The organism is Shewanella waksmanii (genome assembly GCF_043643685.1).
Lineage (GTDB): Bacteria > Pseudomonadota > Gammaproteobacteria > Enterobacterales > Shewanellaceae > Shewanella > Shewanella waksmanii_A.
Window position 1 is genome coordinate 401,213 of the sequence record NZ_JBHZSN010000002.1, and the last position, 57,671, is coordinate 458,883.

53 protein-coding genes and 1 tRNA gene (1 of these 54 cut by a window edge) are annotated in these 57,671 nt (G+C 44.4%); 41 read left to right on the forward strand and 13 right to left on the reverse strand.

All coding sequences use genetic code 11. The features are described from left to right. Nucleotides 1–116: 116 nt before the first annotated feature. Nucleotides 117–192, forward strand: a tRNA-Ala gene (locus tag ACHUFW_RS04580). Nucleotides 193–446: 254 nt separating this feature from the next. Here ACHUFW_RS04580 and ACHUFW_RS04585 read toward each other — a convergent pair. Further along, nucleotides 447–2,276 (reverse strand): ABC transporter ATP-binding protein, encoded by a 1,830-nt coding sequence (locus tag ACHUFW_RS04585; protein ID WP_394200950.1) that lies wholly within the window; start codon nt 2,274–2,276, stop codon nt 447–449. 124 nt (nt 2,277–2,400) lie between these two features. On the opposite strand from ACHUFW_RS04585, the gene ACHUFW_RS04590 reads away from it, so the two are divergent. From ACHUFW_RS04590 to sstT, 6 genes are all read left to right on the forward strand, one after another. Beyond that, complete coding sequence (locus ACHUFW_RS04590; RefSeq protein WP_394200952.1) at nt 2,401–2,931, forward strand: methylated-DNA--[protein]-cysteine S-methyltransferase; 531 nt, start codon at nt 2,401–2,403, stop codon at nt 2,929–2,931. Nucleotides 2,932–3,030: 99 nt separating this feature from the next. Continuing rightward, nucleotides 3,031–4,350 (forward strand): DEAD/DEAH box helicase, encoded by a 1,320-nt coding sequence (locus ACHUFW_RS04595; protein WP_394201139.1) that lies wholly within the window; start codon nt 3,031–3,033, stop codon nt 4,348–4,350. A 27-nt stretch (nt 4,351–4,377) separates the two neighbouring features. Then, on the forward strand, nt 4,378–4,848 hold the full coding sequence (locus ACHUFW_RS04600) for a dual specificity protein phosphatase family protein (RefSeq protein ID WP_394200953.1): 471 nt from the start codon (nt 4,378–4,380) through the stop codon (nt 4,846–4,848). Nucleotides 4,849–4,894: 46 nt separating this feature from the next. Further along, nucleotides 4,895–6,415, forward strand: coding sequence for a phospholipase D family protein (locus ACHUFW_RS04605; RefSeq protein WP_394200955.1), 1,521 nt, complete (start codon nt 4,895–4,897; stop codon nt 6,413–6,415). Between the two features lie 79 nt (nt 6,416–6,494). After that, entirely contained in the window at nt 6,495–7,376 is an 882-nt protein-coding gene (locus ACHUFW_RS04610; RefSeq protein ID WP_394200956.1) for a chemotaxis protein CheV, read from the forward strand. 286 nt (nt 7,377–7,662) lie between these two features. Continuing rightward, entirely contained in the window at nt 7,663–8,883 is a 1,221-nt protein-coding gene (gene sstT / locus ACHUFW_RS04615; protein WP_394200958.1) for a serine/threonine transporter SstT, read from the forward strand. 60 nt (nt 8,884–8,943) lie between these two features. Here sstT and ACHUFW_RS04620 read toward each other — a convergent pair whose 3' ends face one another. Next, nucleotides 8,944–10,311, reverse strand: coding sequence for a Gfo/Idh/MocA family protein (locus ACHUFW_RS04620; protein ID WP_394200959.1), 1,368 nt, complete (start codon nt 10,309–10,311; stop codon nt 8,944–8,946). Nucleotides 10,312–10,640: 329 nt separating this feature from the next. Here ACHUFW_RS04620 and ACHUFW_RS04625 point away from each other — a divergent pair, with 329 nt between their 5' ends. Beyond that, nucleotides 10,641–11,027 carry a hypothetical protein gene (locus tag ACHUFW_RS04625; RefSeq protein ID WP_394201141.1) on the forward strand — a complete coding sequence of 129 codons (387 nt, stop codon included), beginning with the start codon at nt 10,641–10,643 and terminating at the stop codon, nt 11,025–11,027. A gap of 23 nt (nt 11,028–11,050) precedes the next feature. Here ACHUFW_RS04625 and ACHUFW_RS04630 read toward each other — a convergent pair whose 3' ends face one another. Together ACHUFW_RS04630 and ACHUFW_RS04635 are read right to left on the reverse strand one after the other, a co-directional pair. Then, nucleotides 11,051–11,704 (reverse strand): RluA family pseudouridine synthase, encoded by a 654-nt coding sequence (locus ACHUFW_RS04630; RefSeq protein ID WP_394200961.1) that lies wholly within the window; start codon nt 11,702–11,704, stop codon nt 11,051–11,053. 75 nt (nt 11,705–11,779) lie between these two features. Next, complete coding sequence (locus ACHUFW_RS04635) at nt 11,780–12,373, reverse strand: acyl carrier protein phosphodiesterase (protein ID WP_394200963.1); 594 nt, start codon at nt 12,371–12,373, stop codon at nt 11,780–11,782. A gap of 139 nt (nt 12,374–12,512) precedes the next feature. On the opposite strand from ACHUFW_RS04635, the gene ACHUFW_RS04640 reads away from it, so the two are divergent. From ACHUFW_RS04640 to ACHUFW_RS04685, 10 genes are all read left to right on the forward strand, one after another. Beyond that, nucleotides 12,513–12,677, forward strand: coding sequence for a hypothetical protein (locus ACHUFW_RS04640; protein ID WP_394200965.1), 165 nt, complete (start codon nt 12,513–12,515; stop codon nt 12,675–12,677). Between the two features lie 184 nt (nt 12,678–12,861). After that, nucleotides 12,862–13,899 (forward strand): tRNA preQ1(34) S-adenosylmethionine ribosyltransferase-isomerase QueA, encoded by a 1,038-nt coding sequence (queA, locus tag ACHUFW_RS04645; protein ID WP_394200967.1) that lies wholly within the window; start codon nt 12,862–12,864, stop codon nt 13,897–13,899. 174 nt (nt 13,900–14,073) lie between these two features. Next, nucleotides 14,074–15,198 carry a tRNA guanosine(34) transglycosylase Tgt gene (gene tgt / locus ACHUFW_RS04650; protein ID WP_394200969.1) on the forward strand — a complete coding sequence of 375 codons (1,125 nt, stop codon included), beginning with the start codon at nt 14,074–14,076 and terminating at the stop codon, nt 15,196–15,198. A gap of 28 nt (nt 15,199–15,226) precedes the next feature. Further along, nucleotides 15,227–15,559 (forward strand): preprotein translocase subunit YajC, encoded by a 333-nt coding sequence (gene yajC, locus ACHUFW_RS04655; RefSeq protein ID WP_394200970.1) that lies wholly within the window; start codon nt 15,227–15,229, stop codon nt 15,557–15,559. A 17-nt stretch (nt 15,560–15,576) separates the two neighbouring features. Continuing rightward, nucleotides 15,577–17,427 carry a protein translocase subunit SecD gene (gene secD, locus ACHUFW_RS04660; RefSeq protein WP_394200972.1) on the forward strand — a complete coding sequence of 617 codons (1,851 nt, stop codon included), beginning with the start codon at nt 15,577–15,579 and terminating at the stop codon, nt 17,425–17,427. A gap of 13 nt (nt 17,428–17,440) precedes the next feature. Further along, nucleotides 17,441–18,388, forward strand: a complete 948-nt coding sequence (gene secF / locus ACHUFW_RS04665; protein WP_394200974.1) for a protein translocase subunit SecF — start codon at nt 17,441–17,443, stop codon at nt 18,386–18,388. A 458-nt stretch (nt 18,389–18,846) separates the two neighbouring features. After that, nucleotides 18,847–19,164 carry a putative signal transducing protein gene (locus ACHUFW_RS04670; RefSeq protein ID WP_394200976.1) on the forward strand — a complete coding sequence of 106 codons (318 nt, stop codon included), beginning with the start codon at nt 18,847–18,849 and terminating at the stop codon, nt 19,162–19,164. Nucleotides 19,165–19,333: 169 nt separating this feature from the next. Further along, complete coding sequence (locus ACHUFW_RS04675) at nt 19,334–20,260, forward strand: precorrin-2 dehydrogenase/sirohydrochlorin ferrochelatase family protein (RefSeq protein ID WP_394200978.1); 927 nt, start codon at nt 19,334–19,336, stop codon at nt 20,258–20,260. Nucleotides 20,261–20,315: 55 nt separating this feature from the next. After that, nucleotides 20,316–20,852 (forward strand): YaeQ family protein, encoded by a 537-nt coding sequence (locus ACHUFW_RS04680; RefSeq protein ID WP_394200980.1) that lies wholly within the window; start codon nt 20,316–20,318, stop codon nt 20,850–20,852. Nucleotides 20,853–21,055: 203 nt separating this feature from the next. After that, nucleotides 21,056–21,298 carry a YecH family metal-binding protein gene (locus ACHUFW_RS04685; RefSeq protein ID WP_394200982.1) on the forward strand — a complete coding sequence of 81 codons (243 nt, stop codon included), beginning with the start codon at nt 21,056–21,058 and terminating at the stop codon, nt 21,296–21,298. Nucleotides 21,299–21,339: 41 nt separating this feature from the next. Here ACHUFW_RS04685 and ACHUFW_RS04690 read toward each other — a convergent pair whose 3' ends face one another. The 5 genes from ACHUFW_RS04690 to suhB all read right to left on the reverse strand — a co-directional run bounded on the left by ACHUFW_RS04690 (nt 21,340) and on the right by suhB (nt 24,758). Next, nucleotides 21,340–21,687, reverse strand: coding sequence for a replication protein RepA (locus ACHUFW_RS04690; RefSeq protein WP_394200984.1), 348 nt, complete (start codon nt 21,685–21,687; stop codon nt 21,340–21,342). Further along, entirely contained in the window at nt 21,674–22,342 is a 669-nt protein-coding gene (locus tag ACHUFW_RS04695; RefSeq protein WP_394200986.1) for an AAA family ATPase, read from the reverse strand. Before ACHUFW_RS04695 ends, ACHUFW_RS04690 begins: the two co-directional genes overlap by 14 nt. A 96-nt stretch (nt 22,343–22,438) precedes the next feature. Continuing rightward, a complete protein-coding gene (locus tag ACHUFW_RS04700; RefSeq protein WP_394200989.1) occupies nt 22,439–22,741 on the reverse strand; it encodes a PilZ domain-containing protein in 303 nt (100 codons plus the stop codon). 138 nt (nt 22,742–22,879) lie between these two features. Further along, complete coding sequence (locus tag ACHUFW_RS04705) at nt 22,880–23,278, reverse strand: phosphate-starvation-inducible protein PsiE (protein ID WP_394200991.1); 399 nt, start codon at nt 23,276–23,278, stop codon at nt 22,880–22,882. Between the two features lie 676 nt (nt 23,279–23,954). Continuing rightward, nucleotides 23,955–24,758 (reverse strand): inositol-1-monophosphatase, encoded by an 804-nt coding sequence (gene suhB, locus ACHUFW_RS04710; protein WP_394200993.1) that lies wholly within the window; start codon nt 24,756–24,758, stop codon nt 23,955–23,957. 154 nt (nt 24,759–24,912) lie between these two features. On the opposite strand from suhB, the gene trmJ reads away from it, so the two are divergent. From trmJ to purF, 19 genes are all read left to right on the forward strand, one after another. After that, nucleotides 24,913–25,659 carry a tRNA (cytosine(32)/uridine(32)-2'-O)-methyltransferase TrmJ gene (gene trmJ / locus ACHUFW_RS04715; protein ID WP_394200995.1) on the forward strand — a complete coding sequence of 249 codons (747 nt, stop codon included), beginning with the start codon at nt 24,913–24,915 and terminating at the stop codon, nt 25,657–25,659. Between the two features lie 27 nt (nt 25,660–25,686). Next, nucleotides 25,687–26,508 carry a serine O-acetyltransferase gene (cysE, locus tag ACHUFW_RS04720; protein WP_394200997.1) on the forward strand — a complete coding sequence of 274 codons (822 nt, stop codon included), beginning with the start codon at nt 25,687–25,689 and terminating at the stop codon, nt 26,506–26,508. Nucleotides 26,509–26,724: 216 nt separating this feature from the next. Next, the gene (gene iscR, locus ACHUFW_RS04725; protein ID WP_028773063.1) at nt 26,725–27,186 is read left to right on the forward strand and encodes a Fe-S cluster assembly transcriptional regulator IscR; all 462 of its coding nucleotides are present in this window, start codon (nt 26,725–26,727) and stop codon (nt 27,184–27,186) included. A gap of 80 nt (nt 27,187–27,266) precedes the next feature. Further along, nucleotides 27,267–28,481 (forward strand): IscS subfamily cysteine desulfurase, encoded by a 1,215-nt coding sequence (locus ACHUFW_RS04730; protein ID WP_394200999.1) that lies wholly within the window; start codon nt 27,267–27,269, stop codon nt 28,479–28,481. Nucleotides 28,482–28,520: 39 nt separating this feature from the next. Then, a complete protein-coding gene (gene iscU / locus ACHUFW_RS04735) occupies nt 28,521–28,904 on the forward strand; it encodes a Fe-S cluster assembly scaffold IscU (RefSeq protein WP_394201001.1) in 384 nt (127 codons plus the stop codon). 13 nt (nt 28,905–28,917) lie between these two features. Beyond that, the gene (gene iscA, locus ACHUFW_RS04740; RefSeq protein ID WP_394201003.1) at nt 28,918–29,241 is read left to right on the forward strand and encodes an iron-sulfur cluster assembly protein IscA; all 324 of its coding nucleotides are present in this window, start codon (nt 28,918–28,920) and stop codon (nt 29,239–29,241) included. 18 nt (nt 29,242–29,259) lie between these two features. Continuing rightward, nucleotides 29,260–29,781 (forward strand): co-chaperone HscB, encoded by a 522-nt coding sequence (hscB, locus tag ACHUFW_RS04745; RefSeq protein WP_394201005.1) that lies wholly within the window; start codon nt 29,260–29,262, stop codon nt 29,779–29,781. Nucleotides 29,782–29,846: 65 nt separating this feature from the next. Further along, nucleotides 29,847–31,709 (forward strand): Fe-S protein assembly chaperone HscA, encoded by a 1,863-nt coding sequence (hscA, locus tag ACHUFW_RS04750; protein WP_394201007.1) that lies wholly within the window; start codon nt 29,847–29,849, stop codon nt 31,707–31,709. An 8-nt stretch (nt 31,710–31,717) separates the two neighbouring features. Then, nucleotides 31,718–32,059 (forward strand): ISC system 2Fe-2S type ferredoxin, encoded by a 342-nt coding sequence (fdx, locus tag ACHUFW_RS04755; protein ID WP_394201008.1) that lies wholly within the window; start codon nt 31,718–31,720, stop codon nt 32,057–32,059. A gap of 281 nt (nt 32,060–32,340) precedes the next feature. Further along, nucleotides 32,341–32,541, forward strand: a complete 201-nt coding sequence (gene iscX / locus ACHUFW_RS04760; RefSeq protein ID WP_394201010.1) for a Fe-S cluster assembly protein IscX — start codon at nt 32,341–32,343, stop codon at nt 32,539–32,541. Between the two features lie 264 nt (nt 32,542–32,805). Then, nucleotides 32,806–33,237: a nucleoside-diphosphate kinase gene (gene ndk, locus ACHUFW_RS04765; protein WP_028773055.1), complete on the forward strand. Its 432-nt coding sequence runs from the start codon at nt 32,806–32,808 to the stop codon at nt 33,235–33,237. A 113-nt stretch (nt 33,238–33,350) separates the two neighbouring features. Then, nucleotides 33,351–34,481: a 4-phosphoerythronate dehydrogenase gene (locus ACHUFW_RS04770; RefSeq protein ID WP_394201013.1), complete on the forward strand. Its 1,131-nt coding sequence runs from the start codon at nt 33,351–33,353 to the stop codon at nt 34,479–34,481. 2 nt (nt 34,482–34,483) lie between these two features. Beyond that, complete coding sequence (locus tag ACHUFW_RS04775) at nt 34,484–35,500, forward strand: aspartate-semialdehyde dehydrogenase (RefSeq protein ID WP_394201015.1); 1,017 nt, start codon at nt 34,484–34,486, stop codon at nt 35,498–35,500. A gap of 192 nt (nt 35,501–35,692) precedes the next feature. Continuing rightward, nucleotides 35,693–38,656 carry a FimV/HubP family polar landmark protein gene (locus ACHUFW_RS04780; RefSeq protein ID WP_394201017.1) on the forward strand — a complete coding sequence of 988 codons (2,964 nt, stop codon included), beginning with the start codon at nt 35,693–35,695 and terminating at the stop codon, nt 38,654–38,656. A 169-nt stretch (nt 38,657–38,825) separates the two neighbouring features. After that, a complete protein-coding gene (gene truA, locus ACHUFW_RS04785; RefSeq protein ID WP_394201018.1) occupies nt 38,826–39,611 on the forward strand; it encodes a tRNA pseudouridine(38-40) synthase TruA in 786 nt (261 codons plus the stop codon). Nucleotides 39,612–39,648: 37 nt separating this feature from the next. Then, nucleotides 39,649–40,914 (forward strand): bifunctional tetrahydrofolate synthase/dihydrofolate synthase, encoded by a 1,266-nt coding sequence (gene folC, locus ACHUFW_RS04790; protein WP_394201019.1) that lies wholly within the window; start codon nt 39,649–39,651, stop codon nt 40,912–40,914. An 11-nt stretch (nt 40,915–40,925) separates the two neighbouring features. Further along, the gene (dedD, locus tag ACHUFW_RS04795; RefSeq protein ID WP_394201021.1) at nt 40,926–41,579 is read left to right on the forward strand and encodes a cell division protein DedD; all 654 of its coding nucleotides are present in this window, start codon (nt 40,926–40,928) and stop codon (nt 41,577–41,579) included. A 217-nt stretch (nt 41,580–41,796) separates the two neighbouring features. After that, on the forward strand, nt 41,797–42,285 hold the full coding sequence (locus tag ACHUFW_RS04800) for a CvpA family protein (protein ID WP_394201142.1): 489 nt from the start codon (nt 41,797–41,799) through the stop codon (nt 42,283–42,285). 104 nt (nt 42,286–42,389) lie between these two features. After that, complete coding sequence (gene purF / locus ACHUFW_RS04805) at nt 42,390–43,904, forward strand: amidophosphoribosyltransferase (protein ID WP_394201023.1); 1,515 nt, start codon at nt 42,390–42,392, stop codon at nt 43,902–43,904. Between the two features lie 82 nt (nt 43,905–43,986). Here purF and ACHUFW_RS04810 read toward each other — a convergent pair whose 3' ends face one another. Then, the gene (locus ACHUFW_RS04810) at nt 43,987–44,253 is read right to left on the reverse strand and encodes a hypothetical protein (RefSeq protein WP_394201024.1); all 267 of its coding nucleotides are present in this window, start codon (nt 44,251–44,253) and stop codon (nt 43,987–43,989) included. Nucleotides 44,254–44,416: 163 nt separating this feature from the next. On the opposite strand from ACHUFW_RS04810, the gene ACHUFW_RS04815 reads away from it, so the two are divergent. Next, complete coding sequence (locus ACHUFW_RS04815) at nt 44,417–46,369, forward strand: DNA topoisomerase III (RefSeq protein ID WP_394201026.1); 1,953 nt, start codon at nt 44,417–44,419, stop codon at nt 46,367–46,369. Between the two features lie 45 nt (nt 46,370–46,414). On the opposite strand, the gene ACHUFW_RS04820 is transcribed toward ACHUFW_RS04815, so the two are convergent. After that, nucleotides 46,415–48,358 carry a glycoside hydrolase family 97 protein gene (locus ACHUFW_RS04820; RefSeq protein ID WP_394201027.1) on the reverse strand — a complete coding sequence of 648 codons (1,944 nt, stop codon included), beginning with the start codon at nt 48,356–48,358 and terminating at the stop codon, nt 46,415–46,417. Between the two features lie 443 nt (nt 48,359–48,801). Further along, nucleotides 48,802–51,609 carry a TonB-dependent receptor gene (locus ACHUFW_RS04825; protein ID WP_394201029.1) on the reverse strand — a complete coding sequence of 936 codons (2,808 nt, stop codon included), beginning with the start codon at nt 51,607–51,609 and terminating at the stop codon, nt 48,802–48,804. A gap of 346 nt (nt 51,610–51,955) precedes the next feature. On the opposite strand from ACHUFW_RS04825, the gene ACHUFW_RS04830 reads away from it, so the two are divergent. The 3 genes from ACHUFW_RS04830 to ACHUFW_RS04840 all read left to right on the forward strand — a co-directional run bounded on the left by ACHUFW_RS04830 (nt 51,956) and on the right by ACHUFW_RS04840 (nt 56,077). Next, nucleotides 51,956–52,831 (forward strand): helix-turn-helix domain-containing protein, encoded by an 876-nt coding sequence (locus ACHUFW_RS04830; RefSeq protein ID WP_394201031.1) that lies wholly within the window; start codon nt 51,956–51,958, stop codon nt 52,829–52,831. 172 nt (nt 52,832–53,003) lie between these two features. Continuing rightward, complete coding sequence (locus ACHUFW_RS04835) at nt 53,004–55,046, forward strand: hypothetical protein (protein ID WP_394201032.1); 2,043 nt, start codon at nt 53,004–53,006, stop codon at nt 55,044–55,046. Between the two features lie 671 nt (nt 55,047–55,717). Then, nucleotides 55,718–56,077 carry a phosphate-starvation-inducible PsiE family protein gene (locus ACHUFW_RS04840; protein WP_394201144.1) on the forward strand — a complete coding sequence of 120 codons (360 nt, stop codon included), beginning with the start codon at nt 55,718–55,720 and terminating at the stop codon, nt 56,075–56,077. A gap of 190 nt (nt 56,078–56,267) precedes the next feature. Here the strand turns inward: ACHUFW_RS04840 and ACHUFW_RS04845 are convergent, their stop codons facing one another. Further along, a protein-coding gene (locus ACHUFW_RS04845; protein WP_394201033.1) for an NPCBM/NEW2 domain-containing protein crosses the window boundary here: on the reverse strand, nt 56,268–57,671 show its end. The gene runs 1,785 nt beyond the window's last position; the window shows 1,404 of its 3,189 coding nt (coding positions 1,786–3,189); its start codon lies off the right edge, out of view — the gene reads right to left on this strand; its stop codon occupies nt 56,268–56,270.

The window sequence follows — 57,671 nt, forward strand, 5'->3', positions numbered from 1 at the left end:
TCGTCTAGAGGCCTAGGACACCGCCCTTTCACGGCGGTAACAGGGGTTCGAATCCCCTATGGGATACCACTTATTTTTAAGACTGGTATAGTTCCTGTAGTATCGGTATTAAATTTGGGGCCTTAGCTCAGCTGGGAGAGCGCAACACTGGCAGTGTTGAGGTCAGCGGTTCGATCCCGCTAGGCTCCACCAAATCTACTGTGTAAGTAGTACAAAAAAGCCACCTTTTAAGGTGGCTTTTTTGCGTCTGACGGCTTGGTTCTTGTGAACTGCCTTTACGTCAACTCAGTGCTTAATACTTAAAACTCAATACTCAAAATAAAACCTGTTCAAATAACCTGTAAACCTAATTTACTTTCTGAGCTACTTAAGATGATTTAGGTTATCCAAGTTGGTGATTTAAGCTTAAGTTGTGTGCCGCTTTTTAGCGGCACACAGGGTTTGTGTTATTCAGTACCAATAAAGCCGCCTGTTTGGTGGGCCCATAGTTGGGCGTATATGCCACCTTTAGCGAGTAACTCTGCATGGGTACCTTGCTCGACTATTTCGCCGTTATCGATCACCACTAATCGATCCATGGCGGCGATCGTCGATAACCTGTGGGCGATAGCAATAACGGTTTTATCTGCCATGAGCTGATAGAGACTTTCTTGAATGGCCGCTTCTATTTCTGAGTCAAGGGCAGAGGTGGCTTCATCAAGTACTAGAATAGGTGCATTTTTTAGCAGCACCCGAGCAATAGCAATGCGCTGGCGTTGTCCACCAGATAGCTTAACGCCTCGCTCACCCACTTGAGCATCAAGCCCATGATTACCTTCGGGATCGGTTAATTGGTCGATGAAATCAAATGCCTGGGCTTTTTTCATGGCATTGATTAGCTCCTCGTCCGATGCGTCTGGTTTGCCATAACGGATATTTTCTCTAATCGAGCGATGCAGCAATGAAGTATCTTGCGTCACCATGCCGATTTGTGCCCGCAATGAGTCTTGGCTGACAGAGGTAATGGCTTGGTCATCAATGCTAATTTCGCCTGACTCGACATCATGAAAGCGCATGAGTAAGTTCACTAAAGTGGATTTGCCGGCGCCTGAGCGGCCAACAAGGCCAACTTTTTCTCCCGCTTTGATGCTCAATTGTAATTTTTCAATCACACCACTTTGCTCGCCATAGTGGAAAGTCACTTGATTAAAATCTATCTTACCGTCAGTGACATTAAGTGCAGGTGCTTGTGGGGCATCTTTTATCTCTGTTGGCTTGGCAATAGTCGACATGCCGTCGGCGACTGTACCGATATTTTCAAATAACGAGCTGATTTCCCACATTATCCATTGAGACATGCCGTTTAGTCGCAGTGATAAACTAATGGCGACGGCAATTGCGCCGATAGTGATGGCGCTTGATTGCCAAAGCCAAATAGAAATTGCTGCAATGCTGAACGCTAAAACGTAATTGATGACCTGCACACTCACATTAATACCAGTGACCAAACGCATCTGTTTATATACCGTGTCTAGGAAGATCTGCATGCTATTTTTGGCATAGCTGGCTTCTTGGTCGGTATGTGAAAACAATTTGACTGTGGTGATGTTGGTATAACTGTCAACAATTCTGCCAGTCATTAATGAACGGGCATCAGCTTGTTCGGTGGAGATTTTCTTTAATTTGGGAATAAAGTGCAATTGTAGGCCAACGTAGGCACAAAGCCAGATTAACATCGGCAGCATAAGACGCATATCTGCATCGGCGATAATCACTAGCATAGAGGTGAAATACACTAAAATGTACACCATCACATCTAGTAATTTAGTGACTGTTTCACGCACAGCAAGTGATGTCTGCATCACCTTAGTGGCAATGCGTCCTGCAAAATCATTTTGATAAAAAGAGACGCTCTGTTTCAACAAATAGCGGTGGGCTAACCACCGAATCGACATGGGGTAGTTACCCAAAAGACCTTGATACACGATAAGTGCATGTAGCAATACTACTATGGGTATCACCACGAGCGTCAGTACTGCCATGGTGAGCAATTCTGATTGATGATTTTCAAATAAGGTTTGCGGGGTATTGTTGGCAAGTAGGTCGACCAAATCGCCCATAAAGGCAAACAGGTAGACCTCTAAAATAGCCAGTGTTGCCGTCAACATTGACATGAGAATCAACGGTACTTCAAAACCGCGCGTATAGTGACGACAAAAAGCCAAGAGTCCCGTTGGCGGTTGTTGTGGTTCATTGTCTGCTAATGGTTTAACCCATGATTCAAATAGCTTAAACATCCAATTCCTTGCATTGCTTTGATTAAGATAAAACTATCCTTACATAGGTAACACAATTTACCATTTAGCTATAGTGAATATGTAGACTATTTACCGGTGAATTAGGTGATAAGGTAAGCTTGTTTTGCTCACAGAGCTAAGCTATAACTGCACCATCAGTAAATTGCTAAAAGATATTATGCAGCGAGTCATCACAACATCTATCGGCAAGCTCGGCTTACAAGCCGATAATCATGGATTAACTCATTTATGGTTTGCAGAGACTAATTCGCGAACAGATGATGAACATCAATCAGCTCAAGCCGCCGAAATACTGGATCTAACCGAGCAACAACTGATGGCATTTTTTGCCGGAGAGTTAGACACCTTTGATCTACCATTAAATCCTAAGGGCACGGAGTTTCAGCGCCAAGTCTGGCAGGCATTATCTAAAATCCCATTTAATCAAACGGTAAGTTACAGCGATATTGCTAATGCCATTGCACGTCCTAAAGCGGTTAGGGCAGTTGGAGCAGCAAACGGCGCTAATCCCATCCCTATCATTATTCCATGTCACCGGGTGATTGGTAAAAATGGTAAATTGACCGGTTATGCTTATGGGTTGGCGCTTAAGCAGACACTGCTCGATATTGAAGCCAAGCAAAATATGCATTAGGCCGATATTTTGTATAACAAACTTCGGTTAAATAGGTAATTCCACTAGAGGTGCGGTACAATTAGCGATAGATTTTTTTAGGTTATAACCGTGGCTATTATGTCTACCTCGTTAAAAAATAATTCCGCTAACAATGATGGCTTTGAACAGCTGCAATTGATGCCATCGATCCTCAAGCGTATACAGCAACTTGGCTACAATAAGCCAACAGCAATCCAATCTCGCGCGATACCGGCTGTGCTGGCAGGTCAAGATGTGCTTGCTGGTGCTAATACCGGGTCGGGCAAAACCGCGGCGTTTGCGCTGCCAGTGCTCCATTCTTTGATACAAAACCCTGTGTCGCGTAAAGGGGCTAACTACGCTCAGGTATTGGTGTTAGTGCCTACCCGTGAGCTCGCTGTGCAAGTTACTGAATCGTTTCAGTCCTATGCCGCAGAGGTCACACCGAAACTCAAATTGGCAGCCGTCTTTGGTGGCGTATCAGTAAACAGCCAAATGCTAGCACTGCGAGGCGGCGCTGATGTACTTGTTGCCACGCCGGGCCGCTTGTTAGATCTTCAACAAAGCAATGCCATTAACCTGTCTAAAGTGAGCACTTTAGTGCTTGATGAAGCCGATAGAATGTTGAGTTTGGGTTTTGCTGATGAGTTAAGTGCTATTTTAGCTTTAGTGCCAAAGCAGCGTCAGACCTTGATGTTTTCGGCAACCTTTCCAGACGAAGTAAAAGCAATCACCGCCAAGCATCTACAAAGCCCTGTGGAAATTGAAATTCAAAGGGCTGATGAAAGTACGGTTCAACAACAGGTATACACGGTTAACCGCAATCAAAAAACAGCCTTACTGAGTGAACTGATTAAACAAAACCAATGGCGTCAAGTATTGGTTTTTGCTAGCGCTAAAAATAGCTGTAATCGGGTGGCGCAAAAGCTTGAAAAGGCGGGTATTAGTGCGCAAGTGTTCCATAGCGACAAAGCCCAGGGTGCCAGAAATCGCATTTTAACCGAATTTAAGCAAGGTGAAATCGCCGTTCTCGTTGCAACAGATATTGCTGCGCGAGGAATTGATATTGCTAAATTGCCGGTGGTTATTAATTATGAGTTGCCACGCAGCCCTAGCGATTATATGCATCGAATCGGTCGCAGTGGTCGAGCAGGCGAGACGGGTTTAGCCATTAGCCTTATTTCCCATGATGAGTACCATCATTTTAAAGTGATCGAGAAACGACATAAAATTCGTTTGCCGCGCCAGCAATACGTTGGCTTTGAGGCTGATGATGAGGCGCCAGCTGACTGTCCATCTCGACAAGAAAAACCCCAAGCAAAACCTGCCGGAACGGGTAAAAAACACCGCAAGAAAGCGGCCCAAGCTAATCAAGCTGTATGGCAACAAGCTAAATTAAAATCTCAAGCTGAAAAGTAGCAGTTAATCAATGTAGTTAGGTGAAGTATGCAAGAAGTATTTTGGCTCGAAGAAGGTGAAATTGCAGGGCGGTGCGGCCCCAATAAAGTTGCGTGGGATCTTGCGGAGCTAAAGCAACATGGTATTGGTGCGATTTTATCGGTTAACGGTGGGGAAGCGGTTGATACTGATGCGTTAGCTGAGCTTGAAATTGATTATGCGTGTTTTCCATTTTCTGCCAATATTCCGCCTCAGGTAGGGGATCTTGAAGTATGCGTTGCTCAAGTTCCTAAAGCGTTAGCGTTTATTCACGCTAGTAGAGCGCAAGGCAAAACAGTGTTAATTCACTGTCGTTCAGGAAAAGATAGAACTGGCTTGCTTATGGCGTACTATCTGATGGAGCGCGGCGCGGCACCTGTGCATGCAGTGAGCCAAGTACGAGTAGCAAGGGATATCGCTTTTAGTGCAGAAGGCTGGGATCAATTTGCATTTGATGTGCTATATGCGTTGCAGGAATAATAGTGTGATGGGGTGATAGGTTGTTGAATAGGGAGTTTCAACTGCAATGATATTGAAGAAACACAATGTGCTACTACTTGTTTCGCTGATAATGCTTCAGGCATGTAGCTCTGTTCCAGTGCTGCCAGAGAAAAAGGTCAACTATAAAGTATCCAATGAGCTAGCGAGTAATTTGGCTCGCTATACCGAGCCGCTAGTTAATGCCAATTCAGGAAAAACAGGCGTTTTTCCTCTACTTTCTGGAGTTGATGCATTTGTGGCTCGATTAGCGGTTGTGAAGGCTGCTGAGCACTCTATAGACCTTCAGTATTACATCTATCGTGCCGATGACACAGGTAAACTGCTACTTTCCTATCTGCTCGAAGCTGCTGACCGTGGTGTACGGGTGCGAATTTTGCTTGACGATCTCACAACTAAAGGGGCCGATGATGGACTAATGTTGTTAGCAAGTCATCCAAATATTCAAGTCCGATTGTTTAACCCCTCTTTTGAACGTTATTTTCGCTCTATTTCGATGATCACCGGTTTTTCTCGTCTCAACAGCCGCATGCACAATAAATCGCTGACGGTGGACAACCAGATCACCATTGTGGGTGGCCGTAATATTGGTGATGAGTATTTTTCTAACAACAGTGATGTCGATTTTGGAGATTTTGATCTGCTCACTATTGGCAGTGCGGTTGACCAAGTGTCGGATCAATTTGATGACTATTGGAATGCACCTTTGGCAGTGGAAATCTCAGCCCTTAATCAGCGCCGCTTTGACGAGTCAGAGCTGGCTGCAGCCGAGTTGACTCATCAGCAACAAAGGCAAATTTTACAACAACTACCCTATGTCGAGCGGATGGAGCTCAGTGAGTTACTCGTGGCTATTCGCCATGATGAATTACAGTGGAGCTGGGGCAATGCTGAGGTGCTATATGACCCACCCAATAAAGTGTTAGGTCAGCACAGTGAGCAGTGGATGATGTCTGAGCTTTCGCGCTTTTTTGCCCGTGCAGAACGTGAAATCTTGCTAGTTTCTCCTTACTTTGTGCCGACTAAGCAGGGGGTAGATGCCATTTTAGCCACGGTGGAAGCAGGAGTGAAGGTGACGGTGGTCACCAATAGTTTAGCCGCCACGGATGTGCTTGCGGTGCACGCTGGATATCAGCCTTATCGCAAGCGCTTACTTGAGGGAGGTGTTGCTCTGTACGAGGTGAAAGTTGACCCTCTTAAGCGCCCTTCAGCTTGGCAAGGAAGTTCCCGTTCTAGCTTGCACGCCAAGACCTTTATTATTGATAGGGAAGCTATTTTTGTTGGCTCATTTAATTTTGACCCTCGTTCTGCCAATATCAATACTGAGCTGGGGTTAGTGGTGGATGTACCACAGCTCAGTTACGATTTACAGCAAAGTATTGAGCAGTTGCTTAAAAAGACCGCTTATCGTTTAAGACTGAAGGATGGTGACATTGTTTGGCATGATCAGTTACATGACCGCTTACTGTATGCCGAACCGCGTGCTGGTTTTTGGCGTAAGTTTTTAGTCGACCTCATTGGTTTGTTTCCGATTGAGTCGCAGCTTTAAGCGATAATTTGATTATCGTCATCCCTAAGTCAGTGTGATAGATTTATTCTCAAAACGAAGTAAAACAATAGAGGTGTCCATGAAAAGTAAAGCGAGTCAGTCTCAGGGACTGTTGCTCTTTAAGTTGTCGCAAACACAGCTTTTTGCTCTTGGCACATTGAAAATTCGTGAATTAGTTCCATTTACTCCGTTAAGTGCGATTCCGCAATCGCATCCGACTATTATTGGTGCGGCAACTGTGCGCGGGCATACTATTCCTGTTATCGATATGGCCGCGGCGGTTGGCTATCAGCCGATTGCTGAAGCCGAATACAGTAAAAGTTATATCATCATCACTGATTGCCAGCGTATGGTGATTGGTTTTTTGGTTCGAGCTATCGACAAGATTATCGAGTGTAATTGGCGTGATATTGAATCGCCACCGGATAATTTAGGGCGAAATGCCTACCTGACCGGGGTGACTCGATTTAACGACCAACTAGTGCAACTTCTCGATGTTGAACTGTTGATGGCAAAAGTGTTCCCAACAAGCCCCGAAATGGCTAGAGCGATTTTAACCGACGTGCAGCGAGAAAAATTGAAGCCACTGCATATTTTATTGGTTGACGATTCAAAAGTGGCTAGGAAGCAGCTTGCTGATGCACTTGATAGTATTAATATTCCCTATCAGGTCACCGCTGATGGTCGAGAGGCGTTGGCTATTATGGAAAATGCCGCTAATGATGGTCGACCGGTTGATTTGTTGGTGAGCGACATTGAAATGCCTGGTTTAGATGGCTATGAGTTGGCATTTGAAGTGAAAAACTCCCCGGCGTTAGCGAACGCCTATATTATTTTGCACACCTCATTATCAAGTGAGATAAGCGTTAGTCAGGCGCATCAAGTTGGCGCAAATGAAGCGCTAACTAAGTTTGATGCCCATGAGTTGATTGATGCGATGTTACGTGGGGCAGAAAGATAGACAACCGCTGGTCTAGCCTCTTTACCAGCATGAAAGCGCTGCCCTTGGCTAGCACTGGGGTTTTTCGACTTAGCTCATAGTTTTGACGGCAAAATTTAGCACGATGTTATGTTTATGCTGCTAGTGGGTAATATCCTCACTTAATTTGCTGTTAAAGCTAGACATTGCTTATACATTTCTATACAAAAACATATGAAGGAAGTTAAATCTTATTGTCGACCGTTCCCCTAAGAGAATGGCGTTCAAATGGGACTGCTTGTCATAATTATATAAAACAGGTCAATCAATGAACCAGAGCAACTCACTGTTTGCAAAACTTGCAAATGGCAGCTTAGTGCTGCAAATTCTTGTCGGTATCGTCGCCGGTATTCTCCTCGCTTCTCTATCGCCAGCTTCGGCTCAGAGTGTGTCGTTTTTAGGCGGCTTATTCGTAGGGGCGTTACAAGCCATTGCACCAATTTTGGTGTTCATCTTGGTTGCATCATCAATTGCTAACCAAAAGAAAAACACCCATACCAATATGCGCCCCATTGTCGTGCTTTATCTCATTGGTACTTTCATGGCGGCATTAACTGCCGTGACCATGAGTTTTCTGTTTCCAACTACCTTAGTATTGGTGACAGGCGCTGAAGGTGCTATGCCGCCAGAGGGCATTGGTGAAGTATTACACACCTTGCTGTTCAAACTTGTTGATAACCCAGTTAACGCACTAATGACGGGTAATTACATTGGTATTTTAGCTTGGGGTGTGGGTTTAGGTATTGCGCTGCACCATGCGAGCGAGTCAACCAAGCAAGTGTTTGCTGATGTCAGCCAAGGCGTTTCGACTATGGTTCGCTTTGTTATTCGTCTTGCGCCTATCGGTATCTTCGGTCTAGTGGCTGTCACCTTTGCAGAAACGGGTTTCACTGCAATTGCTGGCTATGCACAATTGCTTGCGGTCTTGTTGGGGGCAATGCTGTTTATTGCACTGGTCGTTAATCCTATTATTGTGTGGATTAAAATCCGCCGCAATCCATATCCGCTTGTATTAACGTGTTTGCGTGAAAGTGGCGTGACGGCATTTTTCACTCGTTCAAGTGCGGCTAATATCCCTGTAAATATGGCGTTATGTGAAAAGCTTAAACTGCACAAAGATACTTACTCTGTGTCTATCCCATTAGGGGCCACTATTAACATGGGTGGGGCGGCGATTACGATTACCGTGTTGACATTAGCAGCGGTCAATACCTTAGGTATTCAAGTTGATATCCTCACGGCGATTCTACTGAGCGTGGTTGCAGCTGTATCGGCATGTGGTGCCTCTGGTGTTGCTGGCGGCTCATTATTGCTGATCCCGTTAGCCTGTAGTTTGTTTGGTATATCTAATGATGTCGCTATGCAAGTTGTTGCAGTCGGCTTTATTATTGGTGTGATTCAAGATTCTGCTGAAACAGGATTAAATAGCTCGACGGATGTGGTGTTTACTGCCGCGGCTTGCGAAGCTGCTGAGCGTAAAAACGCGTAAAAACGCGTAAAATCAAATCTGTGCAAAAGGGAGCCTTATGACTCCCTTTTTATTTATACATTAGCCAACAATACCTAAAGGCTTAGCGTGAGCCCACATTCCACGGGTAAAGTCTGGTATATCGACTGAATTACTGCGATTATTCAAAGATTGTTCGCTCAATATGTTGATAACCGACCACGCTGCACCATCATATACGTCTTGGTCGAGCGCTTCGCCATTACGTAAACAATAAACCATACGCCAAAGCATCAAGAAATCCATGCCGCCATGGCCGCCATTACGCTCGGCTTCTTTGCCCATTCGTTGCCAAAGCGGATGGTCATATTTGGCATACCAATGGGTCATATCGGTATCCCACTTATGGAAGTCACCAGTCCCGCCTTTTTCCAACGCGATACGATTAGGGAAACCTGCAAACACGCCGTTTGTACCTTGAATGAGGTTGTGACGGCTATAGGGGCGGGGTGTCGTGGTATCGTGTTGGACCATGATGGTACGACCAAGTTTGGTCTTTATCAGGGTGGTGCTCATATCCCCATTAATATAATTTAGCTGATTTCTTGGATGATCAGCGGCAAATTCTCGTTGAGCGTATAATTGCCGGCCTAAAGCTGGTGAACTCATTGAGGTTAAGTAATCAAACCTATCACCTCGATTGATGTTCATATACTGAGATACCGGTCCTAAACCGTGAGTTGGGTATAAATTTCCGTTGCGTTTTGTATGCCAGTGAGTTCGCCAAGAACCGGTTTTTGATTCAATTTCTTTCATCTGCCATCTCAGCTCGTGAATATAGGCTGCTTCTCCATGGAGCAATTCGCCAAACAAACCTTGTCGAACCATGTTAAGCACCATGAGCTCGTCACGGCCGTAGTTGACATTTTCCATCATCATGCAGTTCTTTTGAGTGCGCTCAGCGGTATCAACCAATTGCCAGCACTCTTCTACAGTGAGCGCCAATGGCACTTCAACAAATGCATGTTTGCCGCTTTCCATGGTGTCAATTGCCATGGGGGCATGCCACTTCCATGGGGTAGAGATTATGACTATATCGATGTCATCGCGCGCGAGCATATCTTTGTAGGCGTGTTCACTGCCGCTATAAGTTGTCGGTGCTGGAAGTTGCTGTGTGGTCACTGCATTCACCGCGCGCTGAAGCACTTTCTCGTCGGTATCACATATTGCTTTTATCGCTACACCTTCAAGGTGGCAAAAGTGTTTAACATGACCAATACCACGTTGACCAACGCCAATAAAGCCGACGCGTACCGTGTCTAATTTAGGTGCTATCAAACCTATCACACTGGCACCTTGGTTGGGGGAGGGCGCATTTGCGCCAGTTGCAGCTACTGTGCTGCCAGAGATTAATCCTGCGGTAGCTAATCCGGCGGTTTTTAGAAACTTTCGTCGGTTATATAGAGTCATGACTATTCCTGTTGAACTGCTTTTTATTATTTGACAATGAACAATCTAGCGAGTGTTGCTTGCGCGTCATTTGTATAACAAATGGTCAATGAAATAAAGGGCATACTATCTCATCGGACTGGTGAGGTATTTTTTATTAGGGTTTGCTACACTAATGAATGATTAGTGACTAAGATCGCGTTTTTATTTGATTTATCCGATACAATTATATACAAAGGGTAAACGATAAGATCTATATCTATTAAGCGCTTACATTGCCTCGTAGTAACATTTTACTAACATTGTTGAGTTTTAGGGGTTAACTAAATATGAAGTCTGAGTTTAAAGTTATGTTGGATAAAGTTCCGCAGGACCAACAAGAATCTTTACTTCAGTTAATTGAATTATCCGTCGTTGAAAAACGTCAACGTCTAAGCTGGCAGAGGTCTGATATGACAGAGAAACAGATAATAGGTCGATGGATCGATGAGCGTCCCTCTTTAGGGGATAAAATTACGCTTTATCGTCAGGGTGACAAATTGTTTTTAGAAACCTGGTACAACGATGGCTGTCATAGCTTAGACGAAATGGAAGTGACAGAAGTCGAAGGCGGCTTAAAGCTTGAAGACAAGGGCGGTAACTTATTCGGTGAATACTTTATGTTGACCGAAGGCACTAAATTGCAGTTCTGTAATTCAGAAGAGTGTTACTACACGGCTAAACAACAAGCTGCTTAGTGTGTATTTATGTTGCCAACACCTTAAAATGGGTGTTGGCTGGTAAATGTTAGCCGTTGCTGATTGTATGGATGCGTAAAGCTGAGGCTTTGGGCATGTAAATTTAATCTAGGTGAGGCTGCTATGGTAGCTTCATCACCGTAGAAGTCATCACCGATAATCGTATGCCCTAGGGCTTTCATATGCAGGCGCAGTTGGTGAGTTCTACCTGTGATTGGCTTCAGTTTCACTAACGATGTAGTCGCTCTTCTCTCAATGACTTCAAAGTAGGTTTTAGCAGGCTTACCATCCGCATCAATTTTTTGTAATGGTGGGTTATCTTTATCAGCCATCATTGCAAGTTCAATGATCCCCTCATCTTGACCCACTTGCCCCATCACCTCAGCAATATAAAACTTTTCGGTCATGCGGTTTTGAAATTGAGTTTTGATGTTTGATTCGGCTTTCTTATTTAGTGCAAACACCATGATGCCAGATGTTGCACAATCCAACCTGTGTACCAATATGGCATCAGGCGCATGTGCTAACAGCCTATTGATGGCGCAATCGTAGGTATTTTCGGCACGACCGGGGTTACTTAATAAGCCTGATGGTTTATTGAGTATGACGATGTCACGATCTTGATAGCGAATATCTAGCCAAGGGATTTTTGGGGGCTGGTAAGTGAACAGTTTCATTGTTTCTCCTTTCAGCCGCGCATCCTAGCAGAATTAAGCCCGATAGAATATGTGTTTTGCTCAATTGATGTTGCTTTATAGATACTGAGCCGGCGTTTTACGGCTCCATATTTTAGTGTAAGCCATCAACTGTGGATAGAAGGTACGAAAAGCGATCTCTATTTCAATGTCGAGCTTTTTCACGGTTTGGGTGGCACCATTAAATATCTCTGGTTTTGATACTCGACGACTGACAGATTCAATCGCTTGATTTAGCCCTTTGCGGTGTTGATAGGCGATGAGCCAATTTTCTTGTTGCATGCGCACGCGCATGGTGGTGAGAGGCTCGGGTAGCTCAGGACAGGTAGCCAGCTCTTGATAGGCTTTTTGGGCAAATTCTTCAAGAGGTTGATGATGATACTCTTGCCAATATTTCGCTAAAAAATAATCAAAACTTAAGTCGATTAGAATGGGTGCTGCGCGTTGTAACTTGCTAGGAAATAGGCCTTTCAGTTCCAGGGTTAGTTCGTGACTATCGGTTAACTTGTCTATTTCTCGATGTAACCATATGCCTTGCTGTAAATGCTTCGGATGGTTGTCGATACTACCCTTGGCAAAGTCGCCAGCTAGATTAGCTGCAAGGCTGGTGCGGCTGATGTCGGCAAGATGAAGATGAGCAAGAAAATTCATGGAGTTGGGTATTTTTTGTTTATTGTCGCATTTCACGGTATCATGTGCGCTGGCGCTAAGAAACCATTAATTTAAATAAAAAACGATTTCTTAAGGAAGTGCGCTCTAATTCATAATATCGGTTTAAGGGTCATGGACGATGTGGAACTGGTTTTCTAAATTTGTAAACAAAAAATCGCAATCTCAACGTAAACGGGTAGATGTTGATATCCCATTTGAGCAGCATAGCTATCGCAAAGAAGATTTTGAGATAGACGAAGCCCAATCTGAATTAGAAGAAGAAAACCCCACGTCATCTTTATAATTCACGCAAACATCGAATAAATAAAGAGATTTCCCATGCTAAATCACTTGGAAAGTTTACCGCGAGCAAGTTATGGTAAAACTATTTTAAATGGTTTGTTGTTTTCTCATTATCCTCATCCTTGATCTTATCTTGACAGCGCAATAGACTAGCGGCCGATTTTAGCTTAACAAGAGACCAAGTCATGCGTGTTGCCGATTTTACCTTTGAATTACCTGATGAGTTAATTGCCCGCTATCCTATGGCGGAGCGCACGGCCTCTAGGCTGCTCACTTTAGATGGTGAAACCGGAAAAACCGCAGACAAGCAATTTACCGACATTCTTGATTTAGTTAAAGCCGGTGATTTGATGGTATTTAACAATACCCGTGTTATACCAGCGCGACTATTTGGCCAAAAGCAGACGGGTGGTAAGTTAGAAATATTGGTTGAGCGCATGTTGGATGACAAGCGTATTTTGGCTCATGTACGTAGCTCTAAATCGCCAAAACAAGACGCTATCATCTGTCTTGATGGTGGCTATGAAATGACGATGGTTGGTCGCCATGATGCACTATTTGAATTGGTATTAAATAGTGACAAAACTGTTTTAGAAGTCTTAGAAGAAGTCGGGCATATGCCGCTGCCTCCGTACATTGATCGTCCAGATGAAGATGCAGATAAAGAGCGTTATCAGACGGTTTATAATCAAACTCCTGGAGCGGTTGCTGCGCCGACAGCAGGCTTACATTTTGACGATGAAATTTTAGCTAAATTGGCCGCTAAAGGGGTAGATACCACCTTTGTTACCTTGCATGTTGGTGCTGGCACTTTTCAGCCGGTTCGCGTTGACAATGTGTTAGAGCACAAAATGCATTCAGAATGGGCCGAAGTGCCTGCGGATGTGGTTGAGAAAATTAAGGCGACTAAGGCTGCAGGTGGTCGAGTGATTGCCGTTGGCACCACATCAGTTCGCTCGCTTGAGAGTGCAGCATCTGCAAATAACGGCGATATTGCGCCATTTAGCGCAGATACTGATATCTTTATCTACCCAGGGTATGAGTTCAAAGTTGTTGATGCCATGGTCACCAACTTCCATTTGCCTGAGTCAACGCTGATCATGTTAATCAGTGCATTTGCTGGCTTTGATGAGGTAAAAAATGCCTATCAGCATGCGATTGAGCAAAAATACCGCTTCTTTAGCTATGGCGATGCCATGTTTGTGACTAAAAAGTCGAACTAAAGTCTATTTTTGTTTTAAAATACCCACCCCATCATCGCGGTGGGTATTTTTTTTGTGCAATTGGTAGTGCTAAGGGTTGATACTTTTTCGATAGCCCCTATCTCTACAAATAACTTGGCGTGGTGTGAGCCGACGCCCCAGTCAGTCAGACTGTTTCTCTGGCGAGGTGGAAAAATGAAATTTGAATTAGATACAACTGACGGCCGTGCTCGTCGAGGGCGCTTAATATTTGAGCGCGGCACTGTGGAAACGCCTGCGTTTATGCCGGTGGGAACCTACGGTACGGTTAAAGGCATGACTCCAGAAGAAGTGCGTGCTACCGGTGCTGATATTTTGCTGGGCAATACATTTCATTTGTGGTTGCGACCTGGTGAAGAAATCATGCGTAAACACGGTGATTTACATGACTTTATGAACTGGCAACGTCCTATTCTAACGGACTCCGGCGGATTCCAAGTATTTAGCTTAGGTGATATTCGTAAGATCACCGAAGAAGGTGTACATTTCCGCTCGCCAATTAATGGTGAGAAGATCTTCTTAGATCCAGAGAAGTCGATGCAGATTCAAGACTCTTTGGGCAGTGATGTGGTGATGATTTTTGATGAATGTACACCGTATCCTGCAACAGAAGATGAAGCGCGTAAATCAATGCAAATGTCATTGCGTTGGGCACAACGTTCACGCGATGAATTTGATCGTCTTGAAAACCCTAACTCACTGTTTGGGATTATTCAGGGTGGCGTATACGAAGATTTGCGTGATGAGAGTTTAGATGGCTTAGTCAAGATTGGTTTTGATGGCTATGCGATTGGTGGTTTAGCTGTGGGTGAGCCTAAGGAAGACATGCACCGAATTTTGGAGCACGTTTGTCCTCAAATCCCAGCAGATAAACCACGTTACTTGATGGGGGTGGGTAAACCAGAAGATCTTGTTGAAGGTGTTCGTCGTGGCGTTGATATGTTTGATTGTGTAATGCCAACACGTAATGCAAGAAACGGTCACCTGTTTACCAGTGAAGGGGTTATTAAGATACGCAACGCGCGTCATCGTGATGATACTTCACCGCTTGATGCTAAGTGTGATTGTTATACCTGTAAAAACTATTCGCGGGCATACCTTTACCATTTAGATCGTTGTAATGAAATTTTAGGAGCACGTTTAAATACCATCCATAACCTACGTTATTATCAAATGTTGATGGAAGGTTTGCGTGGCGCGATTGAGACAGGTACATTAGACGCCTTTGTTGAGGAATTCTATACCAGTCAAGGCCGTGAAGTTCCTGAGTTATCCAATTAATATTTATTGCTAATAAAAAGAGAGAAATATGTTCATTTCAAACGCATATGCAAATGCAGCTGGCGCACCAGCAGGTGGTGGCACCATGGAATTAATCTTCATGTTGGTGATCTTCGGTCTGATTTTCTACTTCATGATTTTCCGCCCTCAATCTAAGCGCGTTAAAGAGCATAAGAACTTAATGGCCTCGTTAAGCAAAGGTGATGAAGTACTTACCAGCGGTGGTATCTTAGGCAAGATTGCTAAGATTAGTGATGAAAATGATTATGTTTTATTAACCATTAATGAGACATCTGAAATCACAATCAAGAAGGATTACATTGCGGCTGTATTGCCTAAAGGCTCTATTAAGTCACTTTAAGCCAAGAGGGCGATGGTGTGTTAAATAAATACCCAATGTGGAAAAATATCATGGTGGTGTTAATCATCGCCATTGGTACTTTCTACGCAATTCCCAACTTGTTCGGTGAAGATCATGCCGTGCAAGTTGTAGCAACACGGGGTGCTGAGGTCACAACCTCAACACAATCTCAAGTTAACGATATTTTGGCGAGCAATGATATTGCCGTTAAACGTTCAGAACTCGAAGGCGGGCAACTGCTAGTTAGAGTTAATAATGCTGAACAACAGTTAGCTGCAAAAGAGGCGATTTCAGAAGCACTTGGCAACAAGTACATTGTGGCGCTTAACCTGGCACCAGCGACACCGAAATGGTTAGAGTCGTTAGGCGGTAGCCCAATGAAGCTAGGTCTTGATTTACGTGGTGGTGTTCACTTCTTAATGGAAGTGGATATGAGTGAAGCTATCCGTAAAATGACTGAAGGCAAAATCTCAGATTTTAGAACCGACTTACGAGGTGAGAGGATCCGCTATGCGGGGATTCGTAACACATCAAGCGGTATCGAAATCAAGTTTAGAGATGAAGAAAACCTAGCTAAAGCTGAGCGATTCTTAAAAACGCGTGGTAATGACATGGTGTTTACTGATATTTCATCAGGCGGCAACTATTTCTTACGCGCAACCATGAGTGAAACTTATCTGCGACAAATTCGTGAAGAAGCATTGCAGCAAAACATCACCACATTAAGAAACCGTGTGAATGAGTTGGGTGTAGCCGAGCCTGTGGTACAACGCCAAGGGGCTGAGCGCATCATCGTTGAGCTACCTGGTGTTCAAGATACAGCGCGTGCAAAAGATATCTTAGGAGCTACAGCGTCAATTGAGTTCCGTATGGTTGACCAAAAAGCTGATGCTGCAGCTATTGCAAGTGGCCGAGTTTCAGCCAGTTCTGAAGTATTTGAACGTCGCGGTGGCGGCCAGGTTGCACTTGAGAAGCAGGTGATGCTAACCGGTGATCATATTCAAGGTGCACAACCAAGCTTTGATGAGTACAGCCGACCTCAAGTATCTATTAACTTAGATGCTAAAGGTGGCACAATCTTCTCTAACGTAACCAAGGACAACATCGGTAACCCGATGGCGACGTTGTTTATCGAGTATAAAGATAACGGTGCTAAGAATCCTGACGGTAGCGTCAAGATGGATAAGATTGAAGAAGTCATTTCAGTGGCGACCATTCAAGCGCGTTTGGGCCGAAACTTTGTGATTACTGGTCTTGAGCATGCAGAAGCTCAAAACCTTGCGTTATTGCTACGTGCAGGTGCATTGATCGCGCCGGTATCGATTGTAGAAGAACGTACTATTGGTCCAAGCTTAGGTCAGGAAAATATCGATAACGGCCTACAGGCGATGATCTGGGGTATGGCTGTTGTATTGATATTCATGTTGGTTTATTACCGTTCATTCGGTCTTATCGCTAACTTAGCCTTGTCAGCCAACCTCATTATGGTTGTCGGTGTCATGTCAATGATTCCTGGAGCGGTGCTAACACTGCCAGGTATTGCCGGTATGGTACTAACCGTTGGTATGGCGGTTGACGGAAACGTACTGATTTACGAGCGTATTCGTGAAGAGTTACGTAATGGCCGTAGTGTCCAACAAGCTATTCATGAAGGTTATGGCAATGCGTTCTCGACTATTGCCGATGCAAACATCACTACCTTTATGACTGCATTGATTTTGTTTGCCGTAGGTACTGGTGCTGTTAAAGGCTTTGCGGTAACGCTAATGATTGGTATTGCGACATCAATGTTCACCTCTATCGTGGGAACCCGCTCAATTGTGAATGCAGTTTGGGGTGGTAAACGCGTGAAGAAACTGTCTATTTAAGGAGAGGTTGACCATGTTTCAGATTTTATCAATTAAAGGCACTATCGACTTCTTAAAGCACGCCGTTCCTGTCAGTATGTTGTCGTTAATCTTAGTGATCGGTTCGATCACTTCGTTAGCAACTAAAGGCATTAACTGGGGATTGGACTTTACCGGCGGTACGGTTGTAGAGCTTGAGTTTACTAACCCTGTTGATCTGAATGGATTACGGGCGAAGTTAACCTCTGAAGAAACCGCAGGTGCTGTAGTGCAGAACTTCGGTTCGACTCGCGATGTGCTGATTCGTCTTCCAGTAAAAGAAGACGTTAAAAGCGACGTGCAAGTTAGCCATGTTATGCAAGCTGTACAAGTTATCGATGAAAATGCTATCCAAAAACGTGTTGAGTTTATTGGTCCGCAAGTCGGTAAAGAGCTTGCTGAGCAAGGTGGCCTGGCGGTTCTTGTTGCATTGATCTGTATTCTTATATACGTTTCTTTCCGCTTTGAGTGGCGTTTAGCGCTTGGTTCTGTAGCGGCATTGGCGCACGACGTTATCATTACCTTAGGTGTATTCTCTATTTTGCAACTTGAGTTTGACCTAACAGTACTCGCTGGCCTGTTAACCGTTGTCGGTTACTCGCTCAATGATACCATCGTGGTATTTGACCGTATTCGTGAGAACTTCCTTAAAATCCGTAAAGGAACGCCGGTTGAGATTGTTAATACGTCAATTACTCAAACCATGAGCCGTACCATTATTACTACAGGTACCACGCTTGTTGTGGTCGTGGCGTTGTTCTTAAAAGGCGGCACCATGATACATGGCTTTGCAACGGCATTGTTGATGGGTATTTTTGTTGGTACTTTCTCTTCTATCTACGTAGCAAGCTTCCTTGCGATTAAACTGGGTATTAATCGTGAGCATATGATGCCTGTCGAGATTGAAAAAGAAGGCGCAGACCAAGATGCGTTAATGCCTTAAGGTCTCTAGTTTGAACAAAAAGCCACATTTATGTGGCTTTTTTTATGCGTAAATATCGTCATTTATTGAATAAACTCGACATTAACCTCCTTTTAACAGTAGGATGTGAAGCGGTCATTTAGTCGCCAAGATTAAATCATACCAATCGGCATAAGAAAGTGATCTACTCAGAGCTATTTTGGGCAAACTAGTTCGAGACGAAGAACTTAAGTAATAGTGTTCTATTGGGAAGTTATTCAACGAAGAAGTTGGCAGCCAAAAAAGCTCCTAAAGGGGGAGTTTTAGCACTTCTGATAATGTGTAAACGAACTTGAACGTAGAGTCACTATGCCCTTCATTCGTTGACTTGCCTCAGAAGCGCTAAACTTTCGCTGAGCGATTACATCTTTATGCTGATTGGTATCACAAGCACAACCTAATAATTTGCCAGAAGAGCAAGAGCTGTAGGGGAATAATAGATGGAACAACGATATCGAATGGTTGCTGGTGGCAACTTACTGCAAGCGCACACTTGGAAGGGCTTACTTGAGTCGAGTGGTATCGCCGTAGAACTGAAAGGTGAGGCCTTGTTAGGTGGCATTGGTGAACTCCCCGTCGATCTGCAAAATGTTGAGTTATGGGTGCCTGAAGAGCAATACGAACAAGCAAAAACACAATTGGCTACGCTCGATACCGATGGGCCAAAGTGGCAATGTGTTCAATGCCATGAGATGAATGAAGGTAGCTTTGAACTGTGCTGGCATTGCAGTGCTGAGCGTAGTGAAAGTCATCATTAATTCAATTATAGAACAGCGTCGCTAAGCACAATCGTAGGTCATAGAGCCTGGATAAAATTCACGCTTTTAGTGACTAACTTGTCGATTGTGTTTTAGTTAGCATCGACTTGATGCTCGCTTATCCCTACAATGCAGTTACTTTAATTGACTGCACGTTTACTAGGTCTTTATGCAATATTTTCCCTTATTTGTAGATACCCAATCACTCAGTGTCGTCATTGTTGGTGCCGGTGATGTCGCTAGTCGCAAATTGGACTTACTGTGCCGCACTCAAGCTGCCATTGTCGTCATTGCACCTGAGGTCAGTCACGAGGTGCAGTCTTATGCAGATCAAGGTCGCATCGTCCTACATCGACGCGGGGTAGAGCCGTCAGATATCCAGGGTATTGACTTGCTTTATATGGCGACGGCCGATGAAGCGCTTAATCAACATTATGCTGAGCTAGCAAAGGAGCAGGGGCTATGGGTCAATGTGGTTGACTCTCCTGCATTATGCCGATTTATTACGCCATCGATTGTCGACCGTGGAAAATTAGTCGTTGCGATTAGCACCGCAGGGGCCGCGCCGGTGTTTGCACGTGACCTTCGAGCTAAATTAGAAAGCTTACTCGCACCAAGTATTACGCCATTGTTTGACTTTATCGCCAGCAAACGTGCCGATGTGCAGCAGCGTTTGCCGATTTTTAAACAAAGGAAACTATTTTGGGAGCGCTTTTTTGATTTAAATGGCGAGCGATTCGACGACAAGACTTTAACTGTTTATGAGCAGTGTTTTTTAAATATCAACAGCAGCGGGACATTGTGGTTATTAGACGAAGCAATATCACCACAAATGTTACCTATTGCGGTAATGCCAGATCTACAAAAAATTGATTCGGTAATGCACGAAACTGGTGTTAATCCATCATTGCAAGAGTTGCTTAGAAGAGATGCTGAGCGACTTGATTATCACCAATGCACTGACCTTAACAAGCACCTAAGCCAAGGTGATAAAGTATTAGTGGTGGCAGCAACATCAACTATTGAGCAGTTGTCAGCCGATCATCCAGACGCTTTATTGATTCAAGGCGGCGCGATAGTGCAGTGTCAGCGGTAAGCTCTTTACTGCGTAGAAAAAATCCTATTTATACATCAATGAGAATTTAGTCATCATGGCGCCAAAAGCGACAGTATATAAAGTTAATTTGCAAATAGCGGACATGGATCGTGGTTATTATCAAGATCATTCATTAACAGTAGCCCAGCATCCATCAGAGACTGACGCGCGCATGATGGTAAGGTTGTTGGCTTTTGTGCTTAATGCCGATGAAAGGTTGGTATTCAGTAAAGGCTTGTGTGTGGAAGATGAGCCAGAATTGTGGCAAAAATCATTGGCCGATGAGATTGAGCTTTGGATCGAGTTTGGCCAGAGTGATGAGAAATGGTTACGCAAGGCCTGTGGACGTTCGAAGCAAGTTAAGTTGTACGCCTATGGTGGGCGGGCTGTGCCGATTTGGTGGCAGCAAAATCAACTGGCATTTGAGCGTTACCAGAATTTGCAGGTATGGAATATTGACGAACAGGCGGTTGCAGAAATGGCTAAGCTCGTCAGTCGAAATATGAGCTTGCAGTACAATATCAGTGATGGTGAAGTTTGGCTTTCGAGTGATGACGGGAGCGTGCATATTGTACCCGAGCAACTCAAGTAGCTAAGGCTGTTCCCATTGCGTAACTAAAGCCTACCTGAGGCCTAACTAAGGCGTCAGCTCGATAAAATGATAGTGAAGGACTTGGGTTGTTGATAACCATGTTGATTTACATTTTGTTGTATTAGATGCGAACTAGATCAAAGTAACTGCGGCGTATTCGAGCTATAACATACATATTATTTATAGGTTATGTGGAGTTATTAATGTCTGATTCTATTCATGGTCATCAAGTGATGGAGTTAATGCTATCGTTAGGTCGCCCAGTTACCAAAGCTGAGCTTAAAAGCATGATGAGTGAGCAATTTGGTGAACAAGCCCGTTTTCATACCTGCTCAGCGAGCGAAATGAATGCTGAACAATTGATTGCATTTTTAGATGCCAAGGGCAAGTTTATTGCATCTGATGATGGTATTGAGACTGCAGCAGACCGTATTTGCAATCACTAATCTGCTGATTGTATTGCAATTATAGCCGGAATAAAAACCCATTATTCTTGGCTGTTTTGCAAAATATGCTCGAGTTCCTCAGCGGATTTTTTATCGAAATCCGCTATCATTATTCGTATCAACTTTGATTTAGCTTGCTGGGTTTGCTTAGCTAGGCTGTTTAAGTGTTCGATACTGGACTCTGTCAGTGTGAAAGTGGCGTGCTTGTAGATTTTGCTGGTGCGCTTTTTGGATTTGATAGATTTTGATGCTGGCTGCTTTTTTGCTGTTAGCGCTAGCTTACTAGGCTGACCAAACGCATAATTGTTTGCATCCTCAATGAATTCGTCCACCGACATTTTAGTTCGCGGTGTTTTATTTTTACGCTTTTTAAGATCAGTTAAGCTCATAAGAGTTTTCTGGTGGTATGGCGAATAGTTCGTCAGCGATTGCCCGGATTTCAGTAGCGGCCTTACCATCAGGTTCTATTTCTATTACCGATGAACCTTGCTCTTCACTGTCATCATAAATATTACGATTGAATGTTACTGCATCCAGTACACGCAGCCCAAAAGATTGTACGACCTCTTTGGCCTCTAAGATTCGTTTGAATTGACTCGGTAATGCAGGGCATTGGGTCATCACAACTGTTGCGACCATTTTAGGGTTAACCATTTTACAGGTGCTAAGCATATCTTCCATATGCGGTAAGGTTTTTAGGTCACGGCGTTTGGGTCGTAAAGGTAAAACTACGTAGGTAGCGACCGACATGGCGGCCCGCATTGCTAAGTTGTCTTGACCGCCGCAGTCAACGATAACGTAGTCGAAGCGTTCGTCTAGGCCCAGTAGATCGTTACGTATTTTGCCATAGAGTTGAATACAGTTGATTGCGGGCAAATCTGGGTCTTCATTACGTGCTTGAATCCAATCAGATGTTGTGCGTTGGGGATCGCAGTCAACCATAAGGACATTTGCTTGAAACTTTTGAGTGATATGCACTGCGATATTTTGTGCCATACAACTCTTTCCGGCACCACCTTTTTCTCCACCTACCAACAGTATCATTATGCTGCCTCCCATGACTTTTTATGGCATTACTATCCCCTCGCCATAAAAGTATAGAACAGCCCTGATAAGCTTGCTTGATTCTAAGTAATTAATTTAAATCAGTTGAATCGCAATGTGATAGGCTAATTCATGGCATTTAATACAACGACAGACTTGGCCTTTAATGCTGTTTTGTTTGTCTGTGCCTTCATTAAATGTGATAACTAAAAGTTGACCAAGCTCAAAAGCTTGTTTGTATTCGATTAACGCACCACGTCTTGCCAAATCAATACAGATCCCTTCATCAGTGTGGTTGCTACCTTGTGCATCATTCCAATTTAGGATAATACGCTCAGCTTCCATATCGACTCTAAGTGATTGTCGGCGCTCTTCCTGTTCGGTTTGGCTATCAACCATATGACTCATCCTTTTGTGATTGGCGGCTAAATTTCAATCGGTTATTGACTAAACTTAGCATAAAATGCCTACATTGTAAGCGTGCAACAAATCAAGACGAGAATGGCCACTATTAGTGGCCATTTTATGGGGGAATGATTAATCTTCTTTACGTGGGTAGGGCAGTTTGAGCTGTCCCCAGCGTATAACAATTACCGTTGCAGCAAGGATGAGTGTCGACACGGCAATGGCGACAATACGCCAGTCATCCATGCCTTTCATATCTAAAATCAAATAACGAGCTAATGCCACGATAGCAATATACAGCGGCATGCGAACCGGGAGTTTGCCTGACTCGGCGTAGTTGGCAACCATGGCCAAGACTTCGAGGTAGATAAATAGCAGTAGGAGATCTGCAAGTGCAACAGCACCGACATTCACAATATGGGCAATTTCTTGTCCAATAGCGATGATGGTAGCGAGGGCAATAATAATCAGTACAAAGTGCTCAACGGCTTTGAGGCTCTTTGAGCCGTACTTGCTATAGAGGTATCCCATTCAGATCTCCAAATTGTTATTTTTGTTGATGGTAACAACATTTTGGTTTGGCGCTAAATAATTGATCGTGATACCTATCACAGAACAAAACACTCATGAAGCATTTGAGTTAGCGTTACCTATCAAAGATTGAAATTCAGTGCAATAGATAGAGTGTAGGTTAGATTTTATCCAGGGTGAGTAAAGAGATGTGTTGGTGGGTAATACCAATCAGCATAAAGATGTGATCGCTCAGAGAGAGTTTAGCGCTTGTGAGACAAGGTCATTAAATGCTCCTCGGTAACTGCTCCTACGTTACTCTACCTCCTATATCCCTATAGTCGTGCATTAATGACATTTACCACATCTGACCTCCAGGGATGGAGGAAATGTCTTATGACTGTCAGGAACAGTCAAGACCATGTGGCTTGCAACGAATGAAGGGCATAGTTACTCTAGGTTCAAGTTCGTTTACACAGTATCATAAGCGCTAAAACTCGCCCTTTGGGCGCTTTTTTGGCTGCCTACTTCTTTGTTGAATAACTTCCCAATAGAACCACTATTACTTAAGTTATTCGTCTCGAACTCGTTTGCCAAAAATAGCTCTGAGTAGATCACTTTCTTATGCCGATTGATATAACTTGTGCTTTAAACAAAAAAACCGCCTAAGTAGGCGGTTTTTTAAATTAAGCTGTATCTAGCGCTTAAGACCGTCGCTCAATAAAGGACGGAAGTTTTTCACTAGTGACACTGTTGCTTTAGGCGCACCGGCAATGATGTTGCCTGAGGTGAAATAGCCGTGGCTGCCAACAAAATCAGTCACTGTGCCACCAGCTTCGCGAACGATAAGTTCACCAGCGGCGATATCCCATGGCTTAAGACCAATTTCAAAAAATGCATCTAAACGACCAGCACCAACGTAGGCTAGATCTAACGCGGCAGAGCCTGCACGGCGCAGATCGGCACAACGACTGAAGGTATCGCCAAGCAGCTTCATGTAAGTTTCGCTATGTTGTTTCGCTTTGAAAGGAAAACCTGTTGCTAAAATAGTGTCGTTTAGATCTTTAGCGTTGCTTACGCGGATACGGAAATCGTTTAACTTAGCGCCTTTACCGCGCACAGCGGTAAATAGTTCATCGCGAACAGGATCGTAAACGACGGCAACTTCAGTCTTGCCTTTGTGTTGAACTGCGATTGAAACCGCAAAATGGGGAATGCCTCTAACAAAGTTGTTAGTGCCATCCAAGGGATCAACAATCCAGACGTAATCTTTATTCTCGCCTTTGTTCTCACCACTTTCTTCACCAACAATGGTGTGGTCAGGGTAAGATTTACGGATTTGATAGGTAATAGCAGCTTCAGCTTCTTTATCTACATTGGTAACAAAGTCGTTGATACCTTTGGCGCTCACTTCTACACGATCAAGTTCGGTAAAAGCACGCATAATTGTTTGGCCGGCGGCACGAGCGGCACGCACAGCAATAGTCTGCATCGGATGCATTACTAATCCCCTGGATGTTAAAGAACAGATATAAATAATCGGCGCGCATTATACCTGTTTTATTGGTTATATCAAATATTGATTTTTCTATAAACGAATCAGCATCGCTGTGATACCATCGCAGATTCTGTTTTATAGATTAAAAAGTCATTTCATGCTCAGCAATATTCGTGTCGTTCTTGTAGGTACATCTCACCCTGGTAATATCGGTTCAACTGCCCGCGCAATGAAAACCATGGGGCTCTCTACGCTCTACTTGGCTGAGCCAAAGGTTGAGCCTGATGGTCATTCTGTGGCTTTAGCCGCGGGAGCGTCGGATATTTTAAAGCATGCCGTCACTGTAGATAGTCTAGCTGATGCGATAGCCGATTGCAGTTTAGTGATTGCTACTAGTGCCCGCAGCCGCACGCTAGACTGGCCAATGCTTGATCCACGCCAAGCGGGAGAGAAGCTGGTTGGTGCTGCGTTAGATGGCCCCGTCGCTATCGTATTTGGACGGGAAAACAATGGGCTTACCAACGAAGAGCTACAAAAGTGTAATTACCATGTCGCTATTCCTGCTAATCCTGAATACACCTCATTGAACTTAGCGCAGGCGGTGCAAATCATCTGTTATGAAGCGCGTGTCGCGCATTTAAACCTAACACCGGAAACGGTTGAGGCGACAGAGTACCCATTAGCGAAAGAGCAAGAGAACTTCTTTGAGCATTTAGAACGTACCTTGTTATCTACAGGCTTCATTGTAAAGCAGCATCCAGGACAAGTGATGACTAAATTACGACGTTTATTTAGCCGCGCAAGGATTGAGGCTGCGGAGATGAATATATTACGCGGCATATTAACCTCAGTAGATAAAAAGGCTGCCATCGCCAATAAACAAGATGAGCAACAAAACTCGTAGCGATAAGTGATAAGGACGAACAAGAGTATGGGTGTGATAGCAAGATTAAAGGACGATATCAGTTCCATTTATCACCGTGACCCAGCGGCAAATGGCACCATTGAGATCCTGTTGAATTACCCTGGCATGCAAGCCATATGGATCCATCGCGTCAGCCATAAACTTTGGCGTCGCAAATGGTGTCTGACGGCACGAGTATTATCGACTTTTTCTCGCTGGTTAACTGGTGTCGAGATCCATCCCGGTGCAACCATAGGCGATCGATTTTTTATTGACCACGGCATGGGTGTGGTAATTGGTGAGACCGCAGAGATTGGTAATGACTGTACGTTATATCACGGCGTGACCTTGGGGGGAACGACTTGGCAAGCGGGTAAGCGTCACCCAACCTTAGGTAATAATGTGGTGGTTGGTGCAGGTGCCCAAATACTTGGCCCAATTACTATGCACGACGGTGCAAGGGTTGGCTCGAATTCTGTGGTAGTGAAAGAAGTACCTAAAGACACTACCGTGGTCGGTATACCTGCACGGGTGGTTGCCAAACCGACAGAGCAGTCAAAAGAGCATTCAAAACGCCGCACTGAAATGGCGAAAAAATATGGTTTCGATGCCTATGCGGTATCGCCAGATAATCCTGATCCGGTTGCCAATGCCATTGGGCAGATGCTGGATCATATGCACTTGATGGACTCTAAAGTTCAAGAGGTTTGTCAAGCGGTGCAAAGTTTAGGTGGCAGTGTCTGTACCGAGAAGTTACCTGAGCTTGAAGTCGATGAATTTAGTGATGCTGAGTTAGCCGCGGCCAAGAAGCGCCAAGACGCAATAGATGAGTTTGATCCCATTATCTAATAAATAGTGGGACAAATTGACACTAGTCATTGAATCTTGATGCAGAAACAGGTTAAATACCCCAGCGAAATGGCAGGGTATTCCTGTTGATGCATCACATCGACTGAAATTGCCAACTGCCAATAATACCTGACTAAAATACTAGGTTAAATACTTGACTAAATTACTAGGGTATGTTTCAATTCGGCTTAAGCATTCTTCTAAGCAGTGGTATCTATGAAACTTACTTCCAAAGGTCGATACGCAGTCACGGCAATGCTAGATGTCGCTATGCACTCTACAGCGGGCCCCGTTCCACTTGCTGACATTTCTGAACGTCAGGGCATCTCCCTTTCTTATCTTGAACAACTCTTTGCAAAGTTACGTAAACATGGATTAGTCTCGAGCGTGCGAGGTCCAGGAGGCGGTTATCGTCTCGGTTCAGATGCACAAGAAATCTCTGTCGGTATGGTTGTGCGCGCAGTTGATGAGTCGGTTGATGCCACTCGCTGCCAAGGTCTAGGTAATTGCCAAAGTGGCACTCGCTGCCTCACTCACTCATTGTGGGGTGACCTAAGTAAACAGATTTCAGACTTTTTAAACGGGATTAGTCTTGCCGGATTGATGAACAAGCGTGATGTGCAGTTTATTTCAATCAAACAAGACAAGATTCAACAGGAACAAAGAGTGTCGCATTAGGCCTTTTTGTTATTATATAAAAAATATTATTTGTACGTGGTATATGGCCAATGTCTTGGTCATTGAGTACGGAGTGTGAGATGAAGCTTCCTATTTATTTAGATTATGCTGCAACGACGCCAGTTGATCCTCGCGTTGCAGAAAAAATGATGCAATGTATGACGATGGACGGTAATTTTGGTAACCCAGCGTCACGTTCACATCGTTATGGTTGGCAGGCTGAAGAAGCTGTCGATATTGCGAGAAATCAAATTGCTGATTTGATTAACGCAGATCCACGAGAAATCGTGTTTACATCTGGTGCGACAGAGTCTGATAACCTTGCGATTAAAGGTGTAGCTCACTTCTATCATAAGAAGGGCAAGCACATCATCACCAGTAAGACTGAACACAAAGCAGTACTTGATACCTGTCGTCAACTAGAGCGCGAAGGCTATGAAGTGACTTACCTAGAACCTGCTGCAAACGGTATTATCCCACTCGATAAAATCGAAAGCGCAATGCGCGACGACACAATTCTTGTCAGCATTATGCACGTCAATAATGAGATCGGTGTTATCCACGATATCGATGCGATTGGCGAGTTATGTCGCAGCCGTAAGATCATTTTCCATGTCGATGCAGCGCAAAGCGTTGGTAAGATTCCTGTTGATGTGCAGCAAACAAAAGTAGACTTGCTATCTATCTCTGCTCATAAAATGTATGGACCTAAAGGCATTGGTGCTTTGTATGTTCGTCGTAAGCCACGTATTCGCCTAGAAGCGACAATGCATGGTGGTGGACATGAGCGCGGTATGCGTAGTGGTACGCTTGCAACCCACCAAATTGTTGGTATGGGTGAAGCTGCAGCCATTGCTAAAGCTGATATGGAGTCAGACAACGCACGTATCCGTCGTTTACGCGACAGATTATGGAATGGAATTAAGCACATTGAAGAGACGTATATCAACGGTGATGTTGACCAAAGATATTGCGGTAGCCTCAATGTGAGCTTCAACTTTGTTGAAGGTGAGTCATTAATGATGGCATTGAAAGACTTAGCAGTATCTTCGGGCTCTGCCTGTACCTCAGCAAGTCTAGAGCCTAGCTATGTACTACGTGCATTAGGCTTGAATGATGAAATGGCACACAGTTCGATTCGTTTCTCAATTGGTCGTTTCACGACTGAGGAAGAGATTGATCATGCAATTGAGACCATTGATAAGTCTATTGGTCAATTAAGAGAGATGTCGCCACTTTGGGAAATGTTCAAAGATGGTATCGACCTCGATAAGGTGCAGTGGGCACACCACTAAACCTGATCAATAAACGAATTAAAAAATTGGAGCAATATCATGGCTTATAGCGAAAAAGTAATCGATCATTATGAAAATCCTCGTAACGTTGGCTCATTTGAGAAGGATGACCCAAGTGTTGCGACCGGTATGGTAGGCGCACCCGCTTGTGGTGACGTGATGAAATTACAACTTAAAATCGATAACGAAGGTGTTATCGAAGATGCGAAATTTAAAACCTATGGCTGTGGTAGCGCCATTGCATCTAGCTCACTGGTTACTGAGTGGGTTAAAGGAAAGACAATTGCTGAAGCTCAAGCAATCAAAAATACCGACATTGCTGAAGAGCTAGCACTGCCACCTGTTAAGATTCACTGCTCTATTTTAGCTGAAGACGCCATTAAAGCGGCGATCGATGATTATAAGGCTAAAAACGAGAAGTAATACTGGAGTTACGATGGCAATTTCTATGACACCTGCAGCGTCCGAACGAGTGAAAAGTTTCCTCGCCGGTCGCGGCAAGGGGATCGGACTGCGTTTAGGGCTAAAAACCTCAGGTTGTTCGGGCATGGCATATGTACTCGAATTTGTTGATGAACTGAACGCAGATGATGAAGTTTATGATATCGATGGTGTTAACATCATCATCGATGCCAAAAGCTTCATCTATCTACAAGGTATCGAGCTCGACTTTGTCAAAGAGGGATTAAACGAAGGTTTTCAGTTTAATAACCCTAATGCCAAAGGTGAGTGCGGCTGTGGTGAAAGTTTTACCGTTTAAGTATTAAGTCCGATATACATGAACTATTTTGAGCTGTTTAGTTTAACCCCATCGTACCGTGTGGACACCGCTATACTTGCTGAGCGCTATCGTGAATTACAACGCGCAGTGCACCCTGATAAGTTTGCCAATGCAAGCGAACAGGATAAGCGAATGGCGGTGCAACGTACTGCACAAGTCAACGATGGTTATAGCACCTTAAAACATCCCATCTCGCGTGCTGAATACATGCTGAGCCTACAGGGCCTAGATCTGAGTCACGAGTCTACGACCGTCAAAGATATGGGCTTTCTAATGCAGCAAATGGAGTGGCGCGAGTCACTAGAAAGCGTCGCTTCCCATGCAGACCCAGACGAGTTGATTGATGACCTGCATGATTCTTTTGCGAGCTATGCCAAACAGATCAGCACTGAGCTAGAAAATGTGATTGAAAGCCAAGATAAAGATGAGCTTAATGTTGCTGCTGACTTAGTACGTAAATTGAAGTTTATGGCTAAATTACAAGATGAATTGGCCCGTATCGAAGACGCATTGTTATAACTCGCTTTCACTCTTTACTAAACCCAATGTAGAATTGGGTTTTTATTTTTTTAAGTTGGACCATTATGGCACTTTTGCAGATTGCTGAACCCGGCCAAACCGCTGCGCCGCACCAACATCGACTGGCTGTCGGAATAGACCTTGGCACCACTAATTCTCTAGTTGCCGCCGTTCGCAGTGGCGAAGCAAATACGCTAGCAGATGAAGCTGGCGATCATGGCTTACCTTCTGTTGTTCATTACCAAGCTGACTCGGTATTGACCGGTATCGCAGCAGAGCAAAAAGCCACCCAAGACCCGCATAACACAATCGTTTCTGTTAAACGATTTATGGGACGTAGCTTGGCGGATATTCAAGCGACCTCACACACATTGCCCTACCAATTTGAAGCCACCACTAATGGCTTACCGTTATTTGTCACCAAGCAAGGCAATGTTAATCCCATTCAAGTTTCAGCTGAAATCCTACGTCCCTTAGTTGACCGCGCTGAAAAAACCTTAGGCGGTGACTTAGAAGGAATTGTTATTACCGTTCCCGCATACTTTGACGATGCGCAGCGTCAAGCCACGAAAGAAGCGGCAGGTCTGTTAGGGGTAAAGGTTTTACGTCTATTGAACGAGCCAACTGCGGCAGCCATTGCTTACGGGTTAGATTCTGGTCAAGAAGGCACTATCGCGATTTATGATCTAGGTGGTGGAACGTTTGATATTTCAATTCTGCGTTTAAATCGTGGTGTATTTGAAGTGTTAGCCACAGGTGGTGATTCAGCGTTGGGTGGTGATGATTTTGATCAAGCCATTTTTAACCATTTACTCGACACCTGGCAGTTATCCAACCTGCAAGCTGGTGAAAGCCGTCAACTGTTAGTTGAAGCACGCCGCATTAAAGAAGCATTGACAGATAACGACCAGGTCGATGCTAGTCTAGTATTAAGTTCGGGCGCAGCTCATTCTTGTACAGTGACTAAAGATGAGTTTGAACAGTTAATTAGCAAACTTGTTCGTAATACCATAAGCAGCTGTCGACGTGCATTACGTGATGCTGGTATCGACGCGAGCGAAGTGCTTGAGACGGTTATGGTAGGCGGATCTACTCGCGTACCGTTAGTGCGTGAAAAAGTGGCTGACTTTTTCGGTAAAGCGCCACTGACTTCTATCGACCCTGATCGAGTCGTCGCCATCGGTGCTGCTATCCAAGCTGATATTTTAGTGGGTAACAAACCAGAGTCGGATTTGCTGTTGCTTGATGTACTGCCGTTGTCTTTAGGGGTAGAAACTATGGGTGGCTTGGTTGAGAAAGTGGTGTCACGCAATACCACTATCCCCGTTGCTCGCGCTCAAGAATTCACTACCTTTAAAGATGGTCAAACGGCCATGGCGTTCCATGTGGTACAGGGCGAGCGAGAACTGGTTGATGATTGTCGCTCACTTGCACGTTTTACATTGCAAGGTATTCCACCGATGGCGGCCGGCGCCGCGCATATTCGAGTGACCTACCAAGTCGATGCGGATGGCTTGTTGAGTGTTACAGCCATGGAAAAGTCCACTGGCGTTCAGGCAAGTATTCAAGTTAAACCTTCATTTGGCTTGACCGATGAAGAAATTGGCTCAATGCTGAAAGACTCTATGGCGAATGCGAAGCAAGATATTGAGCGACGTATGTTAGCTGAGCAACAAGTCGAGGCAGCTAGGGTGATTGAAACCTTAAGTGCTGCGTTGGCAAAAGATGCGAATTTACTTGATGAGTCTGAAAGACAAGCGATAGAAGCTGGTATGGCTCAACTGGCTGATACAGCTGCTAATGGTGATGCAGATGCGATTGAAAAAGCCATTGAAGCGCTAGACGAAGCAAGTCAATCTTTCGCTGCTAAGCGAATGGATAATTCTATTAAATTGGCTCTTAAGGGCCAATCTGTTGACAATATATAGGTGAGGTTATGCCGCAAATTGTATTTTTACCCCATGAAGAGTTGTGTCCAGACGGGGCGGTAGTCGAAGCCGAACAGGGCGAAACAGTGCTAGATGTAGCATTACGAAATGGTATTCATATCGAGCATGCTTGTGAAAAGTCTTGTGCGTGTACCACTTGCCATGTTGTCATTCGCGAAGGTTTTGATGAGCTTGAAGAAAGCGATGAGCTGGAAGATGATATGCTAGATAAAGCTTGGGGTTTAGAACCTGAAAGCCGTTTATCTTGCCAATCACGAGTGCCAGATAGCGATTTGGTGGTCGATATTCCTAAATATACCATTAACATGGTTAGCGAAGGCGAACACTAGATCTAGTTGAGCTTTTGCAATTGAATTTGCTGCTAGATAAAATGTGTATCTTCTGCCCTTAACAATCAGTATCACTATTGTGCTGTAGTTAGCGTTAGGGCGTAGAAAAAGCGAGTACCAGTTAAATAAACTATTTACCTGCACTAGTTAAATGTACGCATTCAAATCTAGCTGCGATGATAAAAGCCGGCATTATGCCGGCTTTTTTGTAGATAGATTTTTCTGTGGACGGGCAGCAACTATACTTTTTAAATCGTTTGCTAATCGTTTATGGAGCTGTCATGAGTTTGAAATGGATAGACACCCTAGATATTGCGCTGCTGCTATTGGAGGCGCACCCGCAGCAGGACCCAACCCAGATACGTTTTACCGACCTGCATGCTTGGGTATTGGCCCTCGATGAGTTTGATGATGTACCTGATCATTGCAATGAAAGGATCTTAGAGGCCATTCAACAAGCTTGGATTGAAGAGTTTGATTAACAATGGCAATGGACAGCTGAATAATGGCATTACAACATAAATAGGGCTGATGGTGACGTAAATTTAAAGCGAAAATGCATTTGGATGTTGTGATTATGCCTGTGCAGTATCATTAACGATGACAAATTAGGCTTATGTCCACCTTAGGTAAGACGAATGTGGGATTAAGTCACAGAAGCCGTGTTATAAAGGTAGGATTTTGCGTTTTTATTTCGTATAATCCGCGCGAATTTATAAAACCTGTTTACTTAAAGGAAGCTAGTCATGGCTATCGAACGTACTTTTTCTATCATTAAGCCCGATGCAGTTGCTAAAAACCACATTGGTGCAATCTACAACCGTTTTGAAACTGCTGGCCTGAAAATCATCGCTTCTAAAATGGTTCACTTAAGCAAAGAGCAAGCTGAAGGTTTCTACGCTGAGCACAGCGAGCGTCCTTTCTTCGGTGCACTAGTTGCTTTCATGACTTCTGGTCCTATCTGTGTTCAAGTACTAGAAGGCGAAAACGCAGTTCTAGCTAACCGTGAAATCATGGGTGCGACTAACCCAGCTGAAGCTGCTCGTGGTACTATCCGTAGCGATTTCGCTGACAGCATCGACGAAAACGCAGTTCACGGTTCAGATGCAGTAGCGTCTGCTGAGCGTGAAATTGCTTACTTCTTCAGCAACGAAGAACTTTGCCCACGTACTCGTTAATCCGAGTCTTGGTCGATAGAAAAAGAGCCCCAGTGGCTCTTTTTTTGTATGTGAAATTTGTATTTGATATTGTCACCTTCGCGCGTTGAACAGGAAAGTTGAGAGCCCTACTTATGAAAATTGTTGCTGATGAGAATATGCCCTATGTGGACGAACTATTTGGCCAGTTAGGTCAGGTTATCAAGGTCGATGGGCGAAAACTGCAAGCAGAGCAATTAGTTGATGTCGATGTTTTATTAGTTCGTTCAGTCACTAAGGTTAATGCTGAGTTGTTAAGCCAAGCTGAGCGGCTAGCATTTGTTGGCACCGCAACCATTGGTATGGATCATCTTGACGAAGCTTACTTGCAAGCCAAAAACATTCCCTATACTAATGCACCAGGCTGTAATGCAACCGCTGTTGGAGAGTACGCTTTTATTGCGATGCTGGAGCTAGCCAGTCGCACTCAGGCTAATTTGCGTGACAAATGTGTCGGTATTGTCGGTGCGGGTAATACAGGCAGCGCGGTGCAACGTTGCCTAGCAGCCTATGGCGTAAAAACACTGCTGTGTGATCCGTTCTTACAAGGCAGTGATGATACTCGAGAATTTGTCAGTTTAGATACCTTAATGGCGCATTGCGACGTTATCTCTTTGCACGTTCCAATCACCCAAACTGGCTCACATCCCACTTGGCATATGTTTGATGAAAAGCGCCTTACACAGCTCAAACAACACACTTGGCTATTAAATTGCTGCCGTGGTGAAGTTATCGATAACACAGCGCTGTTACAAGTTAAACAGCACCGGCAAGATTTAAAGTTAGTGCTTGATGTATGGGAAGGCGAGCCTAACCCTATGCCCGAATTAGTGCCGCATGTTGATATCGCAACTCCTCATATTGCCGGTTACAGTGTTGAGGGTAAAGCGAAAGGCACTTATATGCTCTATTGCGCTTTACTAAAACAGTTAGGCAAACCGGTGGAAATGGAACTCAGTCAGTTGTTACCTCAGCTTTGGGTTGAGCAGATTAATTTGACTGAGGCACCTTCTGAAAAGGCACTATTAACTTTGTTACGGTTTGTTTATGACTTACGTGATGATGACCAATTATTTAGACAAAGGTTTCTAAATAACAATGGGTTTGATCTTATGAGAAAAAATCACAAGCATAGACGTGAATTTAGCGCCTTAAGGGTAGCCAATAGCGCAGGTTCTGATGTAGATTGGTTGCTCAAATTAGGTTTTTCAGGAGTCGGTCAGTAATTATGTCGCAAGAATATAACGTAGTCGTATTAGGTGCATCGGGCGCAGTGGGTCAAACTATGATAGAGATCCTAGAAGAGCGCAATTTCCCGGTTGCAAATTTGTACCCATTAGCCAGCAGTCGTAGTGCCGGTGATACGGTAACGTTTCATGGTAAACAGGTAGAAATTCTTGACGTAGATAAGTTTGACTGGTCACAAGCGCAAATCGGATTTTTCTCAGCAGGAGGAGATGTGTCAGCTAAGTGGGCACCGATCGCTGCTGAGAATGGTTGTGTTGTTATTGATAACACTTCGCACTTCCGTTATGACATTGATATCCCGCTTGTTGTGCCTGAGGTTAACCCAGAGGCGATTGCTGATTTTCGTAACCGTAATATTATCGCAAACCCAAATTGCTCAACGATCCAAATGCTGGTGGCATTGAAGCCAATTTATGATGCCTTCGGTATTAGCCGCATCAATGTTGCTACTTATCAGTCGGTATCCGGTTCGGGTAAACAAGCTATTGAAGAGCTGGCTAACCAGTGCGCTAAGCTGTTGCAAGGTCAGCCAGTAGAGCCTAAGGCTTATCCTAAGCAGATCGCGTTTAACGTGTTGCCACAAATTGATAAGTTCATGGATAACGGTTACACCAAAGAAGAGATGAAGATGGTCTGGGAAACCCAGAAAATCTTTGGTGATGACAGTATCGTCGTTAACCCTACCGCAGTGCGTGTTCCTGTGTTTTATGGTCACTCAGAAGCTGTGCACCTAGAAACGCGTCAACCGGTTGATGCAGAAGACGTGAAATCTGTGTTACGTGGCGCTCAAGGCATCGAATTATTTGAATCGGACGAGGAGTATCCAACGGCGGTGACTGAGTCAGCGGGCACCGATCCGGTTTTTGTTGGCCGAGTACGTAAAGATATCTCCCATGAAAACGGCATTAACTTGTGGGTAGTCTCTGATAACATTAGAAAAGGTGCAGCACTCAATAGTGTACAAATCGCTGAAGTCTTGATCCGCGATTATTACTAATTCTAATACGGTTATCCTGCTAAATTGTTCGAAAAGCCTGCATCTTGCAGGCTTTTTTGTTGCTATCAGTTGTTTTTGAATTGTGAATAGTAGCAGGGTATCCAAAACTGGTTTATAGTAATCTCAATAAATACAATTGCCTAAAGCATTGCCGCCAAACACTGTGCAAATGCGCTAGAAAGGGAAGAATGGATGAACTTTCGCACGACGTATCTCGTTGGCCTTATGGCCGCTGGTCTCCTTGTTTTTGCTAATAATTCCACTGTTAATATCGCAAATGCCGCAGAGCCTTTAAAAATAACAGGCCCTGATGGCCAGGTACGTCAAACGTCCAGTCAATATGGCCCGACACGTTCTTCAGACACTTTCTGGAGTATTGCTCAAAAATCACGTCCAGATAGCTCAGTCACGATTTATCAGGTGATGGCTGCCATTTATGATGCAAATCCACACGCATTTTCAAGTGACAACTACAACAGCTTAGAACGCGGTATGATTCTGTTAATCCCTTCGAAAGAAGTGATGTTACAGATCCCGGCTTCATTAGCCAAAAAGCGCGCCGAGCGAGACGATAAAGGCTGGAAGGCGGCACAAACCAATACAACACCTGCAGTAACAACCACAGAACCTGCAGAACCTGCAAGTACCTCTCCGGTTCCACCAACGCCAACGCAGCTTCCCGAGGTGGTAGATAATAGTGCTGAGTTAGCTGAAGTGACTAAGCAGCTAGAATTAGCTCAACAAAAAAACCTGCAACTCACCGATGAGTTAGCGAGAGCACAAGATCAGTTAGATGTGGGTGGTGCAGATACCCAGAGCTTAAAAGAGCAAATCGAACAGCAAGACGTACGAATTCAAGAGTTAGAGGAAGCACTACAGCTTCAGAAAGAGCAGCAAGCATCACTGGTCACGGAAAACCAGATGCTGCAAGAGCAAATCGATAAGTTACAAGTACAAGCGGTTGAAGAGCCAAAGAACTTATGGCGTACCGTAATGGATAACCCCTTGTATTTAGTATTGGGTGCCTTAGTGCCGGGTTTACTGTTATTGTTGCTGATTTGGTTGTTGTTGAAAAAGCGCAAAGACAACGCCGAGTCTGAAGATGCTCAGGAACAAGACAGCGATAAGCCGCTTGAGAGCGAAGCACCGGCAGCTGTAGCAGACAGTGAGCCTGTGGCCGCAGAAGCCGATGAATCGGCGATGGCGGTGCATCTTGATAATGAAGAAGATGAGTCGATTGATTCGCTGATGAAGGTTGATGATAACGTGCTTCAACCAGAAGCCGATATGGTCGATGATAGCAGCCAAGTTGATATGGCCGAGGAGATGTTTGTTGACGGTGGTGATAATGCAGCGACAGAGGAAGAAGGTGATGAAGGACAGTCACTAGACGATCTGTGGGCTGAGGCCATGGGTGAGCAAGAAGAGGAAGAATCGAAAACCGAAACCGTACCCCAAGAGGATGATTTAGATGCGTTACTCGCCGATCTAGATACCCCAGCAGCTCCAGCAGAAGTAGAAGAAGATGCACTTGATACTCTTCAAGCAGCTACTCTTGAAGCGGATGCACTTGAATCGGATGCTCTTGAATCGGATAGTCTAGAAACCGAATTCCCGGAACAGGCTGATGAGCAAGAAGCCGCTTCCGAAGATCTTGATGCCTTGCTGGCAGAGTTTGAAGAACCTAAGTCTCAATCTGATGAGCCGGACTCGATGGTATCAGACGATGAGCAAGATTTAGATAGCCTGCTAGCTGAATTTGACGAGCCTAAAGCAGAAGATAGTGCTGAGTTAGATACTGAACAAAGTGACGTAGATAGTAGTGAAGATCTTGACAGTTTGTTGGCAGAATTTGATGAGTCAGTTGATACCGCTAATGAGGCTCAAGATGCGCCGCAAGCGGGTGTCGAGCTTGAAGAAAACACGCAAGCATTAACAGCTATTGACTCAGAGATTGATGAGACCGAGTTGCTGCAACAAGATGAAGTGTTGTCTGACGATAAAGTACAAGATAGCCCCCATGAAACCGTGGCAGGTGATGAGCAACTTGATGAGTTACTTGCTGAGTTTGAACAGCCTTCGCCAGAAGCTACAGATGTCGACGATGTGTTAGCTGAAGAGCAATCTGCTGCAGAGATTACCCCAGAGGTTCAGGAGCTAGCACCGTCTGTTGATACACCTAGCGAGGATTTGACCGATGCTATCGCCGCAGAGCTTGAGGACGATTTACCGGCCAATGATACTGATGCGCAATTAGATGAGTTGCTTGCTGAATTTGACAAGCCCGCAGAAGAAACGCCACCTGCACCTGAGCTTGACAAAGAGGTTGGTGACGCAATCGCCGCTGAACTTGACGGTGAATTGGCTAGCGATGACACCGAGCTTGATGATTTACTCGCTGAGTTTGATATTGATGCCGATGCGCTAGATATTGAAGAGGAAAGTGACAGCAATTTTGCTGATTTAGCCAAACCTGGTAGCGGTGAGGAAAACCCTGCTGCTGACAGTGATGTTGCATCAAGCGACCCTGCACTCGATGCATTACTTGCTGACTTAGAGTCGGTAGAACCGCAAGCTAATCAAACGGATTCGGGTATTTTTGATGATCTAAAAAGTGATAAGTCCCCCAGTGACAATAGCTTAGATTGGGATGGGGATGCGGGACTTGATTTTGAATCTTTCTCAAACAGTAAGCAAACCGCGGTAGAAGATTCACAAGCTGATGGCGATGATGTTGACGCCTTTAGCATTGATGATGATAAGTTAACGGTAGATGAAGCCTTAGCAGCTTTAGAAGCAGACAGTGAGCCTGCAGCGCAAGCTGTTTCTGAGCATGATTTAACCTCTTTCCAAAACGATAATGGTTTTATCGACATTGATAAGTTGCTTAACGATGCGGATGAAGAAACCGTTGAAGTTGACCAATACAAAGAATTAGATGTCGATATGGGAGAAATTGATAACCTAATGGGCAACGCCTCGATGGTTGATGTGGATGATGAGGAAAATTCAGTTAATGCTAAGCTAGATTTAGCACGTGCGTATATCGAAATTGATGATAATGACAGTGCTAAAGCATTACTTAGGGAAGTTGAGCTAGATGGCAATGAGCGGCAAAAAGAGGAAGCTGCCAAGCTGATTAATGATCTGAATTAGTCGATTAGCTTAACATCTAATAAAAAACGGCGCGAATGCGCCGTTTTTTGTACAAATAGGGTTAGCAAGCAGTGAATTGCTGCTGTCGAATTTAGGTGGTTATGGTAGAATTCGCCGCCTAATTTAGATGCTCAATTGGGCTGATTTACATCAGATATAGGAAAATCACATGCGCGTTGCACTAGGCATTGAATATGACGGCAGTGGCTATTTTGGCTGGCAGCGCCAAGCCGAGGTCGATTCTGTTCAGCAGCAATTAGAACAAGCTCTATCCTTCGTTGCCAATGAACCGATTGCTGTGCAGTGTGCTGGTCGAACTGACGCAGGTGTGCATGCAACCGGTCAAGTGGTTCACTTTGAGACCAACGCAGTACGTAAACTGAGTGCATGGACCTTGGGCGTGAACGTTAACTTGCCTGACAACATCGCTGTCCGCTGGGCGACCGAAGTTGATGATGATTTTCATGCCCGATTTAGCGCCACAGCCCGCCGTTACCGTTACATGATATACAATCATCAGTTGCGTCCTGGCATTTTGCGCTCAGGAGTGAGCCATTACCCAGGCGATATCGATGAAAAATTGATGCATCAAGCTGCGCAGTCATTATTGGGAGAGCAGGATTTTACCAGTTTTCGTGCTATCCAATGCCAATCAAATACTCCGTTTCGGTGTGTCCATGAAGTCAATGTGACACGCCAAGGTATGTACATTTGTGTTGATATTAAGGCCAATGCGTTTTTGCACCATATGGTGCGTAATATCGTTGGTTCTTTGCTTGAAGTGGGTTACGGTCGCCAACCGGTAACTTGGATAGCCGACTTATTAGCGCTAAAAGATCGCACTCAAGCAGCTGCTACGGCAAAACCGAATGGATTGTATTTGGTGGATGTCACGTACCCTGAGCAATATCAATTGCCTAAGCTCGCATTAGGCCCATTGTTTATGCTTGATTAATCGCTGTTTATATTATTTATCTGTTCGAGGCTAGCCTGTGAAATTAACCCAACAAACCAGCTTGAATCAATGGTTGGATCATTTACTTGAGCTTCATCCAACTGAAATTGATATGGGGTTAACGCGTGTAAAAGAGGTGGCTAAGCGCTTGAACTTAGGTGATTTGTCACCCAGTACTGTTATTACCGTAGCCGGTACTAATGGTAAAGGCAGCACATGTGCGATGTTGGAAAGCATTTTACGCCAGCACCAGCTTACTGTTGGCGTATATAGCTCGCCTCATATGCTGCGCTACAATGAGCGTGTGCGTATTAACGGTGTCGATGCAACGGATCAAGCGTTAGTTGATGCATTTTGCGCCATTGATGAAGCAAGAGAACAGATATCACTGACTTTTTTCGAATATGCTACGCTGGCAGGGTTATACCTATTTAAAGTGGCCAAGCTTGATGTGGTGTTGCTCGAAGTGGGCTTAGGTGGCCGTTTAGACGCGACCAATATCATTGATGCTGATATCGCCGCGATCACCAGTATCGACCTTGATCACCAAGAGTATTTGGGCGATACCAGAGAGTTGGTTGGTCGAGAAAAAGCAGGGGTGTTTAGGCCCAATACCTACGCCATTGTTGGTGAGCCAAATTTGCCACAATCGGTTGTAGAATACAGTCAGGCAATACAAGCTCACCTCTGCGCTGTAGGTCAGCAGTTTAATTATCAGGTTGCTGATGACACTTGGGAGTTTTCAGGACAACACGTTAAGTTTACTGAGCTGCCGAAGCCGTCTTTACCTATTGCCAATGCTGCAACTGCATTAGCAGTGTTAGAGCAATTATGGCCCGATTTACCTATTGCGACGGTGAAACAAGGGTTAGAAAAGGCATCATTAGCTGGTCGACTAGAATCGATTTCTCAGGCGCCAAAGGTGTTACTTGATGTGGCTCATAATCCCCATGCAGCACGATATTTAGCGTCACAATTACAACAGTATCAACATAAAAGGGTGTTTGCCATTTGCGGTATGCTCAAGGATAAAGATTGCCACAGCGTGTTGGGGATTATGTCTGAGGTGGTTGATCATTGGTATCTCACCGATTTAGCTTGTCCACGCAGTGCTAAGGCGTCTGAGTTACAGGCATTATTAGCGTCTAGCCACGTTGCAAGTAGTCAGGTATTTCCTAATGTTGAGCAAGCATGGGACAGCTTAACCGAGCTATTAAACAAAGATGATGTGGTAATTATTTTTGGCTCATTTTACACTGTTGCAGAGTTTAAAGCGTTGAAAAATCAATTTGTACAAAGCTAAAGGGTATTTCATTGTCTAGTCAGTTTCAAAATCGCCTAGTTGGCATTATCGTGTTGGTGGCATTAGGTGTGATCTTTTTGCCTGATATTTTAGATGGCAAAAAGCAACACCAAGAAGAACAGTTTGCTGAAATCCCACTGCGCCCTGACATTAAGGTTGAACCACTGCCGCAAAATGAATTTGAAACTGTTGAGCTGGGTGAAACTGAAAATCAGCCATCTGATGCATCAGCCGACAATGCTTCGGCGAATAATGTGCAGGATAACAATGTGCAGGATAATAATGGCGCGGGTGAATGGAAGATAGTCACCAATGAGACAGAGGTTGTAGAGCAAGCGAGCCGTCAACTGAGCGCAGAGAAGCCAAAGCCTGAAGTGAAACAAGAGCCTGTTAAGGCGAAACCTCAAGTTGCTAAGGCATCAGCGTACACCTTGCAGCTAGGCAGCTTTAATAACGCCAATAACGTAAAAGCGTTAGTAAAACAGTTGCGAACCAAAGGGTTTACTGCCTATACCATTCCTGAAACCCCCGTGGACGGTCAGTTAACTAAAGTATTTGTTGGTCCAGACCTGTCTCGAGTCAAACTAGAAAAAGTGCAAAAGCAAGTGGAGCAGGTCACTAAGCTCAAGGGTAGGGTGATTGCGTATAATCCCGTCGAAAGATAGCGTTTCGTATACAGAACACTAAAGCCTTTTAGTAAAACATACTTAATAAAGCCGCGAGTTTGCCCTTGCGGCTTTGTTTTATATACAGTTATTGTCATCCGGGCGGTAACGATACTCAGGGTGCCGTGATCAATTTATCTGTGACTAGGGGGTGAGAATCTATTCTGTCTCTGGTAAGATCGCGCCGTCTTTATGTCATGCTGGATCATCAATTTCAATGGTTTGGATCGATTACGCCATTATCGCTGTTATCGGGTTGTCGACTTTAATTAGTTTGCTCCGAGGTTTTGCCAAAGAAGCCATGTCTCTTGTTGTGTGGTTTGCGGCTTTTTTCATAGCGAGTCAATTTTATGAAGACCTCGCCGTTTATTTAACTCAAATGCAAGATGAGTTAGTCAGAAATGGCGTGGCAATTACAATACTTTTTGTTGCTACCTTAGTGTTGGGAGCTTTGGTCAATTATTTAATTGGCCAGCTTGTTGATAAAACAGGTTTAAGCGGAACCGATCGCGTACTGGGTTTATGTTTTGGCGCCCTGCGCGGCGCGTTAATCGTTAGTGCAATATTATTTTTCTTAGATGCTTTTACTGGCGCACCCAATACCGATTGGTGGGAAAGCTCAGTGTTAGTGCCTGAATTCGGTGTTGTTATACAATGGTTTTTTGACTATGTAGAAAACACCTCAAGCTTTGTACCTAAATTATAAACTAGGGCGCATAACAAGCGCTCCGGTGCCTTTAATGGCGCCAAGCTGTAAAACGATTTGAATATTATAATTATCAGAACATCTTACAATGAGGAATCCTACCCATGTGTGGTATTGTCGGAATAGTTGGCCGCAGTTCGGTTAATCAACCTATCTATGATGCACTAACTGTATTACAGCATCGTGGACAGGATGCAGCGGGGATTGTTACCGTTGATGGTAGCGCCTTTAGACTGCGTAAAGCCAATGGTCTGGTAAAAGACGTATTTGAGCCTAAGCATATGCAGCGTCTTCAAGGTAACGCTGGTATTGGTCATGTACGCTATCCAACGGCGGGGAGTTCGAGTGCATCTGAAGCTCAACCATTTTATGTGAATTCACCATTTGGTATTTCATTAGCCCACAATGGTAATTTAACCAATACCGTGGCATTGCATGAGCGCTTGGTTAAACAACGTCGTCATGTTAATACCACCTCAGATTCTGAAGTCCTGCTAAATTTGCTGGCCGACGAGCTTCAAAACACCGACAGCCAAGAGTTGAGCGCTGATGAAGTATTCGACGCAGTAGCCAATGTTCACGAGCTTACTCGCGGTGCTTATGCGGTTGTTGCCATGATTATTGGTCAGGGGCTGGTGGCATTTAGAGACCCTTACGGTATTCGCCCACTCGTGCTAGGTAAAAATGAAACTGAACATGGAACCGAATATATGGTGGCATCGGAAAGTGTGGCACTTGACGCCGTGGGGTTTGAAACCATGCGTGACGTGGCGCCTGGCGAAGCTGTGTATATTTCATTAGATGGTCAGTTATATACTCGCCAGTGTGCACAGTCACCAAGCTATTGTCCGTGTATCTTTGAGTATGTTTATTTCGCTCGCCCAGACTCAACTATCGATAATGTGTCGGTGTATGGTAGCCGTGTAAACATGGGAACACGTTTAGGCGAAAAAATTAAGAAAGAGTGGGACGATCATGATATCGATGTGGTTATTCCAATTCCTGAAACATCATGTGATATTGCATTAGAAATCGCTAGAAACTTAGATTTGCCTTATCGCCAAGGCTTTGTGAAAAATCGCTATATTGGCCGTACATTCATTATGCCAGGTCAGCAAGAGCGTAAGAAGTCGGTACGCCGCAAGCTGAATGCGATTAATGCTGAGTTTAAAGGCAAAAATGTACTACTTGTTGATGACTCAGTGGTGCGTGGCACGACGTCAGAGCAAATTATTGAAATGGCGCGCGAAGCTGGCGCTAAAAAGGTTTACTTTGCTTCAGCCGCTCCAGAGATCCGTTTCCCTAACGTCTACGGTATCGATATGCCAACGGCCAGCGAATTGATTGCCCATGGCCGCGATGTGGATGAGATCAGCAAGATCATCGGCGCTGATGGCATGATATTCCAAGATATTAGTGATTTGGTTGAAGCTGTACGTCAAGAAAATCCCGATATTAAACAGTTTGAGACATCGGTATTTGATGGTAATTACATCACTAATGATGTCGATCAGGCTTATCTTGATCACTTGACCCAGTTACGTAATGACGATGCCAAAGCTAACCGCAGTAAAGATATTGGCACTAATTTAGAGCTTCATAACGTTTGTCACCCATAGTTTGCCTTCTTAAAGGAAAGTAAACTGTAAAAAAACCGACCTGATGGTCGGTTTTTGTTGGTAATGACTTTGCTGGGTAAACTTAACCAAGATGTACCATCCAAACTGCCATCCACAGCGCAAATAATACCGTTAAAGCGATTTTCTCGATGCGCTGTCCAAAACTGACTGACACTAAGGTATTAATGCAGGTCATAACGATTTGTGCGCTCACCAATAACATTAGAATTAAGGTTTTATCGTGCTCAAATAAGGGCAGAATTAATAGAGATACCGCTGTGAGCAACAGAAAATGGTAAACCAAAATATGATCAAGTCGATGATGAGATGGAGCCAATGTTGTGTGCATAGTGACTTACGCCTAAATGAAGTGTGATGTTATTTTATGTAAATGATAATTATTCTCAATTAAATTTACATAAAATGGTAAGCTGAAACGTAAAGACTGTGATTGCGGCAACAGATTTTATCGGTTAAAGTCACTGTTCATCCATACAGTATCAAAGCGTTTAATGATTTTATATATTGCGGAAAAACCCAGTTTAGGTAGAGCGATTGCCGATGTGTTGCCTAAGCCGCTTAAAAAAGGCGACGGATTTATTACTTCCGCGAACGGCGATTGTGTTTCTTGGTGTATTGGTCACCTGTTGGAGCAAGTCGAACCTGATGGCTATGATGCAGCCTATAAATCATGGAAGTTTGACCATTTGCCGATTGTGCCCAGCGAATGGAAAATGCGCCCTAAGCCTAAAACACGGTCTCAGTTGAGCGTGTTAAAAAAACTGGTCAAGCAAGCGCGTCAAATCGTTAATGCTGGCGATCCTGACAGAGAGGGACAATTACTGGTTGATGAGGTTATCGCGTACCTGGGGGTTAAAGGCGATAAGTTAGCGCAAACCCAACGCTTGCTTATTAGTGATTTAAACCCAAAAGCGGTGAAGCGCGCCTTAGGGATGCTGCGCAGTAATAAAGAATTTGTTCCTTTGTCTACCTCAGCGTTAGCACGGGCCAGAGCCGATTGGTTATATGGCATGAACATGACCCGTGCTTACACACTACAAGGGCGAAAAGTCGGCTATCAAGGGGTGTTATCAGTCGGCCGAGTGCAAACACCTTTGTTAGGGCTTGTGGTAAGGCGTGATAAAGAGATTGCTAATTTTGTTAGTCGGCCCTTTTATGAAGTGCATGCGCAGCTGACGACTGAGAGCCAAGAGCAATTTAGCGCTAAATGGCAACCCAGTGAAGCTTGCCGCCCCTATATGGATGAAGACGGTAGGGTGTTAGCCAAAGGGTTAGCTGAAAATGTTGTTGGCCGCATCAGTGACCAGCCTGCAAAGGTTGTCGATCTGCAAAGTAAGGACAAGCAACAAGCCGCGCCGCTGCCTTATAACTTGTCCGCACTGCAAATTGATGCCAGTAAACGTTTTGGTATGAGCGCAAAGCAAGTGTTAGACATCTGCCAAGCTTTATATGAGAAACATAAACTGCTGACCTACCCGCGTTCTGACAGTCGCTATTTGCCACAAGATCAATTTGCTTTGGCGCCCAAGGTGATTGAGGCAGTATTAACTGGGGCAAATGAGTTAGTCGACGGTAAACCTCAGCCCGATAGCAGCATTAAATCTAAAGCATGGAACGATAAAAAAGTTGATGCGCACCACGCCATTGTACCTACTGAAAAGGTTGCGGACCTTAGCAAGCTTAACCCCTCTGAGCGGCAATTGTATTTACAGGTTGCCCGTCAATATTTAGCCCAATTTTATCCACCTTATCGCTACCATGAGACGCAAGTCGATATAGAGATTGCCAAAGGCAGGTTTAGAACCAAAGCAAAACAGCAGCAGGCGCTGGGTTGGAAGGTATTGTGGCCTCAAAAGCAAGCTGATGATCTAGCTGAGTCAGGGCAATCAGCTGAAGCTATGCAAACTTTACCGCCATTAACAATAGGGCAAGAGCTGCATTCGGGCGACGCCCAGCTTGTGGAAAAACACACTCAAGCGCCTAAGCCATTTACCGATGCAACGCTATTGAGTGCGATGACTGGCATAAATCGTTATGTTACCGATCCTGAGATCAGAAAGATTTTAAAAGACACTGATGGTTTGGGCACTGAGGCGACACGCGCAGGAATTATCGAGTTATTGTTTAAGCGGCAATTTATTGTGCGCCAGGGCAAGAGTATTGTGGCGACTGAAGTGGGCATAGGCTTGATAGATAGCCTACCTAGCTCAGCAACCACGCCGGATATGACCGCACTATGGGAAAGTCACTTAGATGCCATCAGTCGTAAAGAGGCTAAATACCAGAGTTTTATGGTGCCGCTTGAGGAGACATTACATCAATTAATTGCCCAAGCCGGCGCTCAACTTCCTACTGCATTACAAGGCGTTAGCGTGCCGCCAGCTAAAAAGCGCTTCTTTACTAAAAAGCGCTCGACCAAAAAAGCAGCTAAGAGACGCAGCTAAGTACTGGCCAAAATAGTGGCAGCAGAGATAGCACTCCCTGCTTTGCTAATTATCCAATTTAATCAGCTTGATCGCATAGCCACCGTTAGCGGCCATATTTACCGTTAACCTACTATTTGCTGTAACGCTGCCTCGCTCTAGCACGTAGTCCTCAGCAAATTTGTCGGCATTTATGCCATCTTTGAGTAATTCCATCTGATATTCGCCGCTACTGAGGAAGGAAAGATCAATATGATGTTGCCTTGGCTGATGATTGGTCATGCCGCCGATATACCAGTCATTGCCAAGGCGTCTGGCGATACTAAACTGCTCACCTATGGTCGCTGTTATGACTTTATAGTCATCCCATACGGTGGGGATTTGCGCGATAAATTGTGGCACTGCTGGCTCTGCTTGATAGCTGGTCGGTGTGTCCGCCAACATCTGTAGCGGGCTTTCATAGATGATATACATCGCCACCTGATGTGCCCGAGTGGTTAGGCTCATTGGCCGTGACCAGATCACCTTGAAATTTTTCTTCTGTGCGTTGCGCATAGCACCTGGGGTGTAGTCTAGCGGGCCTGCAATCATCCGGATAAAGGGAAGGTGTAGGTTATGGGTTGAGCTGACTTCTGACCATTTGTAGTTTTCGAGGCCACGAACCCCCTCGCGAGTCATCACATTGGGATAAGTTCTATGTAGGCCGGCGGGTTTGTATGAGCCATGAAAGTTAACCATGATTTTATATTTTGCTGCCATAGCGGCAGCTCGCCAATAGAAGTCAACTCGTTTGATACTGTCACTGTCCATAAAATCGATTTTTACACCATTTATCCCCCATTGGGCGTAGCGCTTAAAGGCTTGTTCCATATTACGATCAAGGCCACTAAACGGAACCCATAATTGAACACCAACGCCCTTACTCTTTGCGTGTTGAACGATCGCTTCGATATCAATACCCGGTAGCACTGTGAGCACATTTTCGTGGGTCGACCAACCATCATCAATGAGAATATTTTCAATACCATAATCCGCCGCGAAGTCAGCGTAATACTTGTAGGTTTCGGTATTGATCCCTGCCTTAAAATTGACACCTTTTAGATTGTTTTCGTTGTACCAATCCCATGCGATCTTACCGGGTTGTATCCAGTCGGTGTCTTTAAGGCGAGAGGGCTCTGCTAAGGTAAAACTCATCTGATTATCTAACAGTTCGGCATCAGTACGGGCAATGGCGATGATTCGCCAAGGGTAGTGACGATTTTTGCTAACGACGCCTAAATTGTCTAAGTACTCATCTTGCGAATTAAGCTCATTAGGGTGAACCCCAACGATATGCCCATGACTGTCTCCTTTTAACCATAATCCTGGAAACTGCTGCAAATCAGTTTCGGTGAGTAATACATTGATTCCACCTGCAACAAACAGCGCTGGTAAACTGCCCAGTTCATCTGCGTCGATACCCTTGGCTGAAATGGGTGAGAACTGAGGTTGAGTAGCGGTATTGAAACGTTTTTCAAATGGGAAATAGGCAAATGTACCATTGATGAAATTATAATTAACCAGCTCGGAAGTTAATACGCTCTTGCCCTTGAGTTGGCCGCTGAAACGGTAGGCTACGCCTTCATCAAAAGCACGAAAGGTGAGTTGGTGCTGATTTAGCTTGAGCGTAAGCTGGTTATAGCGGTTAGCCACTTTGGCACTGCGCACTTTGACGATAGGGGTTAGGGTTTCATCGATGGAGTTGCGGCTAACGGATTGTACCTTAGGTTTGACTCCAAATTGGGTGCCATCTTCAAACATCATCGCGATCTGTGACGGCTTAATGATGGTTTGGCCATCGACACTGACTTGATAACTGACTTTATCTTTGACAGACACTTCGAGAGTAATACTGCCATCGGGTGAGGTGACTTGATAGCTTTTGCCGTTCGCCATAAAGGTTGGTAGTAAAAGTAATGTTAGCCATAAATGGGATTGCCAAGTGACTAAGCGGTATAAGCGATGCAACATGTTCATATTCTCCTACTTCAATGGTTGCTTATAAGGAACATAATTAAGCGAGTTAAACCGTATTGAATCATTTCGGCTGCAAGGTAGGCGCATGAAAACCGAGCCAATGTTTCCTAAAAAATCACCTTAGGAGTGGTGACGTGTTTGCAATTGATGTAAAACACAACAAGATAACAATCATGCTATTCGGTAGTGAGAGCCATGGGCGTCAACTGATTGCAAATGACATATTGTGTAATTCTGCGCTAAGGGAAATTACGCTGATAGCAGCTAACGATAAAGAGATAGCTATTTATTGGACACAATGACTGATGTTCGACTTAGCCATTGCGGTGCTGTTAAAAAAGCGCCAGCGTTCTCTCGCTAGCAAAAAAGCCCACTGAATGCACAGTGGGCAAAATGATTACAGATATGGAGACCTCTGAATCATACGGCAAGGGAGTTTAGAATTTAAATCTGATGCCTGCTCGATAGCTTCGGCCCCAACTTGAGATATAGTCGACGTGACTCTTATCACCGTTGAGGTATTGCACATAGTCTGGGTCAAGCAGGTTGTTGGCTTCGAACGTGATGGTTAAGTGTTCATTGAGATCGTAACCCATCTGCATATCGAGCTGGCCCCATTCATCCACCTGTAGCGTTTCTGAAGCCCAGTCATTGATCTCATTTGACCAATACCACTGTTTGCCTAGGCTGTATTCGGAACGATAGTTATAAGCAAGATTGACCATGAATCCATGTTGTTCATAAAAGGCGACGATATTGTATTGGTGATCAGACAGTCCCTTAAAAGGTAATTGTTCACCATCATCAGTAAACTCACCAGATTCACTATTGTTGTAAGTGTAATTGGCGGAGATACCAAAGCCAGCTAAGGATTCCGGGAGGAAGGGATCGAAGGTTTGTAACCAGTTAAGTTCATAACCGCGAATACGCGACGCATTTTCATCATCATTATAGGGGCGTGTGACTTCAAATTCGGCTCCAGCAATCGTTTCCCTAGTTGGTTCATAGTTAACAAATCCATGAAGTTCTTTGTAATAGAAGGCTAAGTTAAGTGTGCCTTCGTCACTATAATACCACTCTAAGGTCGTATCGAGCTGGTCAGCATAGTATGGCTCTAATCCAGGGTCATTCTCATACAAAAAGTTTTCTGGTGGTGTTTTCTCTTCATTTTGCCATATGGAGGTAACCGGTGACAGTTGAGTTAGTGCTGGCCGCGAAATCGCTTGAGACAAAGATAGACGGAAGACCAAATCTTCGGTAAGGCCAAATTTTGAGTTAAAGCTGGGTAGTAGCTTACTGTAATCACCCTCAAATTCGACTAAGCCCACAATGTCAACGTCATCGGTGAATAAACCATCGGCATCGAAGACGATATTGGCAGGATCTTGCGAGTAACCCCATGACGTCACCGTGGTGTCGACGTAACGTAGGCCGAAATCTAACATGTAAGGAATATTCCAGAGTTCATCTTCCAGGATCAATTCGGCATAGGCATGGATAGTCTCCTCTTTTACTCCATAGGTGTTACCACCTGATAGGTTAGGTCGAGGTACTAAGTACTGATTGAATGCGTCTTCATCTAATTCACGGTAGTAATTGAATAAACCAGGGATGTTAATCCCTGCCCAAGTACTAGGGAGGTTGGCGTTAGAGTTACCCATGAAGTCATCAAAACTACCAGGGTTTAAGGCTGTGTCCGGTAGCGGCCCCCACAGGGTATTACCAGCGATTACGACTTTTTCGCTGTCAGGGGCATTTACCCATTCACTCTCTGTCGCGCCATTTCGAAATGTATAGGCGCTAGCGTTGTCCTGGTCCCAAAAGGTTTTGCCCTTATCCTGCATGTTGTAACCAGTACCGAATAGCACTTTGCTGATGATGCCACTCTCAGGTTCATAACTACCATCAAATAGAAAGTTTCCTGTTTTGTCTTTAACTTTGTCACCATTGATGCGGGCATACCAGCCGCCGTAATCGATATTCTCATCGAGAACAGTATCACCAAAGGTGATATCAGGGACGGCTTCGTTGTTATCCCAGTTCATGGTCAGGGTGTCAATCGCTGTGCGCACGACAACCCAGCTGACTGCAGCCGAGGCATCTTCTGCTTCTGAATAGGCCATATCGACGTTAAAGTTAAAATTGTCCCAAATATAATTGAGGTTGAGTCCCACTTGCATGGTATCGCTGTCACGCGGATTTTGCGCTTCCAGTAGCTCAGCGATGGCGGGAGAGTTCATGTTACCCGGCTCACCAATGATGATAGAGTTGCTGTGGCCATCAGCCCCAAAGTTGACCTGCTGGATGTTATCCATGTTTGTGCCTTCAAACAGTGCCAGTGAGATCATATTGCCGGTAGATTCTATTTCATACTTGGTATAAAGCGCATCAAAGTTAATATCCAACTCCGGTGTTGGTCGCCACTGTAAGGCGAAGGTACCGCCAGTACGTTCGCGTTTATCAGTACTCACCATGATATTCGGCCAGTTTGGCAATCGACCTGAAACGTTTTCATCACCATCAGGCAGTAGCTCAGCTTCACTCCATTCATGCCAGCCCCATTGGGCACTGTGGCTGTCAAACCGAGTAAATGAAGAGGTGTGATTAGCTGAAAACAGCAAGCCTAGTTCATCGTCAAGAAAGGTTTCACTGATGAGAAATGAAGCTTGGGGGTCAAATTCACCTGCGCGCTCGTTATAATAACCTTCTAGTGAACCTGCTAGGGTACTGCCCACTGAGAGGGGCTTAAGGGTGTCAATATTGATGATGGCACCGATACCGCCTTCCGGCAACGAGGCTTGTTGTGTTTTGTTTACTTGGATTCCGCCAATCAATTCGGCAGCAATAAGGTCGTAGTTAAAGTCTCTTCCTACTGTTTCAGAAGCAATTTTTCGACCATTAAGTGTGGTGACATTGTAGTTACCTGATAGCCCGCGCACTGTGATGCTTTGGCCTTCACCTCGTAGACGATTAACACTCACGCCAGGTATACGTTGCATCGCTTCTGCGACATTGCTGTCGGGAAACTTTCCGATATCTTCAGCCACTAATGCATCGACAACATTATCGGCTTCCTTTTTGATAGATTGGGCTTCTTTAAGGCTGCTTAATACACCGCGAACTTCAATGACCTCGATCTCATCCTCTTCGGTTTCAGTGTTGTTTTTTATCTCTTCATCGGCATAAACCGAAAATGATGTCGCCAAAGCAAGGCTAATTGCAAAAGCAAGATAGTTACGTTTCATAGTATTCCCTTCATTCATTTCTAGTCACAGCACTAATTTATTTTTATTTAATTTTGGTCTGAATTAATCAGTGTCAAACATCAGTGATGAATATTTATCATTCACCGAACTTTAATATTTATAGCGCTTGTAAGATTTCGGTTACTTCCCGAAATAGCTCCTATGATTACCGTAAAATATCTCCCGCTTTGTCTTTTTAACGAGCGCTATAATATTTAGATTGAATTAATTTCATGTGTAACCCTCCTGTTTTTGGATATTAAGTTCCCATAAAATAGCTTTTATTTGTTAACGAAATGTTTTTGATGTAGGTTGAAATTCACCGTTAATTGTTAGGTAGTTTGCTATGTTTGAATGGGTAGAAAGAATTTCATTTAGCGAAGCGAGTCCGCTAACTGTTCAGGATCAAGATAATAAGTTTGGATTTCACCGCAAAACACCAGAGGTGATGGGTCACAGTCATTGGCATGGCCATATTGAGATAAATTACTTATTCGATTGCTCTGCAGACTACTTAATCAATGGTCAAGAAATATCGGTTCCAGAGGGAAGGATGATCATTTTTTGGGCATCTATTCCACATCAGATGACCGCATTTCGTGGCAAAGGTGAGATAGTAAATATCTATATTCCGCTACAAGCCTTTTTGACTTGGATGCTGCCAGGAAGTTTTGTAAGCCAACTACTGCATGGTGAGGTGATGGTTTCAGATAGTCTCTATTTTTGTGATAAGGAGTTGACTCATATTTGGGAAACCGATATCGCCAGTAATAACCCTTTGCTAGCCAGTCAAGTTATCAATGAAATTCGTGGCCGTATTAGGCGTATGGCAATTGAAGATTACAGCACCTATAACCTAGTTCAAAAAGTGAACTGTACTGTAGAGAAGTCAGTGGTTGGTGGCTTATCACATATACAGACAATGCTGAGGTATATCGCAGATAATTATGATCAAAAGATCACGATAGAAAATGTCTCAACCTCAACGGGCCTACACAAAAACTATGCGATGAAACTATTTAATAGAGTAATGAAGGTATCGATAAAGCAATATATTAATAAACTTAGGTTACAACATGCTCAAGCTTTGCTTATTGATACAGAGAATCCAGTTTTGAATATTGCATTAGAAGCAGGTTTTGGATCCGTAAGCCGTTTTTACGACATATTTCAACGTGAGTTTGGAATGTCACCTTTAGAGTTTCGTAAGAAGGTAGGGTAGAACATTTTGTACCACTACTTTTCAGTAAATTATTATTGTTTTAAGTAAGCTGAGTAGGAGATAATCGTGGTTCAATTAGGTGTGGCTATATAGGAGTCGCATAGTCATTAATAGTGTTTTAGATTGTGTAAATTTCAAATTTTAAATAATAAAACTGCATTATGAGAATTCTATGAGAGTATTAACTATTTCGTCTGCATGCGTATTCACATTATTATCAGCTTGTTCAAACGATACGAATGATAATCCAGTTGTGGCGTCTACTCCCAAAAGTCAAACTTACCTTAGTGAGTTAGCCGATACGCTGCATAATCGTTGGCAACTCAACGATGACAGCATTGTTTGGCAGGTTCAAGATAGCCATCAAGATCATATCGAGTTCAGTGGTGAGCAGGTATCGGCTATCATCTACTATGGTAGTGGTGAACAAGGTGAACTGCTGCTTAAGCGAAAGCTAGTATGGCCAATGTTGCGTACGATACCTAACGATACCCACGCCAGTCTGATCCATGATTTCCCGCTAGCGGTAACGCCGCCGGTGGAGCTCAATGGCGTGGCTGTGAAGTCAGAGCAGCTCAAACGAGTCGAGATCAACGGCCAGCTTGCCTTAGTGAGTGAGCTCAGTGATAAAGTTTCATTGACACGAACCCTTTCCCCAAGCACTGATAAACCACTTATGGTTGAACGGCTGCGCTTTACCAATGACGGAAATCAAGTAGCACAATTGGCACTAGGCCCGTTGCAGTACTCTGTGGATACAGAAAAAGCGCATGGCGTTTATGGAAGTTATCGGATTCAAGCTTCAAGTGAGCAGCAGGGGACCTATAAGCTTGCTCAAGGCGCGTCGTTGGATATTTATGTAAGTTATATGGCGACCAGAGAAGATGAACAGGTTAACTTTGATGGTCAACAGGAGCTTGAAAAGCGTCAAGCTTATGTTGCTAGCCTTAGTAGCAAACTGCAGTTGCAAACGCCTGATCCGATCATTAATAAGATGTTTGATTTTGCCAAGCTACGTGGCGCAGAGTCGATATTTCGAACTAAAGGTGGCTTGATGCACGGGCCGGGCGGTGGCCGGTATTATGCAGCGATCTGGGCCAACGACCAGGCAGAGTATATTAACCCGTTTTTTCCGTTTTTAGGGGATAACAACGGCAATGAATCGGCGATCAATAGCTTTAACCATTTCGCTCGCTTTATGAATGATGAGGGTCGCTATATTCCTTCATCGATTATTGCAGAAGGTGATGACTATTGGGATGGTGCAGGTGATCGGGGGGATTGTGCAATGATAGCCTATGGTGCCAGTCGCTTTGCATTAGCTTATGGTGATGTCGCACAAGCACAACAGTTAACGCCACTGATCGACTGGTGTATCGCCTACAGTTTTAATAAGCAGACGCCCCAAGGCGTGATCGCCTCGGACAGTGACGAACTGGAAGGGCGTTTTCCTGCGGGTGATGTTAATTTAAGTACCAATATGTTGACCTATGGCGCACTCATTTCGTCGACGCACCTTAATCGGGAGTTAGGTCGAATAGATGTTGCTAACGATTATCGCCAACGCGCGCAAAAGTTAGCCGTTGATATTGAAAACTACTTTGGTGCGAATGTACAGGGTTTTGATACCTATCGGTATTTTGAAGGTAATCAGAAGCTTAGGGCATGGATTGCACTACCGTTAACCTTTGGTGTGTATGACAGAAAAGATGAAACATTAGCAGCATTACTGTCTGATAAGCTATGGAGTGCCGATGGGATCTACAGTGAATCTGGTAATAGCACATTTTGGGATAGAGCCACGCTTTATGCCTTTAGAGGCATATTTGCCGCTAATGAAACCGATACCGCCATGCGTTACTTTAAATACTACTCGCGCAAACGTTTACTTGGTGAACATGTTCCCTATGCTGTCGAAGCGTGGCCAGAAGGAGATCAGCGCCACCTCTCTGCAGAAAGTGGCTTGTATGCTCGTGTCGTGACTGAAGGAATATTTGGCATTGAGCCTGTAGGACTGAAACGCTTTACCGCTGCGCCGAATCTACCGACTGGCTGGGATAATATGTGCTTGAATAAGGTCCAAGCTTTTAATACTGAATTTGATCTTTGTGTAGACCGAATGGCTACTGACTATCAAGTGAGTGTATCTCAAGTTGGAAAACCTAAGCAGGTATATCACTATAAAGGCGACAATAAGTTAACAATAAATCTATAGTCATAGCGGGCGAAATAGCTTACTTGAGTGCTAGCTTATCATTTTTCGCCCGCAGCCGGACTTCCGTGTTGCAGTAGCAATGTACATTGGGGAGTACACAGAGACAGACTTCGACCGCCGCGCTTTTTCGCCATCCTGGTAGAATTCATCAACTGGCTTAAGCGGATAGCCAGAGCAACTCGTCACTTGAAAAGCTGTTGTTTTGGTTACTCAGCAAATTACAGGGAATTGCGTTAAGGTTAGTACGATGTGCTTTTCGCCATAGGTCACAGCTGCTGTAATCAATAATAAGCCCTTGTGGGGATGCGACGACTTGGTAGCCATACATTTTTAGTGTGCTGAACTGGCGATTCACCTAGGTTGTTTACATCCTCAATCTCTTCGTTGCTTGATTAAACTTGGTGATTCGGCCATTACCACAAACTCACTATATCTCTTTCAACTGATCATCCATCGTTTCGTTTTGTTTCTTATTATTACCAATTGGTAAAAGACATTTGCTTAAATGGTTAATTATCATCTTGTGGGAAATAAATATACTAACGTCATTGATTCAATCGGCAAGGTCAGAGTGACCTGGTGTTTGGTGTAGAGGAGAGACTAATGGAAAAAATTGAACGTGAACCGTTAATCAACCCTTGGGTTTGATCATACATTATTCAGTTAGAGTATTGGCCCTGTTGATGACTTTAGTGATCCTTTGGTCGGTGGTGTATGTCGCGCAGATCTTAGCATCCGAAGTGTTGACTCCTCCCTATGGCTTAGTGGATATGAAGCACATTTTGACCATATTCGGCGCCTTCCTTGCAGTGCTTATTGCCATTGAGATATTTCAAAACATCACTGTCTACCTTAAAGAGGAGGTGATACATGTACAACTGGTGATTGCCACGGCGTTAATGGCCATATCGCGTAAAATTATTGTATTAGACTTTAAACAGACTCCCGCTGAATATGTTTGGGGAGCCGCTGCGGTGATCATTGCACTTGGGGTGACCTATTGGCTGATTGCCAATCGAACATCAAAATGACGTTACTTTCCACATCATGGGACTAGCACAGCTAACCCCATAAACCTTGATTGCGGCCGTCAATAACAAGATCAAACACCGTATCGCCGATTAAGGTGAGTATTGCGAATGTATATGTGAACATCTGCTGCTTCTAGTGATGTCGATAGTGATAAAAGGGGCGTGAAAGCGCCCCTTAGTTGGTCGGTAGTTATTTGCTCAGCGTTGGCTGACCCCAATTTGCATGATCAAAGTTGATATTATCGCCGCCATCAGTGGCGACAAGGGTTAACTGATTGACGCCATTCACACTGAGGTCGATATCCTGTGCGACATCACCTCCAAACATCAACGGGCTTTGGTACGCAAGCTGACCATCGAGAAAGACTTTAAATTGGATGCTGCCATTGCTGCCTACTTCATCATCAACACCAACCAAAGCGCTAAACTGACGATAGCCTGAACCCAGATCATAACTGATCTCACTGTGGGAGTGAGTCCCGATACCTGCTTCATACTCAATGCCAGCAATGGAAAGCACATTGCCGTCGATACTTTGATTAAACTGAGTCGTCCCCCAACCTGTGTCAATTTGAGTGGGGCTGAGGCTTAACAGCGACACGGTGTCCATCGGGGTTAATGTCGGGCTTAGCCAGTTAGCATGGTCGCTATTAATGCCATCACCGCCATCAGAGGCGATCAGGCTTAACTGGCTAACACCAGTGACATCTAGATCAAAGCTGACTGCAGTATCCCCTCCACTGAGTATGCCTGAATCAAAGGCCAGCTGTCCGTCGAGTAAAATGGTGAACTGGACCGAACCGTTACCGCCGACTTCGTCGTCTACGCCAACGTGACCACTAAAGCTTTGATAGTGAGCCGCCAAGTCGTAAACCAGTTCACTGCTCGCATGGGTACCAATGCCATCACTAAAGATAACGCCGCCTACCCGTAAAGGGTTTCCATCAACACTGGTATTGATGTTGATATCGCCCCAATCGCTGTGTTGTGATACTGGGGCTAGACTGGTTAACTTTGTTTCCCCGGTGTTTGGTGGAGTGACTGGTGGTGGCGTGCTGCCGTCAGTGGTTGCCACAGTGTATGGTTGACCACTGAATACGGTTAACTCGACATAGCTTATCTCTACTCCATTGATAGTATGTGTGTTTGCAGGGACCGCCTGGCCATCGATATAGAGAGTGGGGTGAGCACCATTAAATTGTGCTCGCCATAGTAGTGGTTGATTGCTATTACTGATACTCAGGGTTGAGCTGTGTTCACCTTGGTGTTTAAGAGATATATGGTTATCAATGGTGCGAGTATAATCGTTGATGTCCATAGCTTGTTGGCCATAGGGGAGCTGCTCTACTTGGACAAACTCCATACTCTCGGGCAGTCGAGACAGGGTATCGATTCGGCCAAGGTGGACCTTGGGCTGATATCCCATCATATGGGTTATGAGGTTTGAGACATTAGTAAAGGCTATTTCAGGGTAAGTCTTAATCATCTGTTCGTCGGTTCGGTTGCTATAAAAGCGCTCTAGACCGGTTTGCATCCAGTACCAACCACGGTCATTTTGACCATAGTTGAAAAATGCCTCAGCAAGGTAGGTTTT

Bases quoted from the DNA above. Each gene is read 5' to 3' on its own strand.
- iscA (WP_394201003.1), top strand. From the start codon at position 28,918: ATGGCAATTTCTATGACACCTGCAGCGTCCGAACGAGTGAAAAGTTTC.
- fdx (WP_394201008.1), top strand. From the start codon at position 31,718: ATGCCGCAAATTGTATTTTTACCCCATGAAGAGTTGTGTCCAGACGGG.
- ACHUFW_RS04680 (WP_394200980.1), top strand. From the start codon at position 20,316: ATGGCGCCAAAAGCGACAGTATATAAAGTTAATTTGCAAATAGCGGAC.
- ACHUFW_RS04605 (WP_394200955.1), top strand. From the start codon at position 4,895: ATGATATTGAAGAAACACAATGTGCTACTACTTGTTTCGCTGATAATG.
- ACHUFW_RS04695 (WP_394200986.1), bottom strand. From the start codon at position 22,342: ATGATACTGTTGGTAGGTGGAGAAAAAGGTGGTGCCGGAAAGAGTTGT.
- ACHUFW_RS04675 (WP_394200978.1), top strand. From the start codon at position 19,334: ATGCAATATTTTCCCTTATTTGTAGATACCCAATCACTCAGTGTCGTC.
- tgt (WP_394200969.1), top strand. From the start codon at position 14,074: ATGAAATTTGAATTAGATACAACTGACGGCCGTGCTCGTCGAGGGCGC.
- ACHUFW_RS04770 (WP_394201013.1), top strand. From the start codon at position 33,351: ATGAAAATTGTTGCTGATGAGAATATGCCCTATGTGGACGAACTATTT.
- secF (WP_394200974.1), top strand. From the start codon at position 17,441: ATGTTTCAGATTTTATCAATTAAAGGCACTATCGACTTCTTAAAGCAC.
- ACHUFW_RS04815 (WP_394201026.1), top strand. From the start codon at position 44,417: ATGATTTTATATATTGCGGAAAAACCCAGTTTAGGTAGAGCGATTGCC.
- ACHUFW_RS04690 (WP_394200984.1), bottom strand. From the start codon at position 21,687: ATGAGCTTAACTGATCTTAAAAAGCGTAAAAATAAAACACCGCGAACT.
- ACHUFW_RS04620 (WP_394200959.1), bottom strand. From the start codon at position 10,311: ATGACTCTATATAACCGACGAAAGTTTCTAAAAACCGCCGGATTAGCT.
- ACHUFW_RS04625 (WP_394201141.1), top strand. From the start codon at position 10,641: ATGTTGGATAAAGTTCCGCAGGACCAACAAGAATCTTTACTTCAGTTA.
- sstT (WP_394200958.1), top strand. From the start codon at position 7,663: ATGAACCAGAGCAACTCACTGTTTGCAAAACTTGCAAATGGCAGCTTA.
- ACHUFW_RS04600 (WP_394200953.1), top strand. From the start codon at position 4,378: ATGCAAGAAGTATTTTGGCTCGAAGAAGGTGAAATTGCAGGGCGGTGC.
- ACHUFW_RS04810 (WP_394201024.1), bottom strand. From the start codon at position 44,253: ATGCACACAACATTGGCTCCATCTCATCATCGACTTGATCATATTTTG.
- ACHUFW_RS04610 (WP_394200956.1), top strand. From the start codon at position 6,495: ATGAAAAGTAAAGCGAGTCAGTCTCAGGGACTGTTGCTCTTTAAGTTG.
- hscA (WP_394201007.1), top strand. From the start codon at position 29,847: ATGGCACTTTTGCAGATTGCTGAACCCGGCCAAACCGCTGCGCCGCAC.
- ACHUFW_RS04780 (WP_394201017.1), top strand. From the start codon at position 35,693: ATGAACTTTCGCACGACGTATCTCGTTGGCCTTATGGCCGCTGGTCTC.
- ACHUFW_RS04585 (WP_394200950.1), bottom strand. From the start codon at position 2,276: ATGTTTAAGCTATTTGAATCATGGGTTAAACCATTAGCAGACAATGAA.
- ACHUFW_RS04775 (WP_394201015.1), top strand. From the start codon at position 34,484: ATGTCGCAAGAATATAACGTAGTCGTATTAGGTGCATCGGGCGCAGTG.
- hscB (WP_394201005.1), top strand. From the start codon at position 29,260: ATGAACTATTTTGAGCTGTTTAGTTTAACCCCATCGTACCGTGTGGAC.
- ndk (WP_028773055.1), top strand. From the start codon at position 32,806: ATGGCTATCGAACGTACTTTTTCTATCATTAAGCCCGATGCAGTTGCT.
- ACHUFW_RS04705 (WP_394200991.1), bottom strand. From the start codon at position 23,278: ATGGGATACCTCTATAGCAAGTACGGCTCAAAGAGCCTCAAAGCCGTT.
- ACHUFW_RS04595 (WP_394201139.1), top strand. From the start codon at position 3,031: ATGTCTACCTCGTTAAAAAATAATTCCGCTAACAATGATGGCTTTGAA.
- iscU (WP_394201001.1), top strand. From the start codon at position 28,521: ATGGCTTATAGCGAAAAAGTAATCGATCATTATGAAAATCCTCGTAAC.
- trmJ (WP_394200995.1), top strand. From the start codon at position 24,913: ATGCTCAGCAATATTCGTGTCGTTCTTGTAGGTACATCTCACCCTGGT.
- ACHUFW_RS04635 (WP_394200963.1), bottom strand. From the start codon at position 12,373: ATGAATTTTCTTGCTCATCTTCATCTTGCCGACATCAGCCGCACCAGC.
- yajC (WP_394200970.1), top strand. From the start codon at position 15,227: ATGTTCATTTCAAACGCATATGCAAATGCAGCTGGCGCACCAGCAGGT.
- iscR (WP_028773063.1), top strand. From the start codon at position 26,725: ATGAAACTTACTTCCAAAGGTCGATACGCAGTCACGGCAATGCTAGAT.
- ACHUFW_RS04825 (WP_394201029.1), bottom strand. From the start codon at position 51,609: ATGAAACGTAACTATCTTGCTTTTGCAATTAGCCTTGCTTTGGCGACA.
- purF (WP_394201023.1), top strand. From the start codon at position 42,390: ATGTGTGGTATTGTCGGAATAGTTGGCCGCAGTTCGGTTAATCAACCT.
- cysE (WP_394200997.1), top strand. From the start codon at position 25,687: ATGGGTGTGATAGCAAGATTAAAGGACGATATCAGTTCCATTTATCAC.
- suhB (WP_394200993.1), bottom strand. From the start codon at position 24,758: ATGCATCCGATGCAGACTATTGCTGTGCGTGCCGCTCGTGCCGCCGGC.
- ACHUFW_RS04640 (WP_394200965.1), top strand. From the start codon at position 12,513: ATGTGGAACTGGTTTTCTAAATTTGTAAACAAAAAATCGCAATCTCAA.
- ACHUFW_RS04800 (WP_394201142.1), top strand. From the start codon at position 41,797: ATGGTTTGGATCGATTACGCCATTATCGCTGTTATCGGGTTGTCGACT.
- ACHUFW_RS04830 (WP_394201031.1), top strand. From the start codon at position 51,956: ATGTTTGAATGGGTAGAAAGAATTTCATTTAGCGAAGCGAGTCCGCTA.
- iscX (WP_394201010.1), top strand. From the start codon at position 32,341: ATGAGTTTGAAATGGATAGACACCCTAGATATTGCGCTGCTGCTATTG.
- ACHUFW_RS04820 (WP_394201027.1), bottom strand. From the start codon at position 48,358: ATGTTGCATCGCTTATACCGCTTAGTCACTTGGCAATCCCATTTATGG.
- ACHUFW_RS04730 (WP_394200999.1), top strand. From the start codon at position 27,267: ATGAAGCTTCCTATTTATTTAGATTATGCTGCAACGACGCCAGTTGAT.
- ACHUFW_RS04685 (WP_394200982.1), top strand. From the start codon at position 21,056: ATGTCTGATTCTATTCATGGTCATCAAGTGATGGAGTTAATGCTATCG.
- queA (WP_394200967.1), top strand. From the start codon at position 12,862: ATGCGTGTTGCCGATTTTACCTTTGAATTACCTGATGAGTTAATTGCC.
- ACHUFW_RS04670 (WP_394200976.1), top strand. From the start codon at position 18,847: ATGGAACAACGATATCGAATGGTTGCTGGTGGCAACTTACTGCAAGCG.
- truA (WP_394201018.1), top strand. From the start codon at position 38,826: ATGCGCGTTGCACTAGGCATTGAATATGACGGCAGTGGCTATTTTGGC.
- ACHUFW_RS04835 (WP_394201032.1), top strand. From the start codon at position 53,004: ATGAGAGTATTAACTATTTCGTCTGCATGCGTATTCACATTATTATCA.
- ACHUFW_RS04630 (WP_394200961.1), bottom strand. From the start codon at position 11,704: ATGAAACTGTTCACTTACCAGCCCCCAAAAATCCCTTGGCTAGATATT.
- ACHUFW_RS04700 (WP_394200989.1), bottom strand. From the start codon at position 22,741: ATGGTTGATAGCCAAACCGAACAGGAAGAGCGCCGACAATCACTTAGA.